Source organism: Tsukamurella sp. TY48 (assembly GCF_019656655.1).
GTDB classification, from domain to species: domain Bacteria; phylum Actinomycetota; class Actinomycetes; order Mycobacteriales; family Mycobacteriaceae; genus Tsukamurella; species Tsukamurella strandjordii.
This window is the reverse complement of sequence record NZ_BPMV01000001.1, coordinates 2,830,166-2,883,433: the sequence shown is the minus strand read 5'-3', so window position 1 is coordinate 2,883,433 and position 53,268 is coordinate 2,830,166. Positions and strand designations below refer to the sequence as shown.

General features: G+C 69.8%; 65 protein-coding genes and 1 tRNA gene (2 of these 66 only partly in view). 20 read left to right on the top strand and 46 right to left on the bottom strand.

Features of this window, described 5'->3' with window-relative positions; translation table 11 throughout:
* The 3 genes in view from TTY48_RS14170 to TTY48_RS14160 are tightly spaced (at most 4 nt apart) and all read right to left on the bottom strand, a layout consistent with a single transcriptional unit that may run on beyond the window.
* A protein-coding gene (locus TTY48_RS14170) for an aspartate aminotransferase family protein (protein ID WP_220658095.1) crosses the window boundary here: on the bottom strand, positions 1-858 show its 5' portion. 429 nt of this gene lie to the left of the window's left edge; only the first 858 of its 1,287 coding nucleotides appear in the window; its start codon is at positions 856-858; its stop codon lies off the left edge, out of view.
* A gap of 4 nt (positions 859-862) precedes the next feature.
* Positions 863-1,810, bottom strand: a complete 948-nt coding sequence (locus TTY48_RS14165) for a phosphotransferase enzyme family protein (RefSeq protein WP_220658094.1) — start codon at positions 1,808-1,810, stop codon at positions 863-865.
* Positions 1,807-2,238 carry an Lrp/AsnC family transcriptional regulator gene (locus TTY48_RS14160; RefSeq protein ID WP_220658093.1) on the bottom strand — a complete coding sequence of 144 codons (432 nt, stop codon included), beginning with the start codon at positions 2,236-2,238 and terminating at the stop codon, positions 1,807-1,809. Before TTY48_RS14160 ends, TTY48_RS14165 begins: the two co-directional genes overlap by 4 nt.
* Before the next feature lie 82 nt (positions 2,239-2,320).
* On the opposite strand from TTY48_RS14160, the gene TTY48_RS14155 reads away from it, so the two are divergent.
* The 3 genes from TTY48_RS14155 to TTY48_RS14145 are packed head-to-tail and all read left to right on the top strand — an operon-like array spanning position 2,321 to position 4,093.
* Positions 2,321-3,013, top strand: coding sequence for an AzlC family ABC transporter permease (locus TTY48_RS14155; protein WP_220658092.1), 693 nt, complete (start codon positions 2,321-2,323; stop codon positions 3,011-3,013).
* Positions 3,006-3,332 carry a branched-chain amino acid transporter permease gene (locus tag TTY48_RS14150; RefSeq protein WP_220658091.1) on the top strand — a complete coding sequence of 109 codons (327 nt, stop codon included), beginning with the start codon at positions 3,006-3,008 and terminating at the stop codon, positions 3,330-3,332. The genes TTY48_RS14155 and TTY48_RS14150 overlap by 8 nt, the downstream gene beginning before the upstream one ends.
* Positions 3,333-3,340: 8 nt before the next feature.
* Positions 3,341-4,093, top strand: coding sequence for an alpha/beta fold hydrolase (locus TTY48_RS14145; protein WP_220658090.1), 753 nt, complete (start codon positions 3,341-3,343; stop codon positions 4,091-4,093).
* 57 nt (positions 4,094-4,150) lie between these two features.
* Here the strand turns inward: TTY48_RS14145 and TTY48_RS14140 are convergent, their stop codons facing one another.
* The 5 genes from TTY48_RS14140 to TTY48_RS14120 form a co-directional block, all read right to left on the bottom strand.
* Complete coding sequence (locus tag TTY48_RS14140) at positions 4,151-5,080, bottom strand: hypothetical protein (protein ID WP_220658089.1); 930 nt, start codon at positions 5,078-5,080, stop codon at positions 4,151-4,153.
* Between the two features lie 123 nt (positions 5,081-5,203).
* A complete protein-coding gene (locus TTY48_RS14135) occupies positions 5,204-6,178 on the bottom strand; it encodes a hypothetical protein (protein WP_220658088.1) in 975 nt (324 codons plus the stop codon).
* A 72-nt stretch (positions 6,179-6,250) separates the two neighbouring features.
* Positions 6,251-7,039 (bottom strand): 1-acyl-sn-glycerol-3-phosphate acyltransferase, encoded by a 789-nt coding sequence (locus TTY48_RS14130; protein ID WP_220658087.1) that lies wholly within the window; start codon positions 7,037-7,039, stop codon positions 6,251-6,253.
* 70 nt (positions 7,040-7,109) lie between these two features.
* A complete protein-coding gene (locus TTY48_RS14125; protein ID WP_220658086.1) occupies positions 7,110-7,751 on the bottom strand; it encodes an NAD(P)-dependent oxidoreductase in 642 nt (213 codons plus the stop codon).
* On the bottom strand, positions 7,748-8,179 hold the full coding sequence (locus TTY48_RS14120; protein ID WP_220658085.1) for a DoxX family protein: 432 nt from the start codon (positions 8,177-8,179) through the stop codon (positions 7,748-7,750). Before TTY48_RS14120 ends, TTY48_RS14125 begins: the two co-directional genes overlap by 4 nt.
* 100 nt (positions 8,180-8,279) lie before the next feature.
* Between TTY48_RS14120 and TTY48_RS14115 the strand changes: the two genes are divergently transcribed.
* Complete coding sequence (locus TTY48_RS14115) at positions 8,280-8,633, top strand: helix-turn-helix domain-containing protein (RefSeq protein WP_220658084.1); 354 nt, start codon at positions 8,280-8,282, stop codon at positions 8,631-8,633.
* On the opposite strand, the gene TTY48_RS14110 is transcribed toward TTY48_RS14115, so the two are convergent.
* The 7 genes from TTY48_RS14110 to TTY48_RS14080 all read right to left on the bottom strand — a co-directional run bounded on the left by TTY48_RS14110 (position 8,609) and on the right by TTY48_RS14080 (position 13,677).
* Complete coding sequence (locus TTY48_RS14110) at positions 8,609-8,788, bottom strand: hypothetical protein (protein WP_220658083.1); 180 nt, start codon at positions 8,786-8,788, stop codon at positions 8,609-8,611. The genes TTY48_RS14115 and TTY48_RS14110 overlap by 25 nt on opposite strands.
* Complete coding sequence (locus tag TTY48_RS14105; protein WP_220658082.1) at positions 8,785-9,345, bottom strand: hypothetical protein; 561 nt, start codon at positions 9,343-9,345, stop codon at positions 8,785-8,787. Before TTY48_RS14105 ends, TTY48_RS14110 begins: the two co-directional genes overlap by 4 nt.
* A gap of 73 nt (positions 9,346-9,418) precedes the next feature.
* Positions 9,419-9,491: transfer RNA gene (locus tag TTY48_RS14100), tRNA-Ala, on the bottom strand.
* A 43-nt stretch (positions 9,492-9,534) separates the two neighbouring features.
* Positions 9,535-10,731 carry a gephyrin-like molybdotransferase receptor GlpR gene (glpR, locus tag TTY48_RS14095; protein WP_220658081.1) on the bottom strand — a complete coding sequence of 399 codons (1,197 nt, stop codon included), beginning with the start codon at positions 10,729-10,731 and terminating at the stop codon, positions 9,535-9,537.
* A 142-nt stretch (positions 10,732-10,873) separates the two neighbouring features.
* The gene (locus tag TTY48_RS14090) at positions 10,874-11,506 is read right to left on the bottom strand and encodes a GNAT family N-acetyltransferase (RefSeq protein ID WP_220658080.1); all 633 of its coding nucleotides are present in this window, start codon (positions 11,504-11,506) and stop codon (positions 10,874-10,876) included.
* A 3-nt stretch (positions 11,507-11,509) separates the two neighbouring features.
* Entirely contained in the window at positions 11,510-12,757 is a 1,248-nt protein-coding gene (gene glp, locus TTY48_RS14085) for a gephyrin-like molybdotransferase Glp (protein WP_220658079.1), read from the bottom strand.
* 23 nt (positions 12,758-12,780) lie between these two features.
* The gene (locus tag TTY48_RS14080; RefSeq protein WP_220658078.1) at positions 12,781-13,677 is read right to left on the bottom strand and encodes a UTP--glucose-1-phosphate uridylyltransferase; all 897 of its coding nucleotides are present in this window, start codon (positions 13,675-13,677) and stop codon (positions 12,781-12,783) included.
* 52 nt (positions 13,678-13,729) lie between these two features.
* Here TTY48_RS14080 and TTY48_RS14075 point away from each other — a divergent pair, with 52 nt between their 5' ends.
* Positions 13,730-14,302, top strand: coding sequence for a 5-formyltetrahydrofolate cyclo-ligase (locus TTY48_RS14075; protein ID WP_220658077.1), 573 nt, complete (start codon positions 13,730-13,732; stop codon positions 14,300-14,302).
* A 29-nt stretch (positions 14,303-14,331) separates the two neighbouring features.
* Here TTY48_RS14075 and TTY48_RS14070 read toward each other — a convergent pair whose 3' ends face one another.
* Positions 14,332-15,189 carry an endonuclease domain-containing protein gene (locus tag TTY48_RS14070; protein ID WP_220658076.1) on the bottom strand — a complete coding sequence of 286 codons (858 nt, stop codon included), beginning with the start codon at positions 15,187-15,189 and terminating at the stop codon, positions 14,332-14,334.
* A 145-nt stretch (positions 15,190-15,334) separates the two neighbouring features.
* Positions 15,335-15,919, bottom strand: a complete 585-nt coding sequence (locus TTY48_RS14065) for a TetR/AcrR family transcriptional regulator (RefSeq protein WP_220658075.1) — start codon at positions 15,917-15,919, stop codon at positions 15,335-15,337.
* 72 nt (positions 15,920-15,991) lie between these two features.
* Between TTY48_RS14065 and TTY48_RS14060 the strand changes: the two genes are divergently transcribed.
* From TTY48_RS14060 to TTY48_RS14050, 3 genes are all read left to right on the top strand, one after another.
* Positions 15,992-16,261, top strand: coding sequence for an FmdB family zinc ribbon protein (locus TTY48_RS14060; protein WP_220658074.1), 270 nt, complete (start codon positions 15,992-15,994; stop codon positions 16,259-16,261).
* A gap of 19 nt (positions 16,262-16,280) precedes the next feature.
* Complete coding sequence (locus tag TTY48_RS14055) at positions 16,281-17,090, top strand: acyl-CoA thioesterase II (RefSeq protein WP_220658073.1); 810 nt, start codon at positions 16,281-16,283, stop codon at positions 17,088-17,090.
* 99 nt (positions 17,091-17,189) lie between these two features.
* The gene (locus tag TTY48_RS14050; protein WP_220658072.1) at positions 17,190-17,843 is read left to right on the top strand and encodes an RcpC/CpaB family pilus assembly protein; all 654 of its coding nucleotides are present in this window, start codon (positions 17,190-17,192) and stop codon (positions 17,841-17,843) included.
* 3 nt (positions 17,844-17,846) lie between these two features.
* On the opposite strand, the gene TTY48_RS14045 is transcribed toward TTY48_RS14050, so the two are convergent.
* Both TTY48_RS14045 and TTY48_RS14040 read right to left on the bottom strand, forming a co-directional pair.
* A complete protein-coding gene (locus TTY48_RS14045; protein WP_255585765.1) occupies positions 17,847-18,845 on the bottom strand; it encodes a PrsW family intramembrane metalloprotease in 999 nt (332 codons plus the stop codon).
* Positions 18,845-19,372: a hypothetical protein gene (locus TTY48_RS14040; protein ID WP_220658070.1), complete on the bottom strand. Its 528-nt coding sequence runs from the start codon at positions 19,370-19,372 to the stop codon at positions 18,845-18,847. Before TTY48_RS14040 ends, TTY48_RS14045 begins: the two co-directional genes overlap by 1 nt.
* Before the next feature lie 70 nt (positions 19,373-19,442).
* Between TTY48_RS14040 and mscL the strand changes: the two genes are divergently transcribed.
* The gene (gene mscL / locus TTY48_RS14035) at positions 19,443-19,892 is read left to right on the top strand and encodes a large conductance mechanosensitive channel protein MscL (protein WP_220658069.1); all 450 of its coding nucleotides are present in this window, start codon (positions 19,443-19,445) and stop codon (positions 19,890-19,892) included.
* 88 nt (positions 19,893-19,980) lie between these two features.
* Here mscL and TTY48_RS14030 read toward each other — a convergent pair whose 3' ends face one another.
* The 15 genes from TTY48_RS14030 to mrf all read right to left on the bottom strand — a co-directional run bounded on the left by TTY48_RS14030 (position 19,981) and on the right by mrf (position 33,179).
* Positions 19,981-20,592, bottom strand: a complete 612-nt coding sequence (locus TTY48_RS14030) for an MspA family porin (RefSeq protein WP_255585676.1) — start codon at positions 20,590-20,592, stop codon at positions 19,981-19,983.
* 427 nt (positions 20,593-21,019) lie between these two features.
* A complete protein-coding gene (locus TTY48_RS14025) occupies positions 21,020-21,730 on the bottom strand; it encodes an MspA family porin (protein ID WP_220658067.1) in 711 nt (236 codons plus the stop codon).
* 58 nt (positions 21,731-21,788) lie between these two features.
* Complete coding sequence (locus tag TTY48_RS14020) at positions 21,789-22,523, bottom strand: MspA family porin (RefSeq protein WP_220658066.1); 735 nt, start codon at positions 22,521-22,523, stop codon at positions 21,789-21,791.
* Between the two features lie 248 nt (positions 22,524-22,771).
* Positions 22,772-24,190: a hypothetical protein gene (locus tag TTY48_RS14015; protein ID WP_220658065.1), complete on the bottom strand. Its 1,419-nt coding sequence runs from the start codon at positions 24,188-24,190 to the stop codon at positions 22,772-22,774.
* A gap of 153 nt (positions 24,191-24,343) precedes the next feature.
* The gene (locus TTY48_RS14010) at positions 24,344-25,054 is read right to left on the bottom strand and encodes an MspA family porin (RefSeq protein ID WP_220658064.1); all 711 of its coding nucleotides are present in this window, start codon (positions 25,052-25,054) and stop codon (positions 24,344-24,346) included.
* Positions 25,055-25,124: 70 nt separating this feature from the next.
* The gene (locus TTY48_RS14005) at positions 25,125-25,781 is read right to left on the bottom strand and encodes an MspA family porin (RefSeq protein WP_220658063.1); all 657 of its coding nucleotides are present in this window, start codon (positions 25,779-25,781) and stop codon (positions 25,125-25,127) included.
* Between the two features lie 477 nt (positions 25,782-26,258).
* The gene (locus TTY48_RS14000; protein WP_220658062.1) at positions 26,259-26,471 is read right to left on the bottom strand and encodes a hypothetical protein; all 213 of its coding nucleotides are present in this window, start codon (positions 26,469-26,471) and stop codon (positions 26,259-26,261) included.
* Positions 26,455-27,057: a molybdenum cofactor biosynthesis protein B gene (locus TTY48_RS13995; RefSeq protein ID WP_255585675.1), complete on the bottom strand. Its 603-nt coding sequence runs from the start codon at positions 27,055-27,057 to the stop codon at positions 26,455-26,457. The genes TTY48_RS14000 and TTY48_RS13995 overlap by 17 nt, the downstream gene beginning before the upstream one ends.
* Before the next feature lie 23 nt (positions 27,058-27,080).
* Positions 27,081-28,349 carry a S1C family serine protease gene (locus tag TTY48_RS13990; protein ID WP_220658060.1) on the bottom strand — a complete coding sequence of 423 codons (1,269 nt, stop codon included), beginning with the start codon at positions 28,347-28,349 and terminating at the stop codon, positions 27,081-27,083.
* Between the two features lie 85 nt (positions 28,350-28,434).
* The gene (locus TTY48_RS13985) at positions 28,435-29,871 is read right to left on the bottom strand and encodes a HAMP domain-containing sensor histidine kinase (protein WP_220658059.1); all 1,437 of its coding nucleotides are present in this window, start codon (positions 29,869-29,871) and stop codon (positions 28,435-28,437) included.
* A 67-nt stretch (positions 29,872-29,938) separates the two neighbouring features.
* Positions 29,939-30,625, bottom strand: coding sequence for a response regulator transcription factor (locus tag TTY48_RS13980; RefSeq protein WP_220658058.1), 687 nt, complete (start codon positions 30,623-30,625; stop codon positions 29,939-29,941).
* Between the two features lie 69 nt (positions 30,626-30,694).
* Complete coding sequence (locus TTY48_RS13975) at positions 30,695-31,363, bottom strand: trimeric intracellular cation channel family protein (protein ID WP_220658057.1); 669 nt, start codon at positions 31,361-31,363, stop codon at positions 30,695-30,697.
* 84 nt (positions 31,364-31,447) lie between these two features.
* Positions 31,448-31,621, bottom strand: a complete 174-nt coding sequence (rpmF, locus tag TTY48_RS13970; protein ID WP_013127873.1) for a 50S ribosomal protein L32 — start codon at positions 31,619-31,621, stop codon at positions 31,448-31,450.
* 80 nt (positions 31,622-31,701) lie between these two features.
* Positions 31,702-31,965: a type B 50S ribosomal protein L31 gene (locus TTY48_RS13965; protein ID WP_220658056.1), complete on the bottom strand. Its 264-nt coding sequence runs from the start codon at positions 31,963-31,965 to the stop codon at positions 31,702-31,704.
* The gene (mrf, locus tag TTY48_RS13960; protein ID WP_220658055.1) at positions 31,962-33,179 is read right to left on the bottom strand and encodes a ribosome hibernation factor-recruiting GTPase MRF; all 1,218 of its coding nucleotides are present in this window, start codon (positions 33,177-33,179) and stop codon (positions 31,962-31,964) included. The genes TTY48_RS13965 and mrf overlap by 4 nt, the downstream gene beginning before the upstream one ends.
* 46 nt (positions 33,180-33,225) lie before the next feature.
* On the opposite strand from mrf, the gene rpmB reads away from it, so the two are divergent.
* The 7 genes from rpmB to TTY48_RS13925 all read left to right on the top strand — a co-directional run bounded on the left by rpmB (position 33,226) and on the right by TTY48_RS13925 (position 37,035).
* Positions 33,226-33,462 carry a 50S ribosomal protein L28 gene (gene rpmB / locus TTY48_RS13955; RefSeq protein ID WP_220658054.1) on the top strand — a complete coding sequence of 79 codons (237 nt, stop codon included), beginning with the start codon at positions 33,226-33,228 and terminating at the stop codon, positions 33,460-33,462.
* Positions 33,462-33,626, top strand: coding sequence for a 50S ribosomal protein L33 (gene rpmG / locus TTY48_RS13950; RefSeq protein ID WP_220658053.1), 165 nt, complete (start codon positions 33,462-33,464; stop codon positions 33,624-33,626). Before rpmB ends, rpmG begins: the two co-directional genes overlap by 1 nt.
* Positions 33,626-33,931, top strand: coding sequence for a 30S ribosomal protein S14 (rpsN, locus tag TTY48_RS13945; RefSeq protein WP_013127878.1), 306 nt, complete (start codon positions 33,626-33,628; stop codon positions 33,929-33,931). Before rpmG ends, rpsN begins: the two co-directional genes overlap by 1 nt.
* A gap of 4 nt (positions 33,932-33,935) precedes the next feature.
* Positions 33,936-34,166 (top strand): 30S ribosomal protein S18, encoded by a 231-nt coding sequence (rpsR, locus tag TTY48_RS13940; RefSeq protein ID WP_220658052.1) that lies wholly within the window; start codon positions 33,936-33,938, stop codon positions 34,164-34,166.
* Between the two features lie 95 nt (positions 34,167-34,261).
* A complete protein-coding gene (locus TTY48_RS13935; RefSeq protein ID WP_220658051.1) occupies positions 34,262-35,191 on the top strand; it encodes an AEC family transporter in 930 nt (309 codons plus the stop codon).
* A 135-nt stretch (positions 35,192-35,326) separates the two neighbouring features.
* Positions 35,327-36,391 carry a hypothetical protein gene (locus TTY48_RS13930; protein ID WP_220658050.1) on the top strand — a complete coding sequence of 355 codons (1,065 nt, stop codon included), beginning with the start codon at positions 35,327-35,329 and terminating at the stop codon, positions 36,389-36,391.
* A gap of 41 nt (positions 36,392-36,432) precedes the next feature.
* A complete protein-coding gene (locus tag TTY48_RS13925) occupies positions 36,433-37,035 on the top strand; it encodes a DUF1707 domain-containing protein (RefSeq protein ID WP_220658049.1) in 603 nt (200 codons plus the stop codon).
* On the opposite strand, the gene TTY48_RS13920 is transcribed toward TTY48_RS13925, so the two are convergent.
* The 4 genes from TTY48_RS13920 to TTY48_RS13905 form a co-directional block, all read right to left on the bottom strand.
* The gene (locus TTY48_RS13920) at positions 37,036-39,009 is read right to left on the bottom strand and encodes a VWA domain-containing protein (RefSeq protein WP_220658048.1); all 1,974 of its coding nucleotides are present in this window, start codon (positions 39,007-39,009) and stop codon (positions 37,036-37,038) included. It abuts the gene before it with no gap.
* Positions 39,002-40,438 (bottom strand): sigma 54-interacting transcriptional regulator, encoded by a 1,437-nt coding sequence (locus TTY48_RS13915; protein WP_220658047.1) that lies wholly within the window; start codon positions 40,436-40,438, stop codon positions 39,002-39,004. Before TTY48_RS13915 ends, TTY48_RS13920 begins: the two co-directional genes overlap by 8 nt.
* Before the next feature lie 87 nt (positions 40,439-40,525).
* Positions 40,526-41,389, bottom strand: a complete 864-nt coding sequence (locus TTY48_RS13910; protein ID WP_220658046.1) for a hypothetical protein — start codon at positions 41,387-41,389, stop codon at positions 40,526-40,528.
* Positions 41,390-41,432: 43 nt separating this feature from the next.
* Positions 41,433-41,900, bottom strand: a complete 468-nt coding sequence (locus TTY48_RS13905) for an SRPBCC domain-containing protein (protein ID WP_220658045.1) — start codon at positions 41,898-41,900, stop codon at positions 41,433-41,435.
* 16 nt (positions 41,901-41,916) lie between these two features.
* Between TTY48_RS13905 and TTY48_RS13900 the strand changes: the two genes are divergently transcribed.
* The gene (locus tag TTY48_RS13900; RefSeq protein ID WP_220658044.1) at positions 41,917-42,252 is read left to right on the top strand and encodes a helix-turn-helix transcriptional regulator; all 336 of its coding nucleotides are present in this window, start codon (positions 41,917-41,919) and stop codon (positions 42,250-42,252) included.
* A 99-nt stretch (positions 42,253-42,351) separates the two neighbouring features.
* Here TTY48_RS13900 and purH read toward each other — a convergent pair whose 3' ends face one another.
* The 5 genes from purH to TTY48_RS13875 all read right to left on the bottom strand — a co-directional run bounded on the left by purH (position 42,352) and on the right by TTY48_RS13875 (position 48,152).
* The gene (gene purH / locus TTY48_RS13895; RefSeq protein ID WP_220658043.1) at positions 42,352-43,896 is read right to left on the bottom strand and encodes a bifunctional phosphoribosylaminoimidazolecarboxamide formyltransferase/IMP cyclohydrolase; all 1,545 of its coding nucleotides are present in this window, start codon (positions 43,894-43,896) and stop codon (positions 42,352-42,354) included.
* Complete coding sequence (gene purN / locus TTY48_RS13890; protein WP_220658585.1) at positions 43,893-44,507, bottom strand: phosphoribosylglycinamide formyltransferase; 615 nt, start codon at positions 44,505-44,507, stop codon at positions 43,893-43,895. Before purN ends, purH begins: the two co-directional genes overlap by 4 nt.
* An 83-nt stretch (positions 44,508-44,590) precedes the next feature.
* Entirely contained in the window at positions 44,591-46,063 is a 1,473-nt protein-coding gene (locus TTY48_RS13885; RefSeq protein ID WP_220658042.1) for a DUF6350 family protein, read from the bottom strand.
* A gap of 57 nt (positions 46,064-46,120) precedes the next feature.
* Positions 46,121-47,194 carry a DUF5336 domain-containing protein gene (locus TTY48_RS13880; protein WP_220658041.1) on the bottom strand — a complete coding sequence of 358 codons (1,074 nt, stop codon included), beginning with the start codon at positions 47,192-47,194 and terminating at the stop codon, positions 46,121-46,123.
* Between the two features lie 58 nt (positions 47,195-47,252).
* Positions 47,253-48,152, bottom strand: coding sequence for a LysR family transcriptional regulator (locus tag TTY48_RS13875; RefSeq protein ID WP_220658040.1), 900 nt, complete (start codon positions 48,150-48,152; stop codon positions 47,253-47,255).
* Positions 48,153-48,226: 74 nt separating this feature from the next.
* Here TTY48_RS13875 and TTY48_RS13870 point away from each other — a divergent pair, with 74 nt between their 5' ends.
* A complete protein-coding gene (locus TTY48_RS13870) occupies positions 48,227-49,438 on the top strand; it encodes an MFS transporter (protein ID WP_220658039.1) in 1,212 nt (403 codons plus the stop codon).
* Between the two features lie 73 nt (positions 49,439-49,511).
* Here the strand turns inward: TTY48_RS13870 and sucD are convergent, their stop codons facing one another.
* Together sucD and sucC are read right to left on the bottom strand one after the other, a co-directional pair.
* The gene (sucD, locus tag TTY48_RS13865; protein WP_220658038.1) at positions 49,512-50,414 is read right to left on the bottom strand and encodes a succinate--CoA ligase subunit alpha; all 903 of its coding nucleotides are present in this window, start codon (positions 50,412-50,414) and stop codon (positions 49,512-49,514) included.
* 16 nt (positions 50,415-50,430) lie between these two features.
* Complete coding sequence (gene sucC, locus TTY48_RS13860; RefSeq protein WP_220658037.1) at positions 50,431-51,594, bottom strand: ADP-forming succinate--CoA ligase subunit beta; 1,164 nt, start codon at positions 51,592-51,594, stop codon at positions 50,431-50,433.
* Between the two features lie 307 nt (positions 51,595-51,901).
* On the opposite strand from sucC, the gene TTY48_RS13855 reads away from it, so the two are divergent.
* Together TTY48_RS13855 and TTY48_RS13850 are read left to right on the top strand one after the other, a co-directional pair.
* The gene (locus TTY48_RS13855) at positions 51,902-52,681 is read left to right on the top strand and encodes an LppX_LprAFG lipoprotein (RefSeq protein WP_220658036.1); all 780 of its coding nucleotides are present in this window, start codon (positions 51,902-51,904) and stop codon (positions 52,679-52,681) included.
* 31 nt (positions 52,682-52,712) lie between these two features.
* Positions 52,713-53,093, top strand: coding sequence for a DUF4189 domain-containing protein (locus TTY48_RS13850; protein WP_220658035.1), 381 nt, complete (start codon positions 52,713-52,715; stop codon positions 53,091-53,093).
* A 53-nt stretch (positions 53,094-53,146) separates the two neighbouring features.
* Here TTY48_RS13850 and TTY48_RS13845 read toward each other — a convergent pair whose 3' ends face one another.
* On the bottom strand, positions 53,147-53,268 hold the final stretch of the coding sequence (locus TTY48_RS13845) for an acetoacetate--CoA ligase (RefSeq protein ID WP_220658034.1). It continues 1,765 nt past the right edge of the window; only the last 122 of its 1,887 coding nucleotides appear in the window; its start codon lies off the right edge, out of view; its stop codon occupies positions 53,147-53,149.

The window sequence follows — 53,268 nt, the reverse complement described above, 5'->3', positions numbered from 1 at the left end:
CACCCGCTCGATCTCGGCGCTGGTCACCACGGCGGCGATGGGCAGCCCCGCGCCGAGGGTCTTGGAGAGGGTGAGGATGTCGGGGACGATGCCGTCGCGTTCGAAGGCGTACGCGGCGCCGGTGCGCCACAGGCCGGTCTGCGCCTCGTCGACGATGAGCAGCATGCCCCGCTCGTCGCACTTGCGCCGCAGGGCCGCGAGGTAGCCGACGGGCACGTCGATGATGCCGCCGGAGCTGAGGATCGGCTCCACCAGGCACGCGGCGAGCGACCCGGTGGACTGCGCGTCGATGAGCTCGAAGCCGAAGTCCAACTCCGACTCCCAGTCGTACTTGCCCGCGGCGTCCACGAACCGCGAGCGGTAGGCGTTCGGCGTGGGCAGGGCGAAGTTGCCGGGCGCGGTGGGGCCGTAGCCCTTGTGCCCCGACGAGTAGGTGGCCGCGGCGGCGCCGGCGGTCATGCCGTGCCAGGACTTGGAGAAGCTGACGATCTCGTGCTTGCCGGTGTACAGCTTGGCCATCCGCAGTGCGGCCTCGTTGGACTCGGCGCCGGTGGTCAGTTGCAGCACGTGGCTCAGTGGCGCGGGCAGGGTGGCGGCGAGCCGCTCCGCCAGCGTCACCACCTGTGGCGAGAGCATCCCCGAGAAGAGGTGATCGAGGGTGCCGATCTCGCGGCGCACGGTGTCCACGATCGCCGGATGGCTGTGCCCGAGGATCGCGCTCATCTGGCCGGAGGTGAAGTCGAGCCAGCGGCGATCACCCGAGTACACGTAGGTGCCCTCGGCGCGGTCGATGGGCAGGGGCGCGAAGGTGCCGCCGTAGCGCACCACGTGCGCGGCGACCGATTCCGGGAAGCTCACGCGCTCACAGTAGCCGCCCGCCCAGGTACGCCTGCGCCAGTTCGGCGGTGCCGTCCGCAAAAGCCGGATCCGCTTCCAGCGCATGCCCGTGAGTGCCCAGCCAACCCAGCAATTGCAAACGCCGCAGGATCACGAAATCGGCGAGGAGCGCCTCGTGTTCCGCGGGGAGATCACGCCCTCCGCGATACGCCGCGATCCACGCGCTCGCCCACGCGGGCAGCCGCGGATCGGTCTCGACGAAGGAGGTGGCCGCCGCGAATTCGAAGAGGTGCCAGCCGAACCCGCTGTCGTCGAAGTCGATCACGGTGAATCCGTCACCCGCGGTGATCAGGTTCGCGGCCCGCAGATCGCCGTGGATCAGCCCGTACCGGTCGGGGGTGCGCCCGAGGGCGTCGATCCGTTCCGCCGCGCGGGCGGCCGCCGGGGCGATCGCGCGACGGTGCGCCGCGGTCACACCCAGCCCCGTGCGCCAGTCCCCCCACCGCGGGCGGCGTCCGATGGTGTCGTCGACGTCCCAGGAGAATCGGGTGAATCCCACCGGGCGGGTCCAGCGCTCGGCGTGGTGATGGAAGGTGGCCGCGATCGCCCCCAGGGCGGCGAAATGCGCCGCGTCGAGCTGATCGTCGGGAACGGGGCCGCCGGGTACCTCGGCGAACAGCACGGCGCGGCGGCGGGTCGCGGGATCGGCGAGGATGCGCCCGCCCGATGTGGTGAGGGGCTCGACGAGGGACACATCGGTGGCGCGCCGCAGGGCATCGATCCAGTCCAGCTCGGACACGATCGCGGCATCGTTCTGGTAGCCGGGCCGGTGCAGCCGCAGCACGGCGGGACGTTCGCCGCCGCGCACGCGGTACGTGGCGTTCTCGCTCTCCAGCAGCGGCTCCACGGTGGCACCCGGCCACACCGCCGCGAGCATGCGGGCGGCCACCGCACCGTCGGGGGCCTCGCTCACTTGACCACCTTCATCGTCATCCTCGAATCCACCCGGACGATGGCGGGGTCGCCCATGAGGTGGGTGGTGAGCCACTTCTCGAAGGCCTCGGCATCCGCGACGCGGACCCGGATCAGGTAGTCGGGCAGCCCGAACATGCGGCGCACCTCGATCACCTCCTCCATCGCGGCGACCCGGGATTCGAAGGCCTCCACCGAAGCCCGGTCGTTGGCCGAGAGGTCGGCGTTGATCAGCACCTCGAATCCCTTGCCGAGCGCGGCGGGGTCGAGGACGGCCGTGTAGCCGGTGATCACGCCGTCGGCCTCCAGCCGGCGCACGCGCCGCAGGCACGGCGCCGGTGTGAGGCCCACCCGGTGCGCCAGTTCCTGGTTGGTCAGGCGCCCATCCCGGACCAGCTCGTCCAGAATTGCTCGATCGAGGGAATCCATCGCACTATTATTGCGCACTTCTCGCACTCTGGGCGAATATTGGCAACCCTATTGCGCGAAGTTCGAAATAGGATTGTTCTTCGTGAAGGTTCCCTCCCGCGTCGCCGTCGTCTGGTTCGGATTGTTCGTGCTGGGCCTCGGATTCGGTGTCGTCGTCACCAGCAACGGGCTCCCCTGGTGGATGGCCCCGATCACCTCCGCCGTGGTGCTGGCGGGTTCGGTCGAGTTCCTGCTCGTCGGAATGCTCGCCGCCGCCACGCCTTTGGCGGCGATCGCCGCCACCACCTTCCTGGTCAACTCGCGCCACCTGTTCTACGGCCTCACCTTCCCGCTGCACGCCGTGACGGGCCGGATCGCCAAGACCTACAGCGTGTACGCCCTCGTCGACGAGGCCTACGTGCTGGTGACCACGGCACCGTCGGGCACGATGACGGGGCGTCGAATCCTGGTGACCCAAGCCGGATTGCACGGATCGTGGGTCACCGGTTCGCTGTGCGGCGCGCTCGCCGGCGGCGCCTTCCTCAAGGACGTTCCCGGCGTGGATTTCGTGCTCACCGCGCTGTTCGTGGTGCTGGTGATCGACGCCTACCGCGCGGACCGGGACCGCGTGACCGCGGCGCTCGCGGTGGGCGCGGCGGTGATCGGCGTGACCCTCACCCCGGGCGCGATGCTGCTGGTGGCGATGGCCGCCTTCGCGGGCCTGCTGATGGTGCGGCACTACGCCGGTCGTCGATCCGCAACCGCGGTGCGGGAGAAGGAGCTGGCCGATGCCTAGCGTCTCCTATCTGCTCGCGGGGGTCGCCGTGACCGCGGCGGTGACCTTCGCGCTGCGCCTCGCCCCGTTCGGCCTGGCGAGCGTGCTGCGCGGTTCTCCCCTCCTGGCGGACTTCGGTCGCTGGATGCCCGCCGGTGCGGCGATCGTGCTGGCCGCGTACTGCCTGGCGTCGGTCGACTACGCGGCCTCGGCGCACGGCATTCCCCAGCTCGCGGGAGTGGCGGCCACCGCCGCCGTGCACCTGGCCCGCCGGAACGCGGTGCTCAGCATCGTCGCGGGCACCGGGGTGTGTATCGCGCTGAGCTACGCCCTGGGATGAGTGGCACGATGGACCGGGTGCGACACCACTACATCCGGTCCGGCGACGTGCGATTGCGCGCGCAGCGCCGCGAGGTGGAGGCACCGTCGGGCCCGCCGGTGGTGCTGATCCACGGGATGGCCGCCGACCACCGGACCTGGCGCCGCACGGCGCGGGCATTGCGCGCCGCGGGCCGCCCGGCGATCACCTACGACCAGCGGGGTCACGGCGGCAGCGACCACTCCCCCGAGTATCTGCTCGACGAACTCGCCGCGGACGCCGAGCGGGTGGTGGACGAGCTGGGCCTGGACCGGTTCGATGTGGTGGGCCATTCCCTGGGCGGGCAGACCGCGCTGCGCCTGGCCTGGCGGCGGCCGGATGCGGTACGCCGGTTGGTGCTCGAGGAGATGCCCCCGCTGCCCCAGCACGCGGACCAGGTGCCGGAATCGATGGATGCACCGATCACGGCACGGCGGCTGCGCCTGGCGGTCAAGCAGGTGGTGCAATCACCGGGCGCGCTGGTCAATTTCGACAAGACCATGATGGATTCGGTGCTGCCGCAGTTCGATCCGGACCCTACGTGGTGGGAGCGGGTGGCGAGCACGCCGCAGCCGGCGCTGGTGATCTCCGGCGGCCCCCTCGATTTCCTCAAGCCCGAGCACCTGCGCCTGGTGGCCGATGCCTTGCCGCACGGTGAGTTCCGCGAACTGGGCGGCGGGCACACCGTGCACCGCGAGGCGCCGGCCCGTTTCCATCGCGCAGTGCTCGATTTCCTGGCCTGAGAACGCGAACGGCCCGCCCCACCGAGGTGGAACGGGCCGCTGTGCGACGTCCGAGGACTACTGCGTCTTCGGTGCGACCTGCCCACCGGTGAGGGTGCGGTAGGCGTAGATCTGCACCAGCTGCCCGAGGGGGCCGGTGACCAGTGCGCCGACGTAGCAGAGCACCGCGCCCAGGGCCGAGACCAGACCCGCGAGGAAGGTGGTGAGGATCGAGTTGCCCGCGTTCGCCTTGACGGCGTTGAAGCTCGCCTTGAGCGCCGCGCCGCCACCGATGTTCTTATCCACCGCGAACAGCACCGAGTACGCCAGGAAGAAGGCGGCGATGATGCCCGGGATGATGAAGAGGATGTAGCCGACGATCAGCGCCAGCGTCACCAGGACGGAGGCGCCCGCGGCGGAGCCGAAGTTGCGCGGCTTGAAGAACGAGCCGACGGTGACCTTGCGGCCGTCCGCGATGTCGAACAGTCCGGTGGTGTACGAGGCCTGGATGAGCAACGCGAGGTACACGATCACCGCGATCCCGATGATGCCCGTCACGTACGACCCCGCGGTGAGGTCGCCGGTGTACCCGACCGACCCGTCGTCGTAGTCGACCTCCTGCACGTTGGTGATCGTCAGCGAGAAGACCCAATACACGAGCGAGCTCACGACCGCCATGATGACGGCGAAGGCCAGCGCGGCACCGATCAGCGGCCAGGCGTTCTTGGTGAACTTGTTCCACGCCCAGCTGAACGCGTCGCCCACGCTGTACTGCGTCTGCGGGGCGCCGTAGCCGCCCGGCGCGGGCGGGTAACCACCGGCGGGCGGCGGATAACCGGCACCCTGCTGCGGAGGCGGGAAGCCCTGCGCGCCCTGCGGCGGCGGGAAGCCCTGTCCGGGCTGCTGCGGCGGAGGGAACCCCTGCCCCGGCTGTCCGCCCGGCTGCTGCGGGTCCTGGGGCGGCACCCCGCCCTGGTTGTCGCCGGGGTAGTTCGGCGGCTGCGTCATAAAGTCTCCTCCGTCATTGAACTGTTTATCGCAGCAAACATATCAAGTGGCGCAACACCCCCGTGCGGTCCGAGACATGAAACGGCCCGCCCCGAAACACGGGGCGGGCCGTTTCGTCTGTCGCTACGGGGTGGCCGGAGCCACCTGGCCGCCCGAGATCAGGCGGTAGGCGTTCACCAGCAGCAGGCCCGCCACCGGAACAGCGATGAGCGAGCCGACGAGGCACATCGATCCGACCAGGACGAGAAGACCGGCGACAACGACGACGAGAATCGAATTGCCCACGTCACGCTTGATCACATCGAGGCCCTGCTTCACGCCATCGGCCAGCGAGACGCCGCGGTCGACGACCACGAGGATCGCAAAGGTGGCGATGAACCCGACCACGATCTGGAAGATGAAGCCCACGTAGGGGATCGAACCGACGAGCCCGGCCACGAGGCCGAGCACCGCGGCAGTCAGGATGGCCTGGCCCGCATTGCGGGGCTTGAAGAACGAGCCGATGCCCACCTGCTTGCCGTCGGCGATATCGAACAGCCCCGAGACGTACGCAGCGGTGATGAGGTAGGCGACCACCGTCAGAATCAACGAGAAGATGATCGCTTCGACTGTGCCCGTCTGGTTCAGGGCCGCCGTCATGTTCCCCGAGTCATCGGTGGTCACGCTGTCGAGGCCGTTCGAGTACACCAGCGAGTAGCCGACGCCGGCGATGACGCCGAGGATGATGCCGTACACGATGACGGGAACGATCAGCGCGAGCGCATTCTTGGTGAACTTGTTCCAGGCCCAGGAGAAGCCGTTACCCAGGTTGAACTTCTGCGGGCCGCCGCCGTACGGGGCACCGTAGCCGCCCTGCACGGGCGGGTAGCCACCGGCGGGCGGGGGCGGGTAGCCCTGCCCCGGCTGCGGCGGCGGGAAACCCTGCGCACCCTGCGGCGGTGGGAAGCCCTGCGCGCCCTGCGGCGGCGGGAAGCCGGGAGCGGGCTGCTGCGGCGGGGGCGGGAATCCCTGCCCCGGCTGGCCGCCCGGCTGCTGCGGATCCTGCGGCGGCGGGAAGCCGCCCTGGTTGTCGCCGGGGTAGTTCGGCGGCTGCGTCATAGGTCTCCTCCGTCGCTGACGATCGATCCCGGCAAACCTACCAACCCGGAGTGACCTGCACCATATCCGTCTTTATGACGACTTCTTGGCCGCGCGGGCCGCACGCCGGGCCCGCCGCTGCGCGAACTCCTCGCGCTCCAGCTCAGCAGCCACGTCGGGCGCCGGTGCGCCGCCGCCGAGCCGGGCCGGCACCCACGCCTCACCGGCGGGCGCCGGGAACCCGGCCTGGGCGAGCAGCAGCTCCTTGCCCATCGCGGCGCGCAGTCGTTCGGTGAGCGCGGCGACGGCGGCGGGATCGTCGGGTGATCCGTGCGGTTCGAGGGCCTCGCCCACCTGCACCACCACCGGATACCGGTGCCTCCCCGGCCTGCGCTCGGTGCCCTTGGACCAGATCCGCTGGGTGCCCCAGATCGCGATGGGAACGATCGGCACATCCGCCTCGAGTGCCATCCGCGCCGCGCCCGTCTTGAACTCCTTGAGCTCGAAGCTGCGGCTGATGGTGGCCTCGGGATAGACGATCACGGCCTCGCCGGACTCCAGTGCGGCGACCGCCTCGTGGTAACTCTCGGCGCCGTGCTCGCGGTCGACACCGATCGCCTTGCAGTGCTTCATGAGAAAGCCGATGAACAGGTTGCGCCGCAGCTCGGCCTTCATCATGTAGCGGGGCCAGCGGCCGGCCCGGCGGGCGACGAGCCCGGCCTCGAGGAAGTCGACGTACGAGGTGTGGTTCACGGCCAGCACCACGCCGCCCTCGCGGGGGATGTTGTGCACCCCGCGGTAGTCGATCCGCAGTCCCTGGGCCCCGACGATCCCCTTCGCCAGGACCTCCACCGCCCGGAACACGGGCTCGCGCTGCACCATCGTCCTCCCTCGGCCGCTTTCGGTAGCCGGGGTCAGAATACGACGGTGCAGCGCGAGTCGTGGTGGGTTGTCAGTACGCCACGGAGAAGCGTTCGCGATGGTGCGCGGGCGTCACGATCTCATCGACGAAGGCCACGGCGTAATCCTCACCGGAGATCTCCGAGTTGCCGTCGGCATCGGTGAGGAGCAGGTCGCCGCTGGTGCGGTACGCGCCCCGCTTGGTGCCGGGGTTGAAGGAGCCGTAGCTCGCCGCGGGGCTCAGGTAGAACCAGTCCACATCGTCGACGGTGCGCAGGTAGTCCAGCGCGCGGTCGTGTTCGAGCGCGATCGGCTTGACCGCGTCCGGGAAGCCGGGCGTCTCCACCAGCTTCGGTCCCCCGTCGGCCACCAGCAGGCTGCCGGCGCCGCCCACCACACCCAGGCGCGCACCCGCCGCACGCGCGGCGGTCACGAGGTCGGCCAGGGAGGTGGGCAGGTCGACGCCCTCGCCCGACGGTGCCGCAGTCGGCAGGGCGGAGACGATCACGGTGGCATCGGCGGTGGCATCGGCCACGAAATCGGCGTCCGTCACATCGCCCGAGGCGGCGGTGGCGCCGGCCGGGACCTTGTCGATCGAGCGGGCGATGCCCACCGTGTCGATACCGCGCGAGACGAGCTCGGCGGTGATGGCCGATCCGGAGTAGCCGGAGGCGCCGAAGACGACGACCTTCACTTGGAGCTCTCCAGCTTCTTCTTGAGGATCAGCGCATCCAGACCCAGCGAGGTCTGCGGCACTGCGGCCACCGCGAGCAGGCCGGCGATCAGGACCAGGTTGAGCTCGATGCCGCCGTTCATGGAGAAGAAGCCCTTGTCGATGTGGACGGTGAACATGGCCACCAGCATGTCGATGATCAGGGCCACGGCGACGAGCGGCACCGCGAGGCCGAGGATGAGCAGGGCGCCGCCGAAGAGCTCGGTGAGGCCGACGACCCAGGCGAAGAAGTTGGGCAGCGGAATCCCGAGCGACTCGAAGAAGCGACCCGTCTGACCGGGGCCGACGGTGAACATCGACCGCCAGCCGTGGGCGACGAAGACGATGCCGAGGATGATGCGGGCGGTGGTGAGCGAGAAGAACTGGGCGGTGACCAGCTTCTTGACCATGAGATCTCCTAATATAGTTGAAGCTTCAAGCTTAGGTGGCTACTATAGAAGCACAGACGATTCGTAAGCGCAATACTCCCGTACGTGTAAGGTAAAGAAAATGGCAGACTTCGACGTCTTCGCGAAGAACTGCCCCTCTCGCCAGGTGTTCGCACATGTCACCGGACGGTGGGGGGCCCTGGTCCTCGGACGGCTCACCGTCGAACCGCAGCGGTTCGGCGAGATCCGGCGGCGGGTGGAGGGCATCAGCGACCGCATGCTCACCCAGACCCTGCGCACCCTCGTCGACGACGGGCTCGTTGCTCGGTACTCGGCCGGAACGAACCCCCCGTTGACCGAATACCGGCTCACGGACACCGGCCGCGATATCGCCGAGGCCGTACGGAACCTGGCGCACACCGTGGAAGCGGCGATGCCCCGGGTCATGAGTCAGTCCTCGTCCACCGCGACGTAGACGCGCAGCGCCGGATCAGCGGATTCGAGCCGGTCGACGATCTCACCGCCGTCGCACCGCAGCAGCGCGACCGTCACCGCATCGTCGCCGCGCCGCAGCACCCGCCAGGTGCCGCCCGAATCCTCCCACCGCCGAAGCTCTTCCAGCGGGCTCACGAGACCACCACCGTGGGATCGACCACCTCGACCACGAGGGCACCGTCGGCCCGCCACACCCGCACCGGCGCACCCACGCCGGGCACCTGCGGCTGCAGGATCGGCTCGCCCCGGCCGTGCCAGGCGGCCACGACGGCACCGTCGGGCAGCGCGATCGTGAGGTCGAAGCCCGAGACCCGGCCGGTGTCGGTCACCGCCACCTTCCGGTCGGTGACGCGGCCGTCGGCGGGAACCGCGGTGGCGCACCCCGCTTCCCACGCCGCCTCCGCGCGCCGCGCCTGCGCCGCGGAGCCGAAGGAGACGAGGTAGGCCGCCCAGAAACCGAGGGTGAGGCCGCCCAGCAGCACGGTGAACAGGATCGAGAACCACAGCCCCGGCGTCTGCGCCGTCCACAGCGATGCGATCCCCACCGCGGCGATCACGGCGCCGATCACGAGCACTGCGCCCACCGCGGCCTTGGCCGGACCGCCCAACCGCCGCGGGAGCCGCAGGCGCGCGGGCGGCGCCGTGCCCAACGCGGATTCGAGGTGAACGACGTGCCCGACGGGCGGTTCCATGCGCTCAGCGTACCCACCCCGCGCACGCAGAAGGCCCCCTCCGCGAGGAGGGGGCCTTCCGGTGTTCCTGGAGTGGAGCTAAGGGGAATCGAACCCCTGACCTCCTCGATGCGAACGAGGCGCGCTACCAACTGCGCTATAGCCCCTCGATGGAACTCGACCACTCTAGCAAGGGTGGTCGAGTATCCGTTAACCGACCTTGCGCTGAACGGGTTCGGGCAGGTCAGCGGTCGGGCGGAGGAATTCGAACTCCTCGGCGCGGTAGCGCGGCAGGTGATCGAAGGCGGGATCCTCGTCGTCGATCTCCATCACCACGCAGCCGCCGCGGCGCAGGTGCGCGGGGACACCGTCGACCACCTCGGACTCGCGCTCACGCTCGCGGCGCGCGCGTTCCAGGCGGGCCATCCGGCGGCGCCGGATCTCGGTCTCGATCCGCACCGTGCGGCGCAGGTACGCGAGGTAACCGACCAGGCCGAGCGCCAGCACGCCGAGCGCGTACCAGGCGAAGGGCACGGCCATCAGTCCGGCGCCCAGCGCGACCACGGCGAGCACGCCCAGGGCGAGCGTCACGCGCTGCCGAAACCGGTAGCGCGCCTCGGAGAGCCGAGCGTCGTTCTCGGGGTCGAAACCACCACGGCGGCGCGACGATGCGTCGATGCCGGCCGGGTCCACTCGCTCGACCGCGGCGCGCGAGACCGGGGCGACCTCCTCGGTCAGCGCCTCGTCCGCGGGCACCTCGTCGGGCTCGTCGATCGCGAGTTCGGTCTCGGCACCATCGATCTCGGCGTCGACGTCCTCGTCGTGGCGCTCCGCCTGCGGGGCCGCAGGGCGGGCGACGGGGGCGAGCTCCTCGGTCTCCAGGGCATCGTCGAGCTCCTCGACGTCCACGATCTCCGCGACCTCGATGCGCTCGGCCTGGACGACGGGCTTCGCCTCGACGACGGGCTTCGCCTCGACCTCGGGCTCGTCGTGCAGTTCGGGCTCGTGCAGTTCCGGCTCGGGTGCGAGGGGGGCCTTCGGCGCGGTCACCGCGGCGCGGCGCACGGGCACGAGCGGCACGGTGTCGCCGTCCAGCGGGCCGGCGGCGGGCAGATCGTCGACATCGGAGTCGACGTAGGCGTGTGCCTCCTCCAGCTCGTCGACATCGTCGGTCGCGCGGACCGGCTCGTCGAGCTCGGCGTCGTCGCGCTCACCGTCGGCGGTGCCGGTGGGCGTGATCTTGCGCCGCAGCGCGAGCTTGGCGGATCCGCCGCGATGCAGCAGACGGGTCTTGAGCGTCGCATCGGTCACGGTGTTCACCTTGGGGTGGCGCGCGACGAGCATCGGCACCAGCACCACCAGCCACGCGATCACGAGCCCGACCCACAGCAGAGTCTGGGGAATCATGTCGGCTCCCTCCGGCAGTTCGTCGAGCACGGATCACATCCGTGTAAGTCGCGGTCCAGGCTATTTCACCGGGGCTCGCGATCCGGTCCGACGCGCCGTAGCGGAACCTCAAAAATCTCGTTCCGTCACACGAGTCACAGCCTCAGAAGCGTGCGCGACCCGACCGCACCAGCCGGGCGACCATCGAATCGGCCACCTCCTCGGCGGTGATCGCCACCAGCAGGTGATCGCGCCACAGGCCGTCCACGTGCAGGTATCGCCGCAACATCCCCTCCTCGCGGAAGCCGGAATTCGCCAGCACCGCACGGGATCCGGCGTTCTCCGGGCGCACCGTGGCCTCCACCCGGTGCAGGCCCAGCCGTTGGAAGCAGTGATCCACCGCCAGCGCCACCGCGGTCGTGGCCACCCCGCGGCCGGTGAACCGCCGGTCCACCCAGTACCCCACCCAGGCGCTCTGCAAGGCCCCGCGCGTGATGTTGCCGACCGTGATCTGCCCCGCGTACTCCCCGTCCACCTCGATCACCCAGGGGATCACCGTGCCCGAGCGCGCCTGCGACCGCAGCGAAGCGCACAGCGGCGGCCACGCCGATGCCGTGTGCCGCCGGGTCCAATCGAGCTCACCCGAGGGCTCCCAGGGCTGCAGCTCAGCCCGGTTCAGCAGGCGCAATCGCGACCACTGCCGGGCATCGCGCGCACGGATCGGGCGCAGGACCACGGTGCCCGCCGCCGTCCGCAGCGGCCCCAGACGGACCTGCCAATCCGCGCCGAACAGCACGCGTCAGCCGCGCTGCGCGAGGAAGGCGACCACCACGTCGTCGCCGGCCCGGACCTCCGTCACCTCCGGGTCCACCACGATCAGGCAGTTGGCCTCGGCCAGGCTCACCAGCAGGTGCGAGCCGTTGTCGGGGATCGGGGCCACCATGAACTCGCCGGAATCCTCGTCGCGCATGAGCTGCCCGCGCACGTACCCGCGCCGGCCCGCCGGCGATTCGAAGGACGCCGCGCTCTTCGCGGTGACCAGCCGGCGCATCGGCTGCCGCTTGCCCAGCGCGATCCGCACCAGCGGCCGCACCATCACCTCGAAGGCCACCAGCGCGCTCATCGGGTTCGAGGGCAGCAGGAAGGTGGGCACCTCGTCGGGCCCGAGCGCACCGAAGCCCTGCACCGAGGCGGGGTGCATCGCGATGCGCTCCACCGCCAGATCGCCGAGATCGGCCAGGGCCGCGGTGATCTCGTCCGACGCGGTACCGCCCAGCGAGGAGGTGATGATCACCACCTCGGAACGCTGCAACTGCGCCTCGACGGCATCGTGCAACTGGGCCTGATCGCCGGAGACGATGCCCACCCGGTGCACCTCGGCGCCGCAGTCGCGGGCAGCCGCGGCCAGCGCGTAGGAGGCCACGTCGTACACCTGGCCGGCACCGGTCTCGCGGTCGATGTCCACCAGCTCGCGGCCCACCGAGATCACCGCGACGCGGGGCCGCGGGTGCACGGAGACCTTGTCCTTGCCGACGGCGGCGAGCAGGCCCACCTGCGCCGGACCGACGACGGTGCCGCGGCGCACCGCCACATCGCCCGGCTGCACATCGTCGCCCGTGCGGCGCACGTACTGCCCCGACCGGACCGAGTGACCCACCTTGACCTTCGACAGGCCACCGTCGGTCCACTTGTCCGGCAGCACCGCATCGGCCAGCGTGGGCAGCGGCGCACCGGTCTCGACCTTGACGGCCTGCCCCGGCTGCAGCCGGATGGGCTGGCGGTTCCCGGCCCGCACCTCGCCCACCACGGGCAGCGTTACGACGATCTGCTCGCCGGTCTCCTCGTCGGTCGCGCCGGCATCGGCCACGTCCACCGAGCGCACGGCGTACCCGTCGATGGCGGCCTGGTCGAACGCCGGAAGCGCGTTCTCGACCACGACCTCCTCGGCGCACATCAGGCCCTGCGCCTCCGAGATGCCCACGCGCACCGGACGGGGGGCCACCGCCGCCGCCGTGACCCGTGCCAGATGGTCCTCAACGGAGCGCATGTCTCGCCTCCCTGTGCCCGAAGTCAGCTGTTCAGTCGTTCCTGCAGCCATTCCCGCAGGTCGGGTCCGTAGTCGTCACGGTCCAGCGCCAAGTCAACCGCAGCCTTGAGGTAGCCACCGGGATTTCCGAGATCGTGTCGGGTTCCGCGGTGCACCACCACGTGCACGGGATGCCCCTCGCTGATGAGCAGTGCGATCGCATCGGTCAGCTGGAGTTCGCCGCCCGCGCCCGGCTCGATGCGGCGCAGCGCGTCGAAGATCGCCCGGTCCAGCAGGTAGCGGCCGGCCGCCGCGTAGTTCGACGGGGCGTCCTCGGCCTTGGGCTTCTCGACCATGCCGTTGACCTTGAGCACATCGGGATTCGCGGCGTCGGGAACGATCTCGACGTCGAAGGCGCCGTAGCTGCTGATCTGCTCCGGGGTCACCTCGATGGCGCACAGCACCGAGCCGCCGCGCTTCTCGCGCACCTTGGCCATGGTGGTGAGCACGCCGATCGGGAGCACCAGATCGTCGGGCAGGAGCACGGCGATGGCGTCCTCGTCGTCGTCGAGCACGGGCTCCACACAGGCGACCGCGTGACCGAGGCCCAGCGGCTTGTCCTGGATCACCGCTTCGGCGTGAATCAGGTTGGGGGCGCGGCGAACCTTGTCGAGCATGGCCTTCTTGCCGCGCTTCTCGAGGGTGCCCTCGAGGACCAGGTCCTCGACGAAGTGGGCGACCACACCGTCTTTGCCGGGGCTGGTGACGATGCAGAGGCGCTCGGCACCGGCGGCGGCGGCCTCTTCGGCCACGAGCTCGATGCCCGGCGTATCGACCACCGGGAGGAGTTCCTTGGGAACCGTCTTGGTCGCAGGGAGGAAGCGGGTGCCGAGGCCGGCGGCGGGGACCACCGCGGTCTTCGGAATGGACGGCGAGTTCATTCCCCCACCATAGGGTAGGTCACGCTTGGGTAACGATGTGAGTATGGACTCCATGAGCTGTGACCCCGGTACGGCGGCGGAGAAGCGGGCCTTGAGGGCGCGCCTGCGAGAGCAGCGCGCGGCCCTCGGCAGGAGCGAGCGAGAGGCCGCGGCCAGGGCGCTATCGGAGCTGGTGGCGGGGCTCGACCTGGGTGCCCGGGTGGCGGCCTACGTGCCCGTGGGCGCGGAGCCCGGGAGCCTCGCGATGCTGGACGCGATCGGCGGCGAGGTGCTGCTGCCGGTGACACCCGCCACACCGGGCGCCCTCGATTGGTCGGTGTACCGGGGCGAACTGGCCGCGGGCCCCTTCGGGCTGCTGGAGCCACCGGGGCCGCGACTCGGCGCCGACGCCCTGACCTCGGTGGATACCGTGCTGCTCCCCGCAGTGGGGGTCTCGCGCAGCGGGGTCCGGCTCGGCCGCGGGGCGGGGTACTACGACCGGTCGCTGCGCGGCGGCGCCCGGCTGATCGCGGTGGTCTACGACCACGAACTGGTCGACGAGCTGCCCGCCGAGCCCACCGACGTGCCCGTGCACGCCGCCCTCACACCGTCCGGACTTATCGAGCTGTCGCGAAACTGTTCCTGAGCGGGCCGCTGCGGCCATAGTGTCCGCGCTCAGCCGCTGCGCGACAGTTTCCCGCAGCGATCTCGGTGCGAGCGGCGGCGGATGACGGCACGGATGAACGGCAACACCTCGTCCCACTGATGCACCACGTGGGCATAGCTCAATCGCATCACGAGGTAGCCGTCCGCCACCGAGACCAGGTCCCGCCAGCGGTCCTTCCCGAACTGCTGTCCGAGGTGGTGCTGCTTCCCATCGCACTCGATGATCAACCGGTCCCCGACCAGCATGTCCACCGTGCCGACATCGGGTATTCGCACCTGAGTGCGCAACCGAATACCGCGGCGCCGCAAACGGAACCGCACCAGCGACTCGATGCCGGAGTCCGCGCGCGGATCGACCTCCCCCAGCAACCGCTGCACGCGCAGCGGCGCGCCCTCCAGCAACGGAGCGACGTCGCCGACGGACCACCCCGGCCGCCGGAGCACGGAATCGCAGATCGCGACGAAATCCTCCTCCGATGCACACCGAGCCGCGCAGGCCAGTGCCTCCGGAATGGGATCGACCGCCCGCCGCGGAGTCGCCAGCGGCCGGTAGGCCGAGCATTGCCCCTGCGCGCGAAGATGCCGGGACCGGCGAATGTGCAGGCGCGCGGCGGGCACGCTCCACACCCCGTCGCGACGGGCGAGTGCACTGATGCACGTGACCACGCCGCCGGATCGCACCGCTGCCACCACCGCCGGATCGGAAGTCCCCGCGTCGTACCAGCCGCGGCGGACCACCGTGAGATGGCGGTGCCGCACGGCGTGCTCGATGTCCGCGGGCGCGACGCCGCAGGAGAGCAGCATCTGCCGCGAGACCACTCCGCCGTCGACTGCCGCGATCTGCTGCACGGCCCGTTCGATGTCCATGCGAGCAGGGTGCGCGATGCCACGGACGGAACCTGCCGACCAGGAGGCGGCCTGTGGATGAATGCCTCTGTCGCGAAACTGTTCTCCACAGGGCCTACGCAGCCACTACGTCCTCACAACGCCGCTGGGCGACAGTTTCGCGGGGCTAGATCAGGAGACGCGCGATGTAGCGCTCACCGTAGGCACGCAGCGCCGCCGAATCACTGACGTCCAGGCCGGTGGGCGGATTGGACAGCAGGGAGCCCGTGACCCGGAGCATGAGGTCGGTCACGGAGCAGAGATCGGCGTAGTCCTGCTCGGCACCCGAATTGCGCAGCCGGATCACGATGCCCTGGATCAGCAGGTCCCACACCCCCCGGGGGATGCGCAGGAAGTACTCCGGTTCCGCGGCCAGCACCTTGGACACGGCGAGGTTGGCGGCGGCCTGTTCGATGCTGAGCACGAACACCTCCACCAGGGTCTGCTGCGGCGTGAACCCGACGATCGTCTTGTCGAGCCGGCGGCGCAGGGTGCGGATCTCGATGGCCACCACCCGCGCGATCAGCTGGTCGCGGTTGGGGAAGATCCGGTACAGCGTGCTGCGGGAGACGTGGGCCTGTTTGGCCACCTGGTCCATGCTGACGCCGGGGATGCCGTTCGCCGCGATCACCTCGCGCGCCGCCTCCACGATCCGACGTGCCGGCGACGGCGTTCGCTGAGCGCCGATGTGCGCAGCCGAGGGAACCGTCATACCGGTATCGTATCCGCTCACACCGTTGGCACTCGACTCGTCGGAGTGCTAACTACGCGGTAATATGGGCGGGTGCCTACTTACTCGTACGCGTGCAAGGAGTGCGGCGAATCCTTCGACGCCGTGCAGTCCTTCTCGGATGATCCGCTGACCGTCTGCCCGAACTGCGGCGGACCGCTGCGCAAGCTGTTCAACTCGGTGGGCGTGGTCTTCAAGGGCAGCGGCTTCTACCGCACCGATTCCCGCAGCTCGAAGGCCGACACCACCGCCAAGTCCGAGACGAAGTCGTCGTCGGACACCGCGGCGAAGGTCGAGAAGGCCGCCAATCCGTCCGGTTCCTAACGCTGTGTAGGTTGCTCTCATGACGCACGTTTTCGATGAGGCGACCGCGGTCGAGCAGGTGTCCCCCGGAGTCTTCCGGGCGCACACCCATCCCGCCTACAACAACATGGTCGGACCGTTCGGCGGGATCACCGCCGCCACGGTGGTGACCGCACTGCAGCACCACCCGCAGGCGCAGGGCGATCCGCTGTCGATGACCCTGAACTACGCCGCCCCGATCGCCGAGGGCGCCTGGGAGATCGCGGTCACGGTGCTGCGCACCAACCGCACGAACCAGCACTTCACCTTCCTGATCAGCCAGAACGACGGTCCGGTCGCCTCCGGGACCGCAGTTTTCGGCACGCGCCGCGACACCTGGAGCGACACCGAGTACGACTTCCCGTCCGTCGGCGCGCCCGAGGACTACGCCGAGCAGGAGTTCCCCGAGTTCATCGCCTGGCCGCGCAATTACGAGAAGCGCTTCGTGGAGGGCGGCCTGAACGACATCACGGGACCGCAGCCGTCGTCGACCACCACGCTGTGGCTGCGCGACCGGCCGGGCCGCGACCTGGACTACCCCGCCCTCGCCTCGATCACGGACGCCTTCTTCCCGCGCGTCTTCCTGCGCCGCGGCACGTACCTGCCGGCGGGCACGATCTCGCTGACCACCTACTTCCACGCCACCGCCGCCGAACTCGCCGAACAGGGCGACGACTACCTGCTGGGCACCGCCTCGGCGGCCCGGTTCGGGCACGGCCATTTCGACCAGTACGGGCAGGTCTGGGGCCGCGCGGGCACGCTGCTGGCAACCACGCACCAGCTGGTCTACTACAAGGATCCACAGGGCTGATCCGGGCCCTTCCTCCACAGGTTCGGGGTTTTCCACAGGCCGGGCATCGCAGCGTGGTTTCGCCCCGAGCCCGACGGTGCGCCGTCGTAGCGTCCGGTCATGGACTCGTTGCAACCGACCGGCGCCGAGCGACTGCGCGCGGCACTGCGCCCGGGATGGGCCCGCACCCTCGCGGCGCGGAGGGCGGCCGCCGCGCTGCTGGCGGTGCTCGCCCTGGTCCTCGCCGTCACCACCGAGCCGCGCGGACCGCGGGCCGAGGTGCTCACGGCCGCACGCGAACTGGGGCCCGGCGGCAAGCTCACCGCCGACGACGTGCGGCTCACGACGGTTCCCGCCGAGCTCGCCCCGCAGGATGCGCTGTCGGCGGCCGACGAGGCCGTCGGCCGGTCGGTGACGGGGCCGGTCGGCGTCGGCGAGATCCTCACCGACCGGCGCGTGCTCACCGATCGCACGGCGGGACAGATCCGGCCGGGAGCGCGACTCGTGCCCGTGGCACTGCAGGATTCGGCCACGATGGACCTGCTGCGGCCCGGCGACGTGGTCGACGTGGTGGCCCAGCGCAAACCACGGGCCGGCGACCAGGACGACGGTGCGCCGCTGGTCCTGGCCAGGTCTGCCACGGTGGCGGTGGCCGCGGCGGCACAGGGTCCGCGGCAGCAGGCCCGCACGGCGATGCTGGCGATGTCCGAGAGCGAGGCGCATGCGGTGGCCGCCGCGGCGCTCAGTTCGCCGCTGTCGGTGGTCTTCCGGTGATCGTCAGCCGACCCGGTAGGTGAGCTCGCGCAGCAGCCAGTTCTGCCGCTGCCGGGTGACATCGGCGACCGCCGGACCGTAGTAGAAGCGCATGTACTGCTGCGCATTGCGCCGCTGCGCGCGGGTGGGCAGTGCCGCCAGTTCCTGCGGCGGTGCCAATTGCGCGGCCTCGGGCGTGCGGATCGCGCCGGCCAGCCACCGTCGTTGCTCGAAGAGCATCCACACCCACGCACCGGCCAGCACGCCCACGGTAACGGCGCACTTGAGCACCAGCAGGAGCAGCACGATGGCCGGATTCTCCCCGCTCGGCGCGTTCCACCAGAAGTGCAGCAGGTAGGCGAGCGCGATGCCCAGCAGTCCGAGCGCCGCACGCGAGCGCAGCAGGATCAGGCCCACCGCGAACAGCCCGGTGTACACCCAGTGCGATTGGAATCCGAAGACGGCCCGCAGGATCGAGACGGTCAGCGCTCCGGCCACGTCGGACTGCGCGTCCCGCAGCGCGAAGGTCACCGCGTACGAGACGTTCTCGACCACCTGGAATCCGAGCCCGGCGAAGGCACCGACGGCGAAGACCTGCATCGGCCGGCGCACCCGGTCGCGGTACATCACCAGCAGCAGGGCGACGCCGGCGCCCTTGATGGTCTCCTCGTCGAGAGGGCCGATGAGGGCGGCGCTCCAGGTGGTGGCACCCGGATCGTCGAGCACGTCGAGCACCGCGTCGGACGCGAACCCGTTGATCTGCAGCGCCAGCCCGCAGGCGCCGATCGCGCCCCAGGCGAAGGCCAGGCCCCACGCGGATCGGACCTGCGCGTGCGAGCGGTCGAGCAGCACGATGGTCCCCGCCACGAGCACGGCGGCGATCAGGATCACCGGCAGCGCCGCGGCCACGCCCTTCCACGACGCGGCGAGACGCTCCGGCATATCGCGCAGCAGCACCACCGCGCCGAGGACCAGCCCGAGCGCGAACACCCAGGCGCTGATCAGCCTGGCCCAGTCGCGCATCACGAGGTCCGCATCGTCTGAACGAGAGCGGGCAGGTCGGCGAGCGGACCGTCGCCCGTGCGGAGCGTGAGCACGGTGACCAGCAGCTTTTCGCTGGCGACCACGGCGCAATCGCCGCGCCGCTCCCCCGCGGTCGCGGTGCAGGTGCGGCCGGTGAACCGGTCGCCGCGCACATCGCCGGTGAAGGAGGCGTTCACCCCACCCACCTCCAGCTCGCGCAGGCGCCGCGGAGCGGCGGTGTCGAAGTCCTTCATCCCGGTGGTGAGCCGCACGGTCAGCGTGCTGCCCTGCGGGTGCACGAAGCGCAGGACGTCGGCCCGGCCCGTGGGCACGCGTTCCCAGCCCGACGGTGCGCGGAACTCCACCTCGCCGGTGGTCCCGCTGCCGACGCGGAAAGTCTGGTCGCGCACGGGCGTCATCGGGGTGGGTACCGCGCGCTCGACGCCGAACCAGCCTGCGGCCAATCCCCCCACGGCGAGAATCACACCCGCCGAAACGCCCGCGTCGACTGCACGGGAACGGTTCATATGGTTAGCATATTCTGCAGAGTTGCCTCACGCGTAACACAGGTTACGAAATCGCAAAGGATGGACAGCAATGCTCAAGGGCTTCAAAGACTTTCTCCTCAAAGGCAACGTGCTCGACTTGGCCGTCGCCGTCGTGGTCGGTGCCGCGTTCACCGCCATCGTCACCGCGTTCACCGAACACATCGTGCAGCCGCTCATCGCCTCGATCGGTGGCGGCGACAGCGTGCAGGGCCTCGCCTGGGAGATCAAGAAGGGCGTTCCCGCCACCACGGTCGACCTCGGCGCCGTGATCACCGCGGGGATCAACTTCATCCTGGTGGCGGCGGTGGTGTACTTCGTGCTGATCCTGCCCTACGAGACGCTGAAGAACCGCGCCGGCAGCGCGGCCACCGAGGACGAGGTGGACGTGCTGGTGGAGATCCGCGACCTGCTCGCCTCGCAGGCCGGTGCGGCTCAGGGCGGCGCGCACGCGGCGCTTCCGCCCACGGGCCAGTTCCCCACGCAGCCGAAGCAGCAGTAGCCGGCACGGTCCGGAAACGACGAAGGGCGGCCCCCGCAGCGGGGCCGCCCTTCTCACGTTCAGCGGTCTGTGGCCCGCTGAACGCAGCTCAGCCGAGGGTGAACGTGTCACCCCACAGGACCAGGCGGCCCTTGGAATTGCCGACGGTGCCCTTGACGATCACGTACAGGCGGGCCTGTGCGTAGCCGGCGCAGCCGTCGACACCGATGGTCTGATCAGTGAAGGTGAAGCCGCCCGAGGCGCCGTCGAACGCGAAATCGGTGGCGGGCGCGTACCAGTCCGGGGCCACTTCGTCGCCGGGCTTCGGCCAGGTGGCGCGGTCATAGGTCAGCGACTGCGTGCCGATCGAACCGGCAGCGAGCGAAATCGAACCACCAGTAGTGCCCTTGACCGACGGAGCGCCGACGTACCCCGTGCTGTCAATGATGTTTCCGCTGTCGTTGTTGACGCCTGCCGAAGCGCCCAGATTGACGTTCGCACTACCCACATCGACCTGGCAACCCACGGCATACCCGGCCTCGATCGAGCCACCGCTCGGGTCGGCACCGTCGATCTTGGCGCTGACCACGCCGGACACCCAGGCGTTGCGCGTGGTCGGCAGGGCCACCATGCCCGGCGACAAGCGGGCCGTCTGCTGCTTGACCGTGACGGTCAGCGAGCCGCCGGAGCCGATCTTCGTGGTTGCGCTGGCGTTGCGCACGGGGATGACGGTGTCGGCGCCCGCGGTGGCGACCGGTCCGAGCAGTCCAACGGTGGCCGTGGCTGCAATAGCTCCCACGGCCGCCTTGCGAACGAGATGAGACGACATTCCGAGTTCCTTTCAGCACCGCCGGTCCGGCCCGGGTGGCAACGCAGCAGAGACGCGAGTTTCGCTTCGCGATGGCCGAAATGTCGCATCTGCGCAGTTCAAGGGCTTGCCTGCACCCGGGAGCGGTAGTGACGACAAAGCTAACATGAAGATTCCGGGAAGGGGCCGTTCGGTAACGCTGATTTAACAGTTTGCCGCAGTCTTAACATTTCGTGCCATTTCCCTGAGAGAACCGACACATCCGGGGCGGCACGGAAACGCCGCGGGGCGGCATCCGGGGTGATCCGGATGCCGCCCCGTTCGGCGATCACGCAGGGTCTCAGCCCAGCGAGAAGGGCTTGCCCCAGAGGATCACGTAGCCCTCGGTGTTCCCCACCTTGGCCTTGACCTTGGCGAAGAACTTCGCCTGAGCGTAACCGGCACAGCCGTCCACACCGATGGTCTGATCCTGGAAGCTCAGCGACCCGTTCGCGCCGGTGAACTTGAACCCGGTGCTCGGCTCCGCCCAGTCGGGGGCGAACTCGTCGCCCGGGGAGGGCCAGGTAGCGCGGTCGTAGGTCAGCATCTGCGTACCGATGCTGCCGGCAGCGAGCTTCAGGCTGCCACCAGTCGAACCCGACACCGAAGGCGCACCCGTGTAGCCCGAGGGGGACAGCACATTGCCGTTCGCGTCGTTGATCCCCGCCTTGGCACCGAGGTTGACCTGAGCAGCGCCCACATCGACCTGGCAACCCACGGCGTACCCGGCTGCGATCGAGCCGCCACTCGCACCCTTGCCGTCGATCTTCGCGGACACATTGCCCGACACCCACGCGTTGCGAGTGGTGGGCAGGGCGACCATACCCGGCGACAGACGCGCCGAGTGATCCTTGACGGTCACGGTGATGTTGGCATCGCCCACCTTCTGCGTGGTGGTCGACACCCCCAGGGGAATGAAAGTATCGGCGGCGGCGGGGCTGACGGCGATCGCACCGCACAGGACGCCGGCGGCGGCAGTCGCGGCGGCACCGCGCATCGCAAGCTTCTTCATGAATTCATCCTTGTGAGAATCGGTTTCGCGCCCTCACGGACGCGAGCGGGAGTTTCGGTCAGCCCAGGGAGAAGGGGGCGCCGTACAGGAAACCCTGAATACGATTGCCACCCTTGATCTCCACCCAGGTCACCACACGCGCCTGCGCATAACCCGAGCAGAACTTGATATCGACGTTGTGATCCTTGATCGCCACGTTGTACGTACCAGCCTTGGCGAACTTGATCGAATCGATCGAACCCGGCTGATCACCACGCGCGAAACCCGTCACACTCGACGTCGCACCCGGAGTCAACGGAATACCCAGGTTGGCACCAACACCACCCAGACCGACACCCGGACCAGTCATCCCCAGCGACGCCGACGGACCCGAAACATCGATACCGCCACCGATCTGCCCCGGGAACTGACACCCCACAACCAGACCGACACCGAGCTTGCCCTCGATCTTCGCGTCCGCAGGAGCCTTCACCGTGACCGCACCATTCGTGGAAACCCACGCCGTCCGCGACTGCGGAGTAGCCATCGACGGCTGAATCGCCACCGAATTACCGGACGACTTCAACACCACCGACCAACCATCCGGCGCCGGAACAACCCGCTCACCACTCGGCAGCGGACCCGCGCTCGCCGCGGGCGCCGAGAGCACCGCGACCGCGGCCGTCGCGGCGAGTACGCCGCCTGTCTTCCATCCGGCGATTCTCAAAACCGTCTCCACCTCACCTGTTAGTACCGGATCCCTCACGTCCGGATTACCCACGGGCGGCGGTGACGAATGGATGTCGCCGAGCACGGCGACTGCGCTTCGCCGGGCGATCCACCGATGCGCGCAGGTCGTGCGGCACCGTCACCTCAACACTGTGGGTGAGGCGAAACCTAACACAAGAGAGGTGTGAGCCCGGACACTTTGCGATGTGAAACACGGACGTATCTGAACCACTTGGCGCAGCTCCGCCCGAGATTTCCCGGACGGATGTCCCACAAAGAGACGAGCAGCGCACACCCGGAGCGGGTATGCGCTGCTCGTTTGCTGATGTCGGATCAGTTCTTCGTGGACTCCGACGACGATCCACTCGCGGACGAAGACGAATCGGACGAGGAACTCGACGAGCCCGTGCTCTGCGAGCTCGACGACGAGCCGGTCGACTTCTCGGAGGCCGAACCCGCCTTCTCGGTGGCCCCCGCCGAGGCACCCGCATCGCTCGTCGCGCCGGCGGTGGAGCCGGACGTCGCAGACTCCGAGGCCTTCGTCTCCGAGGTCTTGGTCTCCGAGGTCTTGGTCTCCGGCGTCTTCGTCTCCGGCGTCTTCGTCTCCGGCGTCTTCGTCTCCGGCGTCTTCGTCTCCGGCGTCTTCGTCTCCGGCGTCTTCGTCTCCGGCGTCTTCGTCTCCGGGGTCTTGATCTCGGGGGCCTTCGTCTCCGAGGCCGTCGTCTCGGGAGCCTTGGTCGCCGGGGAGGCGGCCTTCGTGTCGACCGCGACGGCCCCGCTCTTTGCCGCGTTATCAGCGGCCGACGTGGAGACAGCCGTGACATCCGCGCTCGCCGGAGCCACCGAGCTCACGGTGTCGACCGACTTCGCCGTTGCCGCAGCCGGCTTCGGCGTGAGGTCCGCGATCAGCTTATTGATGGAGGTGGTCGCCGAGGTAGCGATACTGACCGGAAGGGCGACTACCGCGGAAATGGAGTCGCTGATCGCCTTGACGATCAGGTTGGGCACATCGCCCCACTGGCCCTTGATGATCGCGTTGGGGATGGACGACTGGAGGCCGTAGATGTTCGTGTAGACCTTGACGCCCGTCTGGAAGGTCGCCCACGCCGCTTGCACCGGGAGGCCGAGCACGTTCAGGCCGTCGGTGATGACGTCCGGCACGGTGACCTTAGGAAGTTCAGCGGTCGGTGCGGTCGGCGCCGTCGCCGTTGCGGGGGTCTCCGCCTTCTTGGGACCCGCACCCGTCGCGATCCAGGTCAGAGAGTCATTGATCGCGCCGGTGAACAGCGACGGAATCTGACCGAACTGGCCCTTGAGGAGGGCATCGGGGATCGTATTGAGAGCCTTGTACCAAACCGTGTAGATGCCGTTGGCGGTCTGCACGACCCGCCACACGAGGGCGACGGGCAAGCCTGCGATGTTGAGCGCATCGGTGACTTCCTTCGGAACATCAGGAAGCGCGATCGGAGTCGGCGCCGGCGCGTCGGCGGCAGCCTTCTGCACAGAAGGCGCCTGGCCTGCCTGATCGGTGACGACGACGAGCGGTGCCAGTCTTACGCTCTGGGCAGCTGCACCAGTAGTGGCCGCAACGTTCTTGATCACGGCGGCAGGTGTTACAGCGGCGGGTGCCGCCTGAGCGGACAGCGCGACAGCCGCAGGCGCGGCGGTCTGTGCAACGGCGCCGGAGACGGGGAGCGCGGCGACGGCGGCCGCGGCGACGATGGCGGTGATGGAGCTGGCCTTGCGATTCATTTCAGGTTCCCTCACAGGGTCGAATGCGAATGCAGCGCCGCTGAAGTCGCGCAAACAGCCGGTGGACGCCAGGCCCGGCCATCAGGAGATGGTATTGCAAATCCGTGGGTGGCGGTGCCCATTGGACACCGCCACCACGGTCAGATCAGTGAATCAGCCGAGCGTGAAGGGCTTGCCCCAGAGGATCACGTAGCCCTCGGTGTTCCCCACCTTGGCCTTGACCTTGGCGAAGAACTTCGCCTGAGCGTAACCGGCACAGCCGTCCACACCGATGGTCTGATCCTGGAAGCTCAGCGACCCGTTCGCGCCGGTGAACTTGAACCCGGTGCTCGGCTCCGCCCAGTCGGGCGAGACCTCGTCGCCCGGGGAGGGCCAGGTGGCGCGGTCGTAGGTCAGCATCTGCGTACCGATGCTGCCGGCAGCGAGCTTCAGGCTGCCACCGGTCGAACCCGACACCGAAGGCGCACCGACGTAGCCGGTGCTGTCGACGACATTGCCGTTCTTGTCGTTGATCCCCGCCTTGGCACCGAGGTTGACCTGAGCAGCGCCCACGTCGACCTGGCAACCCACGGCGTACCCGGCTGCGATCGAGCCGCCACTCGCACCCTTGCCGTCGATCTTCGCGGACACATTGCCCGACACCCACGCGTTGCGGGTGGTGGGCAGGGCGACCATGCCCGGCGACAGACGCGCCGAGTGATCCTTGACGGTCACGGTGATGTTGGCATCGCCCACCTTCTGCGTGGTGGTCGAAACGCCAAGCGGGATAAACGTATCGGCGTTGGCTGCACCCGTGGAGAGGGCACCCAGCGCCACGCCCGCGGCGGCCGCCACAGCGGCACCGCGGATCGCGATCTTCTTCATATCCATCCTTCGGAGAATGCCGCCCCACAGGGCGAGCAAGAGAGTCGATCAGGTCAGCGCGAGTGCGCGATCAGCCCAGCGAGAAGGGGGCGCCGTACAGGAAACCCTGAATACGATTGCCACCCTTGATCTCCACCCAGGTCACCACACGCGCCTGCGCATAACCCGAGCAGAACTTGATATCGACGTTGTGATCCTTGATCGCCACGTTGTACGTACCAGCCTTGGCGAACTTGATCGAATCGATCGAACCCGGCTGATCACCACGCGCGAAACCCGTCACACTCGACGTCGCACCCGGAGTCAACGGAATACCCAGGTTGGCACCAACACCACCCAGACCGACACCCGGACCAGTCATCCCCAGCGACGCCGACGGACCCGAAACATCGATACCGCCACCGATCTGCCCCGGGAACTGACACCCCACAACCAGACCGACACCGAGCTTGCCCTCGATCTTCGCGTCCGCAGGAGCCTTCACCGTGACCGCACCATTCGTGGAAACCCACGCCGTCCGCGACTGCGGAGTAGCCATCGACGGCTGAATCGCCACCGAATTACCGGACGACTTCAACACCACCGACCAACCATCCGGCGCCGGAACAACCCGCTCACCACTCGGCAGCGGACCCGCGTTGGCGGAACCGGCCGCAACCGCGCCCGCCGCAGCGACCGCGACCGCGATGGCGCCGGCGCGCCCTGCGACCTTGCTCATCTTGCTCATTCGTTCCCCTCACCAGGAATCATCGCGTGCCACCCCGGGTCTGGGGCACCGGTTCGCGACTCACCCTGCCGCGATCCTCGCCTAGGGTTGCGGTTAAACACACCTAGGGCACTTGCTCTCCCCGAGGCCCGATAGAGGTCCTCGGTTCGCGCCGCAGCATATCCACAGGATTCGACCACCCGCAATAGATGAAACCGCCACGAATTCGACTTCGTGACGAGAAATGTAACAATGTTGAATCTTGCAGCGAGTCATGTACCAGGACTTCTTAGGGCAAGCTTGCACAATTTGCGCGCCTGACCTGCGCCTGAGTAAGGCGAGCCTTCCCCTTAGAGTTCACTCAGGCAACCCGAACTTGTAACCTGGCGGTAAAAATACGGGACAGTGGCCTTCCTCACACCCGTTCTGACGTGCGACGAAAGCGATGTCACCGGTGGAATCGCAACGTCGATCAAACGCGTACGGAAAGGGCCGGGGTCAGCCGCCGTGATGCGGCGGCCGGTTCTCGCGGTACCACCGATCCGCGGGGTCACCGTCGGCCCCGGAAACGGGCGATGCCGCACCCGAGCCGGGTGCGGCACCGTCCGGCCGATCGTCCTTGGTCTGCGCCGGCAGGACATCGCCGAAGATGCGCGCGATATCGCGCGCGGAGTACTTCTTGCCCTCGCCGGGCCTACCGGGCTTGGTCATCCCCGCCCGCGATGTGCCGGATCACATGGGTCGCCAGGGGGCTCAGGGTGGCCATGCCGTCCCGGATCGCCGCCCGCGAACTCGCGAGGTTCACCACCACGGTGCTGCCGGAGACACCCGCCAGACCGCGGGACAGGCCCGCGTCCGAGGCACCCGCGGCCAGCCCCGAGGCGCGCAGCGCCTCGCAGATACCGGGCAGCTTCTTGTCGAGGATCTCCTCGGTGGCCTCGGGCGTCACATCGCGGGCACCCACACCGACGCCGCCGATGGTGACCGCCAGATCGACGCCACCGATCACGGCCGTGTTCAGCGCATTGCGCACCGCGACCTCCTCGGCCGGCACCACGACCACCGCGTCGACCTCGAAGTCGGCCTCCTCCAGCAGCTCCGTGACGAGCGTGCCCACCGTCTTCCCGGCCCCGGCGAGCACCCCGCCCGGCTGCACGTGATCGTCGACCACGACGACCAGGGCGCGACCGACCACGTCGGTCACGGCACCGTCGAGCGTGGGCTCGTCGATGGCCGGAGCATCGAGCACGTCGTCCGTCAGCCACTCGGGCGCGGCGGCGCCCCTACCCTGCGTCATCTCCACTGCCTCCGTCATCGAACTCATCGATCCAACTTGTCGAGCGTCACCTGTGTGGTGACCGGGGAGGCGCTCCCCTGCGTCACGTACGTGATGGTCACAGTAGCCCCGGGCGGGTACGACCGCACCGCCCCGATCAGACCGATCCCGTCGGCGATCTGGAGCGAGTCGATCTTGGTGACCCGCGCGCCCTGCGGGATGCCCGCACGGCCGAAGGCCCCCGTCGGCGAGACATCGGAGACCACCGCACCCGGCTCCGCGGCCGAAGTCTGCTGCTGCTGCACCCGCACACCGACCGCCGCGTGCGTGGCCCTGCCCGTCGAGATCAGCTCCTGCGTGATCCGCTTGACCAGCTCGGACGGGATCGCGAAGCCGAGGCCGATGCTGCCGGACTGCTGCCCGCCGGACCGCGACGCGCCGAGCGAGGCGATGGCCGAGTTCACGCCCACCAGCTGCCCCTGCATGTCCACGAGCGCGCCACCGGAGTTGCCGGGGTTGATCGCGGCATCGGTCTGCACGGAGTTGACCACAGTGGCCTCGTCGGAATCGCGGCCGCTAGTGGCCACCGGGCGGTTGAGCGCGGAGACGATGCCGTTGGTCACGGTGCCCGCCAGACCCAACGGCGCGCCCACGGCCACCACGTCCTGACCGACCGCCAACTTGCCGCTGTCACCGAAGACGATGGGCTTGAGATCGCGCTTGCTGGTCTGGATCACGGCGAGGTCGGTCACGGGGTCGGCACCGACCACCGTGGCGCTGCTCGTGGAGCCGTCGGAGAAGGTCACCGTGAGGGCGGCGCCGGTCCCGGCGATCACATGGTTGTTGGTCACGATCTTGCCGTCGGCACTGATCACCACACCCGAACCGGACGATTCGGTGGTGGCCGCCTTGTTGTCGATCGACACCACGGTGGGGATCACCGTCTGCGCGACCTCCTGGACCGAGCCCTTCGGCGCCGGCGCGGAATTCGACACCGACGAACCGGGTTTCGCCGCATCGCCGCCGCCCCACACCAGGTACGCGCCCGTCACCGACAGCAACGAGGCCACCAGCGCGATGGCCACGCCGATCGCGGTCAGAGCCCCCACACTGGGACGCGAGGACGCCGGACGCGGCGCCACCGCCACCGGGCCGACACCGGGCTGGCCCGGGCCGTACGGGTACTGCTGCGTCGGCGCGTAGCCGGGCTGCTGCCCCGGCACGGCCGGCTGCCCCGGCTGCTGCCCGGGATACCCGGGCTGCCCGCCGGGAGTGTTCCCCGGCTGGTAGGGATTCTGCGGACCCTCGGTCATGGCGGGAGCCTCCTTTTCGACTGGGACCCACGATGCCGGGGCAGGCTGTGAAGTCGCTGTGAGCCAGGTGACGGTTCGGCTCGGATCACCGACCGCGCCAGAGCGGCAACCGCGATTCCCGCGGCACCACCTGCGGGGCACGGCCGCCCGCCACCGGACTGCCCGGCAGTTCGAGCCGGATCTCCGCGCCCCCGGACTCCGACGCCCCCACGGTCACGCTGCCACCGTGCCGCTCGACGACCTGCTTGACGATCGCCAGACCGAGCCCGGACCCGGGCATCGACCGGCTCGCCATCGACCGGTAGAACCGCTCGAAGACCAGCTCGCGATCCTCCTCGGGGATGCCGGGTCCACTGTCGGAGACGGTGAGCGCCGCGCGATCGACACCGGTGTCGGCGAGCCGCACCCGCACCGTGGAACCGTCCGGCGAGAACTTCGCGGCGTTGTCGAGCACGTTGATCACCGCGCGGCTGAGCCCGCCGTGATCGCCGTAGACGTGCCAGGGCGCGCTGTCGACCTCGATCGTCACCTCGGGGCGGCGCCGCTCGACGCGCTCGACCGCCTTCTGCAGCACCTCGTCGAGATCGACCTCCTCGTTGACCGCCTCGGGCGCGTCCTCCCGGGCGAGGTCCACGAGATCGCCGACCAGCGTGGTCAACTCCTCGACCTGAGCGATGACGTCGTCGGTGAGCTCCTTGACGTCCTCCTCGGGGATCGGCGGCGCGCCGGGACGGTTCGCGGCGATGAGCAGCTCGACATTGGTGCGCAGGCTGGTGAGCGGCGTGCGGAGCTCGTGCCCCGCGTCCGCCACCAGCCTCGATTGTCGGTCCCGGGAGTCGGCGAGGGCCTGCAGCATCGTATTGAAGCTGGTGGTGAGCCGCGCCAACTCGTCGCGGCCGGTCACCGGGATGGGTGTCAGATCATCGGTCTTGGCCACCCGCTCCGCGGCCTCGGTGAGCCGCTGCACGGGTCTGAGGCCGCCGCGTGCGACGGCCGTGCCCGTGACCGCGGCCAAGACCACCCCGCAGGCGCCCACCACGATGAGCACGGTGGCGAGCTCGCTGAGCAGCTTCTTCGTGGGGGTCAGGTCCTCGGCCAGCAGGATGGTGACGCCGTTGTCGAGGCGGCGCGCCATCACCCGGTCGTCGCCCACGGAGCGCAGCGATTCCGAGGCGCGTCCCTCGATCACCTTCTGCTCGGCATCGCCCACCGGCACCGCACCCGAGTGGTACGGCGTGCCGTCGGGGTAGACCACCATGGTCCGGTTCACCGACATGTCCGGGCGGAACATGAGCATCATCATCACGGTGGTGAACTGGGTGACGGGCGTACTCATCGCAGGCGCCACCGAGTCCATCTGCTGATGCAGCCGGTCGTCGACGTCGGCGTACATGGCCCGCTTCACCACGAAGAAGGCCGAGGCGGCCATGACGGCCACGGCGACGCCCACCACCGCGGCGGCCAGCAGGGTCACCCGCCAGCGGAAGCTGACATTGCGCGTGACCGGGTTGGGATCACGCATGGGCCGCCGCTCGCGCGGGTCCGTGCGTTGTTGCCGGGGCACGGTCACTCCCCCGGACGTCCCGCCGTCACGGCGGGGTCTCGCGCAGGACGTAGCCGACGCCCCGGACGGTGTGGATCAGGCGCGGCTCACCGTCGGCCTCGGTCTTGCGGCGCAGGTACCCCACGTACACCTCCAGCGCGTTGCCCGAGGTGGGGAAGTCGTAACCCCACACCTCCTCGAGGATGCGGCTGCGGGTGAGCACCCGGCGCGGGTTGCTCATGAGCATCTCGAGCAGGCTGAACTCGGTGCGGGTGAGGCTGATCGACCGGTCGCCGCGGCTCACCTCGCGGGTGGCGGGGTCCAGCGTGAGGTCCTCGAAGCGCAGCACCTCGTTGTCGGAGCCGGTATCGGGCACGGCGCGGCGGAGCAGCGCACGCATCCGGGCCAGGAGCTCCTCCAGCGCGAAGGGCTTGGGCAGGTAGTCGTCCGCTCCCGCGTCGAGGCCGCTGACCCGGTCGCTCACACCGTCGCGCGCGGTGAGCACGAGGATCGGCAGATCGTCGCCCGCGCTGCGCAGCCGCCGGCACACCTCGAGGCCGTCGAGGCGGGGCATGTTCAGGTCGAGCACCAGCGCGTCCGGCCGGTTGCTCGCGATGTGATCCAACGCGTCCTGCCCGTCGACGGCGGTGTCCACCTGGTATCCGTTGAAGGTCAGCGAGCGCCGCAGCGACTCGCGCACCGCACGGTCATCGTCGACCACCAGAATCCGCATAACCACCAGTCTTACCCAATCCGGGTGTGAATTCCCTTAGGGGGTGCTTGCGCTGAGAGCGAAACGGGCTCAGTCGTCCCGCCGGCCGAGCCGCAGACCGCGCCGGCAACTGCGCGCGAATCGTCCGGCCACGTCCTCCGGGGCGACCGGTACCCGCCAGCCCTGCCACAGCGCGAGCAGCCGGAAGCCCGAGGCCAGGACGCTGCCCACGACCAGGGAGCGGGCGTCGGTGGCGCCCCAGTGGGAGGCGAGCACGGTGGCGAAGGCACCGGCGAGGGCCGGGATGGCGTAGAGGTCGCGCTCCTGGATGAGCAGCGGCACCTCGTTGACGAGTATGTCGCGCAGCACACCGCCGCCGAGGGCCGTGGTGATGCCGATGAGGGCGGCGGCGAAGGGGCTGGCGTCGTTGTGCAGCGCGGTGAGCGCGCCGGTGGCGGCGAAGACGCCCATGCCGATCGCGTCGAGCACGAGCACGGAGTTCTTCAGCCGCCCGAACTGCGGGTGGAATACGAAGACGAAGGCCGCCGCCACCGTGGCGACCGTGAGGTTCTGCCAGCCCTGGAAGGAGGCGGGCGGGTGGATGCCGAGCAGCACGTCGCGGGCCACACCGCCGCCGACGCCGGTGAGCGCGGCCACCGTCCACACGCCGAACAGGTCCAGGCGCTTGCGCACGCCGATCAGCGCGCCGGACGCGGCGAAGACCGCGATCCCCGCGTAGTTCAACACGGCGAGCAACACGTCAGACCCCTAGGGAATGGACCCGGATAGACCTCGAGAGCGGGCCGGCCTCGAGGGCCGACCCGCTCTCGCGGTCAGTTCTGCTTAGCGGCGGTCGAGATCGACCAGGCCCAGCTTGGCGGCGCGCACGAGGCGGCGCGGCACCAGGTGGGTGCGACCGCCGACCTGCACGGCCTGCAGCTCGGGGTTGTTCGCCTTCCACTGCGAGCGACGGGCATGCGTGTTCGCCCGCGACATACGACGCTTCGGTACAGCCATGATTCTTCCTATCGGTCTTGACGTTAGAGCTTCTCCGACGCGAGCTCTCAGCGAGCTTCCAACGTCACAAGCACTGAAGTCTACCGTGCAGCGGCCCGCCCGCCAAAACGTGCGTACTTCTCCTGGAACTTCTGCACCCGGCCGGCGGTGTCGACCACCCGCTGGGTGCCGGTCCACATGGGGTGCGAATCGGCGGTCACGTCCACCACGATCAGAGGATAGGTGACCCCGTCGACCTCGACGGTGCGGTCCGAGGTCGCGGTACTGCGGGTGAGGAAGACCTTCCCGGTCGAGGCGTCGCGGAAGGCGACCGGGCGGTATTCGGGGTGGATTCCCTGCTTCATTTCATCTCCTCCTGATCAGCCTCCGGGCGGACGCCCGGGGCGAGGTCTTCACACGGGTCCTCGTGCAGGTCGCCGAACGGATCGGGCCAGCCGGCCCAGGCCGACGGTCCGGCGGCGAGTTCGCGTTCGGTGAGCTCCGCCCAGCGCAGCATCTCCAGGACGCGGTCGGGTTCGGCGCCGGCGAGCAGGGCGACGAGGTTGGTCGCGCGGTCGCCGAACTCCGGGTCCCAGGCGGCGGAGGCCATCGCCCAGCGCTCGGGGGATCCCGCTCCCCCGGCGGCGAGCCACCGTCCGGCGGGGCCCACGCGCAGTCCGGAGCCCGCGGACTCCAGCCACAGCGCGTCGTGATCCCGGGTGGCGAGCCAGATCCGGCCGCGGGCCTGGACCACCCCGTCGAGCAGCGCGTCGATGGCCTCGTGGAACCGGCCCGGGTGCATCGGCCGGCGCGCGACGAATTCGACGATGCGCACGTCCCCGTCGGGTTCGAGCGGCGGGCAGCCGAGCAGCAGCGGGTCGAACGGTCCGGGGACGGGGCGCCGCGCGGGCAGGCGGTCCACGAGGCGGTCCAGCGGGACCCGCTCGCGGGCGATCGGCGCGCCCGGCGCGAGCCGCCGGAGCACCGCGCGCAGGCGGGCCGGGTCGGGGCTGTCGCCGGTCACCACCAGCAGGTCGGCGTGGGCGGCGTGCCCGACGGCGAGCTGCGCGACGGTGCGCTCGTCACCGTCGACCACGGCGAAGCGCTCCTCCAGATCCTCCTCGCCGAGGGCGTCGTCGAGCCAGGTGGCGCCGTCGACGAAGCCGATCACGCCGGTCACCTCGACATCGCGGGCGGCGGGTCCGGGGATCTCGCCCACCATGTCGACGATCACGTGCTCGATCGCGTCGATCAGCGCCTCGGCCTCGAGCGTGGGGTCGAGGCGGATCACGATGCGGCGCACGCCGGATCGACGGTGCAGCGCCCGCAGCAGCGGCAGCAGGTCTTCGCGGAGCGTGCAGGAGACGCAGCCGTGCGCGAGTTCCAGGAGCGCGACCCGCTCCTCGGCGACCCCGTCGGGCCGGACGGTGCTCTCGGTGCGCACGACCATCCCCTGGCGCAGGCCGGACAGGTCGTGGTGCACCACGACGGTGCCGGGTTCGGCGAGTTCGAGCGCGCGCTCCTGTCCGCCGAAGCCGGTCAGGAGCAGGACCGGAGTTCTATTGGAAATGATTCCCATTTCTAGTACGTTACCTTATCGACAACCATTCGCAAGAAGGAGAATCATGTCCGCACACTGCCAGGTCACGGGTCGCGCACCCGGCTTCGGCAAGCGGGTCTCGCACAGTCACGTGCGCACGAACCGCCGCTGGGACCCGAACATCCAGCGCCGCCGCTACTACGTGCCGTCGCTCGGGCGCACGGTCACGCTCCGGGTGTCCGCGAAGGGCATCAAGACCATCGACCGCCGCGGCATCGACGCCGTGGTCGCCGACATCCAACGCCGAGGGGAGAAGCTGTAATGGCCCGCAACGAGATCCGACCGATCATCAAACTCAAGTCCACCGCCGGCACCGGGTACACCTACGTGACCCGCAAGAACCGCCGCAACGATCCCGACCGGATGGTGCTGCGCAAGTACGACCCGATCGCCCGTACCCACGTCGACTTCCGCGAGGAGCGCTGATGGCCACCACGGCGAAGATCGCGAAGAACGAACGGCGCAAGGAGCTCGTCGCGCGGTACGCGCAGCGGCGGGCCGAGCTCAAGCGCGTGATCGCGCATCCGTCCACCGATCCCGACGCCCGGGCCGCGGCGGTCTCCGCGCTGGCCAAGCTCCCGCGCGACAGTTCGGCCACGCGCGTGCGCAACCGCGATGCCGCCGACGGCCGCCCGCGCGGGCATCTGCGCAAGTTCGGCCTGTCCCGGGTGCGGGTGCGGCAGATGGCGCACGACGGTCAGCTGCCCGGCGTCCGCAAGTCGAGCTGGTGAGCCGATGAAGCGCACCACGACCCGCGTCACCGCCGGCCGGAAGGGGCTGGTCAAGGTCCCCGAGGGAGCACTGGACTACAAGAACGTGCAGTACCTGCGCACCTTCCTCAACGAGAAGGGCAAGCTGCGCAGCCGTGGCGTCACCCGGCTCTCCCCGCAGGACCAGCGCCGGCTGGCGCTGGCGGTGAAGAACGCCCGGGAGATGGCCCTGCTCCCCTACGCCACGCGCCGCTGACCGTCGCGAAACTGCTCTCCACAGACCACTCGTGGACATAGTGGCCGCATCGGCCCGCAGGAGAGCGGTTTCGCGAGGCGCTAGCCTTGATCGTCGTGACCTCCGTGCTGGCCGGCTTCGCCGTGATCGCGATCATCATCGCGGCGGGTTGGATCGTCGGCCGGCTCGGAGTGCTCGGCGAACAACCCGAGCGGCAGCTCTCGCTGCTGGTGTTCTACCTGCTCACTCCGGCCCTGCTGCTGCACGCGCTGGCCACCACTGATGTCTCGGTGCTGTTCAGCTCGCGGCTCGCGGTGAGCGCGGCATCGGCCCTGGCCATCGCGACGGTCTACTACGTGATCGTGCGCGTCTTCTGGCGCCGGACCATGGGCGATGCCACCATCGGCGCACTCGCGTCGAGCTACGTGAACTCCTCGAACCTGGGCATCCCGATCGCGGTCTTCGTCCTCAAGGACACCTCCTACGTGGCGCCGCTGCTGCTGTTCCAGATCCTCATCTTCTCGACGATCGCGCTCACCATGCTCGACCTGTCGGAGCGCCGCGGGACGCGGCAGCCGCTGTGGCGGACGGTGGCCACTCCCCTCCTGAACCCGATCGTCGCGGGCGCCCTGATCGGCCTGGTCATCTCGCTCACCCGGTGGCATCCGCCGGAGTGGTTGATGAGCCCGGTGAAGCTGCTCGGCGACGCCTCGGTTCCGATGGCGCTGATCGTCTTCGGGCTCTCCCTGGGCGGGGTCACGGTGATGCAGAAGGGGCAGGCTCCACGCCGCGACATCGCGCTGGCGTCCGCGCTCAAGATGATCGCAATGCCGGTGCTGGCGTGGGCGATGGCGCGGTACGCCTTCGGCCAGAGCGGTCATGCCCTGTTCGCGCAGACCGTGACCGCCGCGCTCCCGACCGCGCAGAACGTGCTGGTCTACGGGCTGCGGTACAACCGCGGCGTGATCCTCGCCCGCGATACCGGACTTATCACGACGGCCCTCTCGATACCGGCGATCATGCTGATCGCGGTTCTTCTCACCTGAGGAATGTGACGGACGACCCCGTCACATTAGGGCTGTGACGCTGGTTTCCACTTGGGTTCGCGAAGCTACTCATGGGTTAATGAGGCCACCAGCGGCGCATTCCGCTACGCCGCGTGCACATTCGCAGGAGAACTCATGGCTAAGACCGCCGCAGCGCGCGCCGTCGACGTGTTCGTCTCTGCCGTCGAGTCCCGTGGGGGCAAGGCAGAGGTCACGACGAAGGGCATCATCACGCACGTCACCGTGATCGCGGGCGACGTCGTCACCACCCTCCGGGTCAAGGGCACCGATGGCGATGCCTGGCAGGCCCGCAAGACCGAGGCCACCGTCGCGAAGGCGCCGGTCACCGCGTGGGCCCTGGTGGACCTGTCCGACGGTGCGCCGATCGCTCTCGTCTCGGCCGAGGATTACGCCGCGCACGTGCAGAAGCTGGCCACCACCTGGGAGAGCAAGAACCCGGGCAAGCCGCTGACCGCCGCCACCACGCTGGCCGTGACCGCCGATGCGGTCGCCGGCTGGGAGGACGACTGGGCCCTGATCGGCCTCGGCGGCCTGGGTGCGAAGGTCACCAAGGCCACCAAGGGCGCCGAGCAGGCCGTCATCGACACCACGGCCAAGGCCGCGAGCAAGGTGGCCGGCAAGGTCGCGGAGAAGACGGTCGAGAAGGCCGGCGAGAAGGTCACCGAGCGGACCGCCGCCAAGCGGACCGCCGCGAAGAAGGCCGTGAAGGCGCCGGCCAAGAAGGTCGCCGCGAAGAAGACCGCGGTGAAGTCCGCCGCCGCCTCCAAGGCCGCCGCCGCGAAGAAGGCCCCGGCCAAGAAGGCTGCCGCCGCGAAGTCGGCCGTCGCGTCCAAGGCTGCCGCTTCCAAGGCCGCCGCGTCCAACGCCGCCAAGAAGGCTCCGGCGAAGGCGCCCGCGAAGAAGGCCGCCGCGAAGACGCCGGTGAAGGCCTCGGAGGCGAAGATCACCCCGATCGCCGCGCAGAAGGAGGCCGCCGCGCAGGGCAAGGCGCCCGCCTCGGTGACCCCGAAGAAGGACACCAAGCCGGCTGCGAAGCCCGCCGCCACGAGCGGGAAGTCCACCGCGAAGGAGTCGGCGAAGCCGGCCGCGAAGGCCGAGGGCAAGGCCAAGGATTCGAAGGACAAGGGCAAGCAGAAGAGCCTCCTGCAGCGCATCCCGGTGGTCGGCCGCCTCCTGTGAACCGGTCCGGCTGAGCGCCGGTTCTCCCCTACAGTTGGGGCATGTCCGACGAACTCGAGCCGAGGCGCGACGCCCTTCGGGCGTCCGATCAGGATCGCAACCGTGTGGTCAGCATGCTGTCCGACGCACTGGGGCAGGGGCAGATCACCTTTCCCGAGTACGAGGAACGATCCCAGCAGGCGGTCGAGGCCCGCACCTTCGCGGACCTCGACCGCCTCGTTCTCGATCTGCCCGCGGTCTCGGTGAATCCGGCCGCGCCCGCCGTTGCTGCCTATCAGGGCCCGGCGATCCCGCCCGAGGGGTTGCCCCGGTTGGGCGATCACAAGCTGGCGGTGATGTCGGGCACGAACGTGCGCGGGCCGATCGCCGTGGGCGCCGAGCACTCCGCGTCGGCGTTCTGGGGCGGCGTGCGGCTGGACCTGCGCGAGGCCACGTTCCTGGTGCGGGATGTGACGATCAACGCCTACGCCCTGATGGGCGGTGTGGAGATCATCGTGCCGCGGGGTGCGATGGTGGACGTGGACGGGCTCGCGATCATGGGCTCGTTCGAGAACAAGGTGCACTACGTGGGCGACGGGTCCGGTCCCCGGATCCGGGTGACCGGCTTCGCCTTCTGGGGCGGCGTCGAGGTGAAGACGAAGTAGTCAGCCGCGCCGGCGGCGGCTGCCCAGGTAGTCGCTGACCACGGCGGCACCGAGGCCTTCCAGATCGGGCGAGATGAGGCGTCCGCCCACGCGCCGGACGACGGCGTCGAGGAATCGTGTCAGGCCCGGATCGTCGCCGAGTTGGAAGACGGTGATCTGCGCCCCGGCCGCCGCGGCGGCGTCGAGTCCGCGCACCGTCATCGCGAGCGTCCGCGGGTGCGGCGGGTAGTCGAAGAAGGCCTCGCCGTCGCGTTCCAGATGCGCGGTGGGTTCTCCGTCGGTGACCACCAGCAGCACGGGCTGGGCGTTCGGATTGGCGCGGAAGTGCTGCTGCGCCAACATCAGCGCGTGGTGCAGGTTGGTGCCCTGCTCGTACACCCCGTCGAGCCCGGTGAGCTCGTCGACGGTGAGCGTGCGGGCGTGCCGGCCGAAGCTGATCAGCGCCAGCTTATCGCCGCGGAACCGGGTGGAGATCAGTTGGTGCAGGGCCAGCGCGGTGCGTTTCATCGGCAGCCAGCGGCCCTCCATCACCATGGAGAAGCTGGTGTCCACCAGCAGCGCGACGGCGGCTTGGCTGCGGGCCTCGGTCTCGGTGACCTCGATGTCTCGGGCATCGAGCGCGATCGGTCCCGACACCCCTTCCCCGGCCTGGCGCAGGACGCCGTTGAGCACGGTGCGGGTGGCGTCCCACGGTTCCGTATCGCCGAACCGCCACTCCCGGCTGGCGCCGGTGGCCTCGCCGGTGGCGCCGCTGCGGGCGGTGTTGCGTTCGCCGCCGCGGGAGGTCAGACGGTTGGCCACGTCCCGCAGGATCGATTGTCCGAGTTGCCGGATCGCCTTGGGCGAGAGGCGTAGTGCGCCGTCGGGGTCGCGGGAGAAGTAGCCCTGGTCCTTGAGGGCCTTCTCCAGTTCCGCGAGGGTGCGGGCGTCGGCCACGGCCTCGTCGCCGAGCTGGCGTTGCAGGGCGTCGAGATCGATGTCGTCGAGGGCGGCGCCGTTGTGCTGCTGACTGAGTTGTTCGGCAAGGGATTCCAGGTCGGCGATGTCCTGCATGGCCTGGGTGGCGTCGCCGAGCCCCATGCCCTGATCGCCCTCGAACTCCTGGCTGCCGTTCCAGTCCTCGCCGAGGCGGGCCTGCTGCAGTTTGCCGGTGAGATCGCTGAGGGCCTGGGACAGCTGCGGAGATCCGAAGGCCGCCTGCGAGAGTTCCTCGAGTTCGGCGCGCTGCTCCGGCGTGAGGCTGTTGTAGAGCCGCTGCGCGGCGGCGCTGCGCCGGGCGAGGGCATCGATGAGCTCGTCGATGTTCCGCGGGTTCTCCGGGAAGTACTGGCCGTGTTCGGCCATGAAGTCGTCGAAGTCGTCCTGTGTGGCCTGGCCGGCGTTGTGCTTGTCCAGCAGCGTGTTCAGGTCGTCGAGCATCTTCTGGATCTGCGCGCGGTCCTCCTCGGTGGCGTTCTCGAGGGCCTGCTTGATCCCGGAGAACTGCTGGTCGAGGAGCTCGCGGCCGAGCAGATCGCGGATCTGTTCGTACTTCTGCGCGGCCTCGGGCGAGCGCCACGGGTAGTCGGCGAGCTCGCGGACGGCCTGCGCGGCCGAGGGCGGCAGACCGTCGATCTGCATCTCCTGGAAGCGGGCGTCGTCGTCGAGCGCGCGGGCGAGTTCCTTGCGTTCGGCGAGTACGGCCTCGTCGAGCAGCTGGCGGATGTCCTCGAAGGTCTGACCGAGGTTGTTGCGCTGCAACAACTCCTGGCGGCGCCGGTTCGCGAGCTCCGCGAGTTTGTCGAGGCCGCGGCGGTTCTGGCCGCCGCGCCGCAGGTACTCCTGCAGGGCGCGTCGCGGCGAGACGCCGTTCATCACGTCGCGGCCGATCTCGTCGAGGGCGTCGCGTACGTCCACGGGCGGCGCCAGCGGGTCGGGTCCGCCCGTGTACCGCCGGTACTGCGCCAGATGGCGCCTGCGCGAGCCTCTAGCCATAGACGGTCTGCCCGTCGTCGTCGGACTCCTTGCCGATGCGGCGGGCGAGGTAGAGCCCCTCGAGCGCGAACTCGGCGGCGGCGGCCCGCTCACCCGGCGTTTCGGCTTCGAGGCGGCGGTAGACCTCGGCGAGTACGGGCACCTCGGGCAGGTTCTCCAGGAGCTCGGCGGCGGTCACATCGTCGCCGGTCACGATGGGTCCTCCGGCGTCGATGGCCTCCACCAGCGGCGTGAGGTCGACGCCCAGCAGGTACTCGTTGATGGTCTCCGCCACCGCGCGGCGCAGCAGGTGCACCAGCACCGACAGCTCGCGGCCCTCTTCGCCGGCCTCGAACTCGACCTTGCCGCGCAGCACATCGGGCACCGTCTGCAGGTCGATCACGCGGGCCACGGGCAGTTCCTCGCCGCCCACGGCGGCGCGGTGCAGGGCGCCGGCGGCCACGGTCTCCTGGGCGGCGATGGCGAACCGGGCGGAGACGCCGGAGCGCTGGTCGACGGCCGGGGATTCGCGCAGCGCCCGGGTGAACCGGGCGAGCACCTCGGTGAGGTACTGCGGCACGGAGGCCACCACGTCGGCCTCCTGCTCGATCACGGCCACCTCGTCCTCGAGATCGAGCGGGTAGTGCGTGCGGATCTCGGCGCCGAAGCGGTCCTTGAGCGGGGTGATGATGCGTCCGCGGTTGGTGTAGTCCTCGGGGTTCGCCGAGGCCAGGAGCAGCACGTCGAGCGGCAGGCGCAGCGTGTAGCCGCGCACCTGGATGTCGCGCTCCTCCATCACGTTGAGCATCGCCACCTGGATGCGTTCGGCGAGGTCGGGCAGCTCGTTGACGGCGACGATGCCGCGGTGCGCCCGCGGGATGAGGCCGAAGTGGATGGTCTCGGGATCGCCGAGGCTGCGGCCCTGCGCCACCTTCACCGGGTCCACATCGCCCACCAGATCGCCGACGGAGGTGTCGGGGGTGGCCAGCTTCTCCGAGTACCGCTCGTCGCGGTGCTTCCAGGCGACGGGCAGATCGTCGCCCAGTTCCTGCGCGCGACGGATCGAGGCGGGGGTGATCGGGTGGTACGGGTGCTCGCCGAGCTCGGCACCGTCGATCACCGGGGTCCACTCGTCGAGCAGGCCGACGATGGTGCGGATCAGGCGGGTCTTGCCCTGGCCGCGCTCGCCGAGCAGGACCACGTCGTGGCCGGCCAGGAGGGCGCGTTCGAGCTGCGGGATGACGGTGTCGTCGAAGCCCTGGATGCCGTCCCAGGGGTCGGTGTCGGCGCGCAACGCGGTGAGCAGGTTGTGCCGGAGTTCGTCCTTGATCCCGCGGTAGACGTGGCCGGAGGCCTTCAGTTCGCCGAGCGTAGCGGGGAACTCAGTGGGAAACCCAGCGGGGCGATCAGCGGGGCGATCAGAACGTGATTCGGTGCGTGCGGAAGTCACGTGCTCCACGCTACGCCGATCACGGCGGCGCGCTCGACGGAGTACGCCCGCAGCGAAATCGATGATTCCGCGGGAATAATCCGGCCGCTAGGTCTTCTTGGTCCCCGGGATCACGCCGGCGTCGATCACGGCCTTGGTGATCGGGCGCACGCGGTCGATGAGGCCGGCGGCATCGGGACCGAAGGCGGTGGCGCTGATCGCGTCGGTCCCGGCCTCGATGTCGAGGTAGGTGGCCATGCCCTCGGCGGTGAGCCGGTGGTCCTCCGGGCCGCCCTCGACGAGGCCGCGCGCGGTGAGGTCCTCGACGGCGGCGGCCCACCGCTCCTCGCTCCAGCCGCGGGTGAGGCGGAAGAACCGGCGGCCCATCACGCGGCGGCGCACCGTCGGGTCGGGGAGGTCGGCCTCGTGCAGGACGCCGGCCTCGAGGCCGGTGAGGCCGTGCCGGATGAGTTCGGCGAGGTGGTTGTCGCCGCGCCACTCGCGCAGCACGCTGATGTGGCGCCACAGGGCGAGCACCGGTTCGTCGGGGATCGCGCTGGCGGCCCAGGCCGCGGCGAGGGTGCGGCCGGAGAGCGGCAGATCGGCCACGAGGGCGCCGAAGTCGGTGGCGAGCGCGGCGATCTCGGCCGGATCGATCCCGGCGAGGATCTGCCGGTACTGCTCGTCGAGCACCCGGTAGCGGCGTTCGTCGATCTCGGCGAGTCCGGCGTCGCGCGCCACGCGCCAGGACTTCTCGATCAGGGCGGGCGCGAAGTTGTAGAAGGCGGCGGTGATCACCGCCGCGTTCGCCTCGCCGATCGGTGCGGCGCGGGCGCCCACGTAGAAGGACTGCGGGTCGATGCCGAGGTCGCGCAGCGCGTCGTTGATGCCCGGGTTGAAGTAGGCGACCACGTGGAAGGGCTCCACGGTCTCGTACGCGCGGCGGGCGAGGGCGACTGCGGTGTCCGACATGCCCTTCACACTGTCAGGGCGCGGGCCGGATGTCGATGGCGGGTTACTTGTAGAAGCCCTCGCGCAGGTTGATGCCGTGCTCGACCCAGGCCTTCATCGCGGCGAGCATGCCGGTCCAGCCCATGCAGTTGCCGAAGGCGCTCTTGGCGCCGTCCTCGGTGGCGGTCCACGCCGATTCGGTGATGGTGACCAGGGTGCGGGTGTCGTCGTCGATCGGGGCGAATTCGAAGGTCGTGGTGGTGTGCCCGTCGGCGGCGGCAGCGGCCTCCGCGTCCCAGCGGATCACGATCCTGCTGTGCGGGGTGGCCTCGACCACCTGGACCGGGAAGGCGCCGGGGAAATCGGCGAAATCCCAGGTGACTTCGGTGTTCGACTCCAGCCGGCCGCGGGCGCCGCCGGTGGTGAAGTAGTGGGAGAGCTGCTCCGGATCGGCGACGGCCTCGTAGACCTGCGCGGTGGGGCGCGACACGTAGCCGGAGACGGTGAAGGTGAGTTCCTTGAGTTCGGACATGTGATAAAACTACAACATGTCTACCGACGGCCGCAAGGGCGAGATCGACGACGCCGACGATCTCGTCTTCAAGGCGCTCGCCAACGGCACTCGCCGCCGGATGCTGGACGTGCTCAAGGAATCCCCCCGCACCACCGGCGAGCTGTGTGCGCAGTTCCCCGACCTCGACCGCACCACCGTGCTGCAGCACCTGCGGGTGTTGGAGCGGGCCGAGCTGGTGATCGGCCGCAAAGTGGGCCGCGAACGGCACCTCACCCTCGCCCCGGTCCCCATCAAACGCATCCACGACCGCTGGATCGGCGATTACGCCCGCGCCGCCGTCTCCCTGCTCGACGACCTCGCCCGCGACTGAGCCGCCGGGCGAGCGGACACGCGAACGCCCCCGGGACGAGATCCGTCCCGGGGGCGTTCGCCACAGCCTGATCAGTGCACGAAGATCAGTGGAAGAAGATCAGTGGAAGAAGTGGCGGGTTCCGGTGAAGTACATCGTGACCCCGGCCTCCGCGGCCGCCTCGACGACCTCCTTGTCGCGGATGGAACCACCGGGCTGCACGATCGCCTTGACGCCGGCGTCGATGAGGATCTGCGGGCCGTCGGGGAACGGGAAGAAGGCGTCGGACGCCGCCACCGAACCCAGCACGCGGTCACCCGCACGCTTCACGGCGAGCTGCGCGGAATCGACGCGGTTCACCTGCCCCATACCCACACCCACGGACGCGCCGCGCGAGGCCAGCAGGATCGCGTTCGACTTCACGGCACGGCAGGCGCGCCAGGCGAATTCGAGATCGGCGAGGGTGGCCTCGTCGGCGGGCTCGCCGGTGGCCAGGGTCCAGTTCGCGGGATCGTCGCCCTCGGCGTCGATCGCATCGGAGTTCTGGACCAGCAGGCCGCCGGTGATCTGCTTGATCTCCGTCGCCAGCACGGGCGGCTCGGCGAGCAGCACGCGGATGTTCTTCTTGCGCTGCAGGACCGCGAGCGCACCGTCGGCGTAGCCGGGGGCGATGATCACCTCGGTGAAGATCTCCGAGACCTGCTCGGCCATCTCCAGGCTCACCTCGCGGTTGGCGGCGATCACGCCGCCGTACGCGGACACCGGATCGCAGGCGTGCGCCTTGCGGTGGGCCTGCGCCACGTCCTTGCCGATCGCGATGCCACACGGGTTGGCGTGCTTGATGATCGCCACGGCCGGCTCGCGGAAGTCGTAGGCGGCGCGCCACGCGGCGTCACCGTCGGTGTAGTTGTTGTAGCTCATCTCCTTGCCGTGCAGCTGCTGCGCCTGCGCCAGCCCGGTGCCGGAGTCGTTGACGTACAGCGCCGCACCCTGGTGCGGGTTCTCGCCGTAGCGGAGCACCGCATCGCGGGTCCAGGTGCCGCCCATCCATGCGGGGAAGGCGGTGTCGGGCTCGGGAGCCACCACAGAGGTCAGGTACGAGGCGACGGCCACGTCGTAGTCGGCGGTGTGCCGGAAGGCCTTCGCGGCGAACTGCTTGCGCTCCTCCAGGGAGAATCCGCTGCGCGCGCGGTCGGTGACGGCCGTGTAGTCGTCGGGCGAGACCACCACGGTCACGGAGGGGTGGTTCTTCGCCGCGCCGCGCACCATCGACGGTCCGCCGATGTCGATCTGCTCGATGCACTCGTCCTCGGTGGCGCCGGAGGCGACGGTGTCGCTGAACGGGTAGAGGTTCACCACCACCAGCTCGAACTTCTTCACATCCAGCTCGCGGAGCTGTTCGAGGTGCTCGGGCAGCCGGGTGTCGGCGAGGATGCCGGCGTGGATCTTCGGGTGCAGCGTCTTGACCCGGCCGTCGAGGCACTCGGGGAAGCCGGTCACCTCCTCGACGCGGGTCACGGGCACGCCGGCGTCGGCGATGACGCGCGCCGTCGAACCGGTCGAGACGATCTCCACCCCCGCCTGTGCCAGGCCGGTGGCGAGTTCCACCAGTCCCGACTTGTCGTACACGCTGATCAGAGCGCGCTTGATGGGGATGTTGCTCATGAAATCGTGACCTTTCGTCCGTCCGTGCGGTAACCGCTTGCGGCCACCGCGGCGACCACCTCGGTGAGGAGGCGCCGCTCAACGATCTTGATGCGTTCGTGGAGGGTCTGTTCGGTGTCCCCCGGCTCCACCGGGACGGCACGCTGGGCGAGGATCGGGCCGGTGTCGAGGCCCGCATCCACCAGGTGCACGGTGGAACCGGTGAGTTTGACGCCGTGCTCCAGCGCGGCGGGCACGGCATGGGCGCCGGGGAAGGCCGGGAGCAGGGCGGGGTGCGCGTTGATCACCCGTCCGCCGAACGCCGCGAGGAACTGCGGGCCCAGGATCTTCATGAAGCCCGCGGCCACCACGAGGTGGGGATCCAGTTCGGCGACTGCGGCGGTCAGCGCGGCGTCCCACGCGGCCCGGTCGTCGTAGGCGGGCAGCGGCACCTCGGCGCTGGGCACGCCGGCCTCGTCGGCCACCGTCAGCGCGCGGCAGGTGCGATCGGCCACGACGCCCACCACCGAACCGGGGTAGCCCTCCTCCGCGGACGCCGCGAGCAGCGCCTCGAGCAGCGAGCCGGTGCCGGAGGCCAGCACGACGATCCGCGCCGGCGCGCACGGCGGCACCACCACGGTGGGGCTGGGCGTGGTCAGGATGTTCTCCTCGCAAGGGGGACGATGCGGCTTCAGCCTAACGCCGTCGCTTCGCGCTACTGACCGAAGGTGTAGCTGTCGAGCTCCTCGACGTCCGAGACGGCGCGGTCGCGGTTCGGGGTCCGGGTGGTGCGGACCGGGCGCACGGGGCTCGTCGGCTGCTCGGCGAGGGCGTCGAAGTCGCCGGTGTCGGCGTCGTCCGGGCGCGCAGGTGCGGCACCGGGGTCGACGGTGAGCTCCTCGGTCACCTCGTGTTCCTCGCGGTCGGCGGGCACGATCTCGACGGTCTCGGCGGCGGCCGTCTTCTCGTCGACGACATCGGCCTCGTCGGCGTAGGTGGTGTAGCCCGATGCGGCCTCGTCCTCGGCCCTGCGGGCGGCGCGCACCAGGCGGGAGTCGCCGAACTGTTGCAGCACGAGCGCGGAGAGCACGCCGATCAGCGCGATCCAGGCGAAGGTGAAGCCGAAGAGCTGTGGCAGATCGGCCCCGGCGTATCCGAAGCCGCCCAGTTCCCCGCCGGCGGCGAAGGCGGCGGCGGTGAAGCCGACGGCGGTGAGCGCCGCCGTGGTGGTCACGGAGGCCACGGTGGGCCCGAGGTCGAGCGAGCGGGCGGCGCACCGTCGGCCCACCTGGACCGCGACGGCGGCGGGCACGACGAGCAGGAGCATCAGGTACCAGGGAGCGTCGCTCTGCGGCAGCACCGCCAGGATCGGCACGCCCGGCGCGCGACCCGGGGCGGCGGAGAACAGGCTCATCGAGATGGGGCCCAGCTGCACGCCCACACCCAGCGGCAGGGCGGCGGCCGCGATCACCGCGTTCGGCAGGTACAGCAGCGAGAGCAGCACGAGGGCGATCATCCCCACCGCGTCGTTGCCGGAGCGGACGAGCTCGAAGACGGTCTGCCACTGCCAGATCAGGCGCACCACCACGATGACGAGTCCGACGGCGAAGAAGGTCGCCAGGGCGCGACCGGCCATCCGGGCGCAGTCGGCGAACCACCCGGGCAGCCCGAGGTAGCGGGAGACGGCGGGCCAGTAGGCGGGGGCCAGGCCCAGCAGCGCGCCGCCGAGGTGCACGGCCACGGTGCACAGGAAGGCGGTGAGCGGCGGCGGGGTGGCGATGGTGAACCGGCCGGCGGCGTCGTTGATGACGGCGAGCGCGATGGCGGTGAACAGGGCCGGTCCGGCGATGGCGCACAGCAGCAGCGAGCGCAGGTCCGACAGGCTGCGGCCCTCGCCCCCGGCCCGTTGCGCGGCGCGGGCGACGCCCCAGACGAGGGCGATGGTGGGGACCAGCGGGAGCACACCGAGCGTGATGTCGCTGATGGTCACGGGCACCTGGTGCACCGCGAGCCACAGCCCGGCGACGGTGGGGACCAGCGCGCCGAGGCCGGTGGAGGAGCTGAGAAGCACGATCGCGCCGACCACGAGGGCCGACGCGAGCGTGATGAGCGAGGGCCCGAAGGCCACGACGAACAGCGGCCGGGTCTCGCTCGAGCCCGACCCGGCGGCGCGCGCTGAATCCGTCATCGCAATCCACTCTGTCATCAGAGCGGCCGACGGCGGTTCAGGCGCGCCGCGCCGGGGTCAGTTCTGCTGGCCCGGCTTGTCTTCGCCCTCGACCGAGTGCGCACCGTGGGTGGGCGCGGCCGGCGAGCCGAAGGACTGGGTGCTGGGCGTGAACGCGGTGGTCACGTCGTCGCTCGAGGCCGAGGCGCCCGGGTTCGACGGTGCCGCGGGCGGCGCCGGGTAGCCCGAGGCGGCCGGGGCCTGGCTCGACGGGGTCGAGCTGGGCTGGTAGCTGCTGCCGTAGCTGGGCCACTGCGCGGCCGGCTGCGACGGCGACGAGGTGGGGGCCTGCGCCTGGCTCGAGTCGGTGGCGGCCGGGGTGGCGGCGGTGGCGGGAGCCGAGGCGTCGGCGGCGGTCGCGTCGGCATCCTTGGCGGCGTCGGCCGGGTTGGTGATGATGCCCGAGTCGACCAGCACCAGCACGGTGGCGGCCACGGCGGTCAGCAGCGCGAAGACCAGGACGATCCAGAAGCCGTAGGCCAGGCTTTCCCACACGAACAGGCCGAACAGCAGCACGAGGAAGCCCGCGATCGCAAGGGCCGCCGCCGGGGTGCGGCCGGTGTTGCCCTTGGAGATCAGGCTGAGGCCCGCGGAGATGCCGCCGGCGAGGAGAAGTGCAAGTGCCACGATCGGGCCGCCGATAGCTAGCTCGAAGGCGTTGGCATTCACCACGCTGCCACTGCGGTCATAGCCCTCAGCGAACGGAAGGAAGCCGAGCAGGAAGGTGATGACACCGAGCGCGGCGGTGGTGATGGACAGCACCAGCGCCAGGTCGATCGGCTTCGCCGGGGCGGCGGGGGCCTGCTGCTGGTAGCCGCCGTACTGCTGGCCGTAGCCCTGCTGCGGGTAGCCCTGGCCGTAGCCCTGCGGCGCCTGGCCGTAACCCTGCGGCGCGGGCTGACCGTAGCCGCCCTGCTGCTGACCGTAGCCGGGCTGGCCGTAGCCGCCCTGGGGCGCGGGCTGGCCGTAACCGCCCTGGCCCTGCTGCTGGCCGTAATCGGGCTGGCCGTAACCGCCCTGTGCCGGCTGTCCGGGCTGCTGGCCGTAGCCCCCCTGGCCCGGCTGCTGCCCGTATCCGCCTGAATAGGTCATGAAGTCATCTCCCCGAACGGTCGACATCGGCCCCCGCGGGGACCAGTACGTCACCACCCTATACACCATCTCCGACCGTTCTGTGGTTCACTTCACTGAGAGTTCGGTCGACGATCGACAGCAGCGCCCGCGCCGCCGGACTGAGCAGCTTCGAATGCACGAGGTACTGGGTGCGGGTCGGACCGTCGACGAGCGGCACGGCGGCGAGGGCGGCATCGTCGGGCACGGTGTCGGGTGCGGCCGTGCCCACGCACAGGCCGGCTGCGATCAGCGCGAGCATGGTCTCGGAGCGGTCCACCTCGAAGGGCACGGACCGCTGCACCCCGGCGGCGGCGAAGGCGAGGTCGGTCTCGGCGCGTCCGGCACCGCCGGCCGGGTAGTCGGCGAAGGGCTCGTCGGCGACATCGGCCAGGGTCAGCGGCCCGACGAGGCCCCGCGCGGCAGGCGCGACCAGCACGAGGCGCTCGAATCGGAGTCTCCGGGCGATCACCCCGGCGGTGGAGAAGCCCTCGGGCACACCGAGGAGGGCCAGATCGAGCGTGCCGCGCCGCACCTCGTCGATGAGGTCCTCGCTGGGCCCGCTGCGCACGCGCACGGCCGCGTCGGGGTGGGCGCACCGGTACTGGCGCAGCACCTCGACCACGTCGAAGGCGGTGAAGGTGGGGATCATGCCGACGGTCACGGTGCCCCGCACACTGCCGAGTGTGGAGGCCACCTCGTCGACGGCGCGTTCGGTGGCGGCCAGCGCGGCGCGCGCCTGCGGGAGGAAGGCCTCCCCCGCTGCGGTGAGCCGGACGGAGCGGTTGGTGCGGTCGAACAGCCGCGCCCCGAGCTCGCGTTCGAGGGCGGCGATCTGGTGGCTGAGCGCGGATTGCACCACGTGGCACCGCTCCGCGGCGCGGGTGAAGTTCAGGGTCTCGGCGGTGGCGATCACGTAGCGGAGTTGCTGCAGCTCCATCGATCAATCCCATCGATCATTCGATCTCAACCATGTGTTGTACTCATCGCTTGCGGCCGACGATAGTCGATGAGGTGACCACGACCTCCACCGCAGCGCCCACCGCCTCCCGCTCCGGACTGCTGCGCCTCATGGCCCTCGCGACGGGACTGTCCGTCGCCGGGAACTACCTCGCCCATCCGATCCTCGGCCTGCTGCAGGAACGCCTCGGCATGTCCGAGACCGCGGCGGGCCTGCTCGTGACCGCCGCCCAGGCCGGATACGCGGTGGGACTGGTGCTGCTGGTGCCGATGGCGGATGCGGTGCGGCGGCGCCCGCTGGCGCTCACGCTCCTGCTCATCACCGCCGCGGCGTTGGTGGCGGCGGGCGCGGCACCGTCGGGCACGGTGCTGTTGATCGCGGCGACGGTGGCGGCGGTGACCTCCGTGGGCGCGCAGGTGATCGTGCCGTACGCGGCCGAGCTCGCGGGTCCGGAGCATCAGGCCCGCGCGGTGGGCATCGTGATGAGCGGACTGGTGCTGGGCACCGTGGTGAGCCGCTTCCTCTCGGGCGTGCTCTCGGACCTGTCCGGGTGGCGCACGCCGTACCTGGTGCTGGCGGGGGCGATCGTCCTGGTGACCGCGGCCCTGGCGCGGGCGCTCCCCCGGCACGATCCGGGTCGGCCGGGCCTCACCCCGTCGGGCTACCGCGCGCTGCTGGCGTCGATGGCAGGACTGATCCGCGAGCTGCCCGTGCTGCGACTGCGGTCGGTGCTGATCGGCTTGGCGCTGGCATCGTTCATGGTGCAGGGCGCGGCGGTCACGTTCCTCCTGGCGGGCCAACGGTTCGGCTGGACGCCGGCGGCGATCGGCGCGGTCGGTCTGCTGGGCGCCGTGGGCGCGCTCTCGGGCCCGACGATCGGGCGGTTCGTGGACCGCGGCCACGGCGCGCGGATCACCGCGGGCGGTCTGGCGGTGCAGTCAGCGGCGTGGTTGGTCATGATTCCCGCGGCGGGCGCCATCGGCCTGCCGGCGCTGATCGTGGGCCTGGTCCTCATGGGGATCGGGCAGCAGGCCGCGCTGAATTCCTCGCAGGCGGTGGTCTTCTCGCTGCGGCCGCAGGCGCGCGGTCGGATCAACGCCGTGTTCATGGGCACGTTCTTCCTGGGTGGCACGCTGGGCTCCGCGGCGACGGCGGCGCTGTGGCCGATCGCCGGGTGGACGGGCGCCTGCCTGCTCGGCGCGGGGCTGGCCGCGGCGGCGCTCGTGCTGTACCTGGTGTTCCGGAGCGTCGAGCACACCGCCTAGAAAACGCCGCCTGGAAACGGGACGGCCCCGCCGTCCGCGAGGACGACGGGGCCGTGGACCGAATTGCCGTGCGTTACAGCGACTGCAGGATCTCGCGGGCGAGAGCGGCGGTCTCGGAGGGGGTCTTGCCCACCTTGACGCCGGCGGCCTCGAGGGCCTCCTTCTTGGCCTGCGCGGTGCCCGAGGAGCCGGAGACGATGGCGCCGGCGTGGCCCATGGTCTTGCCCTCGGGGGCGGTGAAGCCGGCCACGTAGCCCACGACGGGCTTGGTGACGTTCGCCTTGATGTACTCGGCGGCACGCTCCTCGGCGTCGCCGCCGATCTCGCCGATCATCACGATCACCTTGGTCTCGGGGTCCTTCTCGAAGGCCTCGATCGCGTCGATGTGGGTGGTGCCGATCACCGGGTCGCCGCCGATGCCGATGGCGGTCGAGAAGCCGAAATCGCGCAGCTCGTACATCATCTGGTAGGTCAGGGTGCCCGACTTGGACACCAGGCCGACGGGGCCGGTACCGGTGATGTTGGCCGGGGTGATGCCCACCAGCGCCTCGCCCGGGGTGATGATGCCGGGGCAGTTCGGGCCGATGATCCGGGTCTTGCGGCCCTTGTCCACGTTGTAGGCCCACGCGTACGCGGAGTCCTGCACCGGGATGCCCTCTGTGATCACCACGAGCAGCGGGATCTCGGCGTCGATGGCCTCGACGATGGCGTCCTTGGAGAAGGCCGGGGGCACGAACGCGATGGAGACGTCCGCGCCGGTCTTCTCGATGGCCTCGGCGACCGATCCGAAGACGGGCAGCTCGATGGCGTTGCCATCCTTGTCGGTGTGCGAGACGGTGGTGCCGGCCTTGCGCGCGTTGACGCCGCCGACCACGTTGGTGCCGGCCTTGAGCATGAGGGCGGTGTGCTTGGTGCCCTCGCCGCCGGTGATGCCCTGGACGATGACCTTGTTGTCCTTGGTCAGGAAGATAGCCATGTTGTCGTTGTCTCCCTTACTTGTTCGCCAGCTCGGCGGCCTTGTCGGCGCCTTCGTCCATGGTCTGCGCCAGCGTCACCAGCGGGTGGTTCGCGGCGGCCAGGATCGCCCGGCCCTCCTCGACCTTGTTCCCGTCGAGGCGCACGACGAGCGGCTTGGAGGCCGATTCGCCGAGGGTCTTCAGGGCGCCGACGATGCCGTTGGCCACCGCGTCGCACGCGGTGATGCCGCCGAAGACGTTCACGAAGACGCTCTTGACCTGCTCGTCACCGAGGATCACGTCGAGGCCCGCGGCCATGACCTCGGCCGAGGCGCCGCCGCCGATGTCGAGGAAGTTGGCGGGCTTGACGCCGCCGTGGTTCTCGCCCGCGTAGGCGACCACGTCGAGGGTCGACATGACCAGGCCCGCGCCGTTGCCGATGATGCCGACCTGTCCGTCGAGCTTGACGTAGTTGAGGTCGTGCTTCTTCGCCTTGACCTCGAGCGGGTCGGTGGCGCCGGTGTCCTCGAAGACGAGGTGATCGGGGTGCCGGAAGTCGGCGTTCTCGTCGAGCGTCACCTTGCCGTCGAGGGCGAGGATCTGGTCGTCGGGGGTGCGCACCAGCGGGTTGACCTCCACCAGGGTGGCGTCCTCGCCGACGTAGACCTCCCAGAGCTTCTGGATGGTCACGGCCGCGGCGTCGAGCACCTCGGCGGGCAGCTTGCCCTTCTCGGCGATCTCGCGCGCCAGCGCCAGGTCGACGCCCTTGGTCGCGTCGATGGCGACCTTGGCGAGCGCGTCGGGGTTCTCCTCGGCGGTGACCTCGATCTCGACGCCGCCCTCGACGGAGCACATCGCGAGGTGGGTGCGGTTCGCGCGATCGAGCAGGAAGGAGATGTAGTACTCCTCCGCGATATCGCTGGCCTCGGCCACCAGGAGCTTCTTCACCACATGGCCCTTGATGTCCAGACCCAGGATGTTCTCCGCATGGGTCTGCGCGTCGTCGGCGGCGGGGGCGTACTTCACGCCGCCGGCCTTGCCGCGGCCGCCCACCTTCACCTGCGCCTTGATCATCACGGGCTTGCCGATTTCCTCAGCAATTGCGCGTGCATCAGCGGCGGTGTCCGTCACTCGGCCCGGCGTGGTTGGCACACCGTGCTTAGCGAACAGTTCCTTCGCCTGGTATTCGAAGAGATCCATCAGCTCACCATCTGTCTGGTTACTCGGTCCACCCGCATTCGCACGGGTCCGCGTTCGACTCTATGCCCCGCCCGATCAGCGCTGACGGGGACCCGTTGCAAATGGCGTATCTCACTGACCGAGGTGGACGATCCGGACCTTCGATGGGGCATGACCTGCGGTTATCTCGGTCCCGATGCTACCGGTGAGTAGGTTCCGCCGGCAGCGGCGACAACCTGCGGGAACGGTGCCGGTTCAGGCGGACGCAAGCCCCGGTTAAGGGCCCTGGCCGACAGTTCTCCCATCGAACTACGAGGAGATCGCACCCATGAAGTCGTCCCGCCCCACAGTGATCGCCGCGGCCGCCGCGCTCGCGCTCACCGTCACCCTGACCGGATGCTCCGATAAGGGCGGCGGAACGGGCTCAGAGACCAGTGCCGCGGCGTCCGCCGTCGACGCCGCCGGATTGGTCACGAGCGCCACCGACGCCTCGAAGAACGTCGCGAGTGCGCACTTCGAGCTCGCCACCACCGGCACGATCCCGGACCTTCCGGTGACGAAGGTGAGCGGCGATCTGCAGAACAAGCCGTCCGTCGCGGCGAAGGGCACGGCGAGGGTGAACGTGGGCGGCACGGTGGAGGCGAAGTTCGTCTTCATCGACGGCCGCATGTACGCCGATCTGACGGGCGGCGCGTACACCGACTACGGCCAGGGCGATTCGATCTACGACGTGACCGCGCTCTTCGATCCCGCCAAGGGCATCCCGAACATTCTGGCCAAGCTCAAGAATCCGAGGTCGGCGGGCAGCGAGACGATCGACGGGCAGAAGACCGAGAAGATCACCGGCACCGTTCCCGCATCCGATATCGCGGCGATCAGCGGATCGCGCGTGACCACGGGCGGCGCGAACACCGAGGTGGGCACCACCGTGTGGATCCAGCCGAGCGGCGATCACCAGGTGGTGCGCATCTCCGTGATCCCGGTGCAGGACGCGACGCTCGCGCTGACCTTCTCGAAGTGGGGCGAGAAGGTGACCGTCACCAAGCCCGACGTGGCCCCTGCCGCCCCCGCCGAGGGTGGCGAACAGAAGTCCCTCGACGGCAACTGATCTCAGAACACTCCCCCGGAAGGAAACCATCATGACGTTCTCTCGTACCCGGCGTCTCGCCGCCGGCGGCCTGGCCGTGATCGGCATCGCCAGTGGTCTGTCCACCGTGGCGCCCGCCGCCTCCAACGCCGCGCCCGGCGTCTTCTACGGCGCGATCGCCGTGGGCAGCAACGGCGCTTGGGGCCGCGCCCTCGATTACGGCAACCGTGCCACTGCGGAACGCGTCGCCCTCAGTTACTGCAACGGCAACTGCCGCATCCTGGCCTCGTTCGCCAACGGCTGTGGCGCCGTGGCGAAGACCCGCGCCAGCTACTGGGGCAACGTGGGCGACACCCTGGGCGTCGCCCAGAACCGCGCCCTGCGCAACGGTGGCTACATCTACACCTGGGCCTGCACCTCGAACCACGCCTGATCCTCGGATCAACAAGGGCGGCGACGGAACTCGGCGCCGCCCTTGTCCGCGCATCACCAGGTGTGCGCGCGGCCCTGGTCCTCGTACCACCCGAGCAGGTCGGGATCGTCGACGGACTTGGGGTCCACGTTCACCTCACGGCCTGCGAGCATGCCGGTCACGGGGATCTCCAGCT

Excerpts from the sequence above, each read along its gene's own strand:
- TTY48_RS14160 (WP_220658093.1), bottom strand. The coding sequence starts at position 2,238 with ATGGATTCCCTCGATCGAGCAATTCTGGACGAGCTGGTCCGGGATGGG.
- TTY48_RS14150 (WP_220658091.1), top strand. The coding sequence starts at position 3,006 with ATGCCTAGCGTCTCCTATCTGCTCGCGGGGGTCGCCGTGACCGCGGCG.
- TTY48_RS14145 (WP_220658090.1), top strand. The coding sequence starts at position 3,341 with ATGGACCGGGTGCGACACCACTACATCCGGTCCGGCGACGTGCGATTG.
- TTY48_RS14140 (WP_220658089.1), bottom strand. The coding sequence starts at position 5,080 with ATGACGCAGCCGCCGAACTACCCCGGCGACAACCAGGGCGGGGTGCCG.
- TTY48_RS14135 (WP_220658088.1), bottom strand. The coding sequence starts at position 6,178 with ATGACGCAGCCGCCGAACTACCCCGGCGACAACCAGGGCGGCTTCCCG.
- TTY48_RS14130 (WP_220658087.1), bottom strand. The coding sequence starts at position 7,039 with ATGGTGCAGCGCGAGCCCGTGTTCCGGGCGGTGGAGGTCCTGGCGAAG.
- TTY48_RS14120 (WP_220658085.1), bottom strand. The coding sequence starts at position 8,179 with ATGGTCAAGAAGCTGGTCACCGCCCAGTTCTTCTCGCTCACCACCGCC.
- TTY48_RS14115 (WP_220658084.1), top strand. The coding sequence starts at position 8,280 with ATGGCAGACTTCGACGTCTTCGCGAAGAACTGCCCCTCTCGCCAGGTG.
- TTY48_RS14105 (WP_220658082.1), bottom strand. The coding sequence starts at position 9,345 with ATGGAACCGCCCGTCGGGCACGTCGTTCACCTCGAATCCGCGTTGGGC.
- glpR (WP_220658081.1), bottom strand. The coding sequence starts at position 10,731 with ATGATTCCCCAGACTCTGCTGTGGGTCGGGCTCGTGATCGCGTGGCTG.
- glp (WP_220658079.1), bottom strand. The coding sequence starts at position 12,757 with ATGCGCTCCGTTGAGGACCATCTGGCACGGGTCACGGCGGCGGCGGTG.
- TTY48_RS14080 (WP_220658078.1), bottom strand. The coding sequence starts at position 13,677 with ATGAACTCGCCGTCCATTCCGAAGACCGCGGTGGTCCCCGCCGCCGGC.
- TTY48_RS14075 (WP_220658077.1), top strand. The coding sequence starts at position 13,730 with ATGAGCTGTGACCCCGGTACGGCGGCGGAGAAGCGGGCCTTGAGGGCG.
- TTY48_RS14070 (WP_220658076.1), bottom strand. The coding sequence starts at position 15,189 with ATGGACATCGAACGGGCCGTGCAGCAGATCGCGGCAGTCGACGGCGGA.
- TTY48_RS14065 (WP_220658075.1), bottom strand. The coding sequence starts at position 15,919 with ATGACGGTTCCCTCGGCTGCGCACATCGGCGCTCAGCGAACGCCGTCG.
- TTY48_RS14055 (WP_220658073.1), top strand. The coding sequence starts at position 16,281 with ATGACGCACGTTTTCGATGAGGCGACCGCGGTCGAGCAGGTGTCCCCC.
- TTY48_RS14050 (WP_220658072.1), top strand. The coding sequence starts at position 17,190 with ATGGACTCGTTGCAACCGACCGGCGCCGAGCGACTGCGCGCGGCACTG.
- TTY48_RS14045 (WP_255585765.1), bottom strand. The coding sequence starts at position 18,845 with ATGCGCGACTGGGCCAGGCTGATCAGCGCCTGGGTGTTCGCGCTCGGG.
- TTY48_RS14040 (WP_220658070.1), bottom strand. The coding sequence starts at position 19,372 with ATGAACCGTTCCCGTGCAGTCGACGCGGGCGTTTCGGCGGGTGTGATT.
- mscL (WP_220658069.1), top strand. The coding sequence starts at position 19,443 with ATGCTCAAGGGCTTCAAAGACTTTCTCCTCAAAGGCAACGTGCTCGAC.
- TTY48_RS14025 (WP_220658067.1), bottom strand. The coding sequence starts at position 21,730 with ATGAAGAAGCTTGCGATGCGCGGTGCCGCCGCGACTGCCGCCGCCGGC.
- TTY48_RS14015 (WP_220658065.1), bottom strand. The coding sequence starts at position 24,190 with ATGAATCGCAAGGCCAGCTCCATCACCGCCATCGTCGCCGCGGCCGCC.
- TTY48_RS14010 (WP_220658064.1), bottom strand. The coding sequence starts at position 25,054 with ATGAAGAAGATCGCGATCCGCGGTGCCGCTGTGGCGGCCGCCGCGGGC.
- TTY48_RS14005 (WP_220658063.1), bottom strand. The coding sequence starts at position 25,781 with ATGAGCAAGATGAGCAAGGTCGCAGGGCGCGCCGGCGCCATCGCGGTC.
- TTY48_RS14000 (WP_220658062.1), bottom strand. The coding sequence starts at position 26,471 with ATGACCAAGCCCGGTAGGCCCGGCGAGGGCAAGAAGTACTCCGCGCGC.
- TTY48_RS13995 (WP_255585675.1), bottom strand. The coding sequence starts at position 27,057 with ATGACGCAGGGTAGGGGCGCCGCCGCGCCCGAGTGGCTGACGGACGAC.
- TTY48_RS13990 (WP_220658060.1), bottom strand. The coding sequence starts at position 28,349 with ATGACCGAGGGTCCGCAGAATCCCTACCAGCCGGGGAACACTCCCGGC.
- TTY48_RS13985 (WP_220658059.1), bottom strand. The coding sequence starts at position 29,871 with ATGCGTGATCCCAACCCGGTCACGCGCAATGTCAGCTTCCGCTGGCGG.
- TTY48_RS13980 (WP_220658058.1), bottom strand. The coding sequence starts at position 30,625 with ATGCGGATTCTGGTGGTCGACGATGACCGTGCGGTGCGCGAGTCGCTG.
- rpmF (WP_013127873.1), bottom strand. The coding sequence starts at position 31,621 with ATGGCTGTACCGAAGCGTCGTATGTCGCGGGCGAACACGCATGCCCGT.
- TTY48_RS13965 (WP_220658056.1), bottom strand. The coding sequence starts at position 31,965 with ATGAAGCAGGGAATCCACCCCGAATACCGCCCGGTCGCCTTCCGCGAC.
- mrf (WP_220658055.1), bottom strand. The coding sequence starts at position 33,179 with ATGGGAATCATTTCCAATAGAACTCCGGTCCTGCTCCTGACCGGCTTC.
- rpmB (WP_220658054.1), top strand. The coding sequence starts at position 33,226 with ATGTCCGCACACTGCCAGGTCACGGGTCGCGCACCCGGCTTCGGCAAG.
- rpmG (WP_220658053.1), top strand. The coding sequence starts at position 33,462 with ATGGCCCGCAACGAGATCCGACCGATCATCAAACTCAAGTCCACCGCC.
- rpsN (WP_013127878.1), top strand. The coding sequence starts at position 33,626 with ATGGCCACCACGGCGAAGATCGCGAAGAACGAACGGCGCAAGGAGCTC.
- rpsR (WP_220658052.1), top strand. The coding sequence starts at position 33,936 with ATGAAGCGCACCACGACCCGCGTCACCGCCGGCCGGAAGGGGCTGGTC.
- TTY48_RS13930 (WP_220658050.1), top strand. The coding sequence starts at position 35,327 with ATGGCTAAGACCGCCGCAGCGCGCGCCGTCGACGTGTTCGTCTCTGCC.
- TTY48_RS13925 (WP_220658049.1), top strand. The coding sequence starts at position 36,433 with ATGTCCGACGAACTCGAGCCGAGGCGCGACGCCCTTCGGGCGTCCGAT.
- TTY48_RS13920 (WP_220658048.1), bottom strand. The coding sequence starts at position 39,009 with ATGGCTAGAGGCTCGCGCAGGCGCCATCTGGCGCAGTACCGGCGGTAC.
- TTY48_RS13910 (WP_220658046.1), bottom strand. The coding sequence starts at position 41,389 with ATGTCGGACACCGCAGTCGCCCTCGCCCGCCGCGCGTACGAGACCGTG.
- TTY48_RS13905 (WP_220658045.1), bottom strand. The coding sequence starts at position 41,900 with ATGTCCGAACTCAAGGAACTCACCTTCACCGTCTCCGGCTACGTGTCG.
- TTY48_RS13900 (WP_220658044.1), top strand. The coding sequence starts at position 41,917 with ATGTCTACCGACGGCCGCAAGGGCGAGATCGACGACGCCGACGATCTC.
- purH (WP_220658043.1), bottom strand. The coding sequence starts at position 43,896 with ATGAGCAACATCCCCATCAAGCGCGCTCTGATCAGCGTGTACGACAAG.
- TTY48_RS13885 (WP_220658042.1), bottom strand. The coding sequence starts at position 46,063 with ATGACGGATTCAGCGCGCGCCGCCGGGTCGGGCTCGAGCGAGACCCGG.
- TTY48_RS13880 (WP_220658041.1), bottom strand. The coding sequence starts at position 47,194 with ATGACCTATTCAGGCGGATACGGGCAGCAGCCGGGCCAGGGGGGCTAC.
- TTY48_RS13875 (WP_220658040.1), bottom strand. The coding sequence starts at position 48,152 with ATGGAGCTGCAGCAACTCCGCTACGTGATCGCCACCGCCGAGACCCTG.
- sucD (WP_220658038.1), bottom strand. The coding sequence starts at position 50,414 with ATGGCTATCTTCCTGACCAAGGACAACAAGGTCATCGTCCAGGGCATC.
- sucC (WP_220658037.1), bottom strand. The coding sequence starts at position 51,594 with ATGGATCTCTTCGAATACCAGGCGAAGGAACTGTTCGCTAAGCACGGT.
- TTY48_RS13855 (WP_220658036.1), top strand. The coding sequence starts at position 51,902 with ATGAAGTCGTCCCGCCCCACAGTGATCGCCGCGGCCGCCGCGCTCGCG.
- TTY48_RS13850 (WP_220658035.1), top strand. The coding sequence starts at position 52,713 with ATGACGTTCTCTCGTACCCGGCGTCTCGCCGCCGGCGGCCTGGCCGTG.